The sequence below is a fragment of the Rhizobium sp. CAU 1783 genome (genome assembly GCF_054551725.1).
On record NZ_JBTOLM010000005.1, the window covers coordinates 1 to 57671 of the forward strand.

Sequence of the window (57671 nt, forward strand, 5' to 3'; positions counted from 1 at the left end):
GCCGAGAGCTTCTTCAATCTTCTGAAGCGAGAGCGAATACGCCGCAGGGTCTACCGCTCACGCGATGAAGCTCGCAAGCACGTGTTCGACTACATCGAAATGTTCTAAAACCCGAAACGCAAGAACGCCAGGAACGGGATGCTGTCGCCCTTAGACTTCGAGAAGCAGCAGAAAATCTAACCCGAGGCTGTCTGCGAAACTCGGGGCTATTCAGGTCGGTGTCTCGTGGTGAAAGGAACAGCTTGAAGCGTCCGAAGTGGCCAGACTCTCCGTTGCTGTGGGGATCGCTGCTGTTGTTTTCGAGGAATTCGACAGATCGTGCAGGTTGGCCGCCGGCCTGCATGTCCGGATTGCAAGCCGTGCCTCAAAGCCAGTTGCAAGCCAGACTTGTCGAGCTCGTGCTTCCGGTCGTGCAAAGACATTGCGTTGCGATTTCCAACATACAAATGGTCGGCGCGACGCGATCCAACTTTGATCGGACTTATCGGGTCTAATTCAATCTCAGACCCGTACTGGGATCAAACACATGAATGTCCGACGAGGCCACTTCGACGCCGAGCATCTCACCGATCGCCGGGCTGACCTGGGCGGGAACCGCAATACTGATCTCGTGACGTTCGTTTTTCAGACTGATGAGGCGTGTTTCTCCATGGAACTCATTGCGCTCGACACTTCCACGAAATGCCTTGGCGTCCTCGCTCACGCGGAATGATCCGGGCCGGATACCGACGGTGACCTCGCCAGTGCGGATCCCGGCCGGCGCTGGGAAACGGACGAGGCTGTCGCCAAGCCATTCTTGCGTCATCTGCAATTGCAGGAAGTTCATGTTGGGGGTACCTATGAACCCCGCCGCGAATACGGTAGCCGGTGCCCGGTAGATCTCCTCGGGCGTGCCCATCTGCTCGATGCGGCCGTCTTTCATCAGCACGATCCGGTCGGCGAGCGTCATCGCTTCGAGCTGATCATGGGTGACATAGATACTTGTCGTCTTCAGGTCACGATGGAGCCGCGCGATTTCAACCCGGAGGCTGCCGCGCAGCTTGGCGTCGAGGTTGGAGAGCGGCTCGTCGAAGAGGAACACCTCCGGCGTCTTGATCATGGCCCGGGCGATCGCCACGCGCTGCTGCTGGCCGCCCGACAGTTCCGCAGGCTTGCGGGCGAGATAGACACTGAGGCCAAGCGCCTCGACCACCGGGGCGAGGCGCTCATCGATCGCTGCCTTGGCTATGCCTGCCCGTTCGAGTCCGAAGGTGATGTTCTCGCGCACACTCATATGCGGATAGAGGGCGTAGTTCTGGAACACCATGGCGATGCCGCGATCACCCGGATCGCGCTCGTTCATCCGCTCGCCGCCGATGAAGAGATCGCCGCCCGAAATCTCTTCCAACCCGGCGATCATGCGCAGCATCGTTGATTTTCCGCAGCCCGAAGGCCCGAGAAAGACAACAAATTCATGGTCGTTGATCTTCAGGTCGAAGTCCCGCATGACCTCGAGCGCGCCGTAGATTTTCCGGATCCCCCGGCATTCGACAGTGGCCATCACTTCTCCTCCCCGTCCACGACGATCTGCAGCTTGACGTCTTGCGGTCTTCCCTCTGCGGCACGCTCGAAGGCGGCGATCGACTGTCCGAAGGCATATGTGCCTGACACCAGCGGCTTGAGATCGACCTTGCCGGCGGCGATCAGAGCAAGCGCGCGGTCGAACACATTGGCATAGCGGAAGACGGTCTCGATGCGGCATTCGCGAAAGCAGGCGGCGGCGAGATCGACGGCGACAGGTTCCGGTGGCAGGCCGACGAGAACAACGGCCCCACCTGGGCGCACGACCTTGAAGAGATCACGAATTGCCGCCGGTGCGCCGGAGCATTCGAAGACGATGTCGGCACCCCAGCCCTCGGTTGCCTCATTGACCGTCTCGATGAGATCGGCTTGCCGGAGATTGACACCGGTGATGCCGCCATAACTTTCGGCCAGCTTCAGCTTCGTCTCGGAAATGTCGGAGATCAGGACGCGCGAGCAACCGCCGGCGAGGGCGGCTAGCGCCACCATGATGCCGATCGTGCCGCAACCGGTAACGACAGCCGTATCGCCGGGGGTAATCTTGGCGCGGGTCGCCGCCTGCATGCCGACTGCAAAGGGCTCGACCATGGCGCCTTCGGCAAAGGAAACGTTGTCGGGCAGCTTGTATGTGAAGCTCGCGGGATGAACCGTCTCGGGGCAGAGTACGCCATGCACCGGTGGCGTTGCCCAGAAGGTGACGGCTGGATCGACATTGTAGAGGCCAAGCCGCGATGCCCGCGATTTGGGGTCGGGGATGCCGGGCTCCATGCAGACCCGGTCGCCCGGCTTCAGATGGGTGACGTTCGCTCCGACCTCGGTGACGGTGCCGGCAGCCTCGTGACCCAGAACCATGGGTGCGTTGACGATGAAGTCGCCGATGCGGCCATGGGTGTAGTAATGCACGTCGCTGCCGCAGACGCCGACGGTATGGATGCGGATACGGACATCGTCCGGGCCCATTTCCTGAGGCAGATCGATTTCGCGCAGGGAGAGTTCGCCGACGCGTTCGAGGACAAGTGCTTTCATGGGTCAGTCAACCTTGATCAGTTTTCTTGGAAAATGCGGCGTTGAGCCCGCCCGCCAGGACTCCGAGCAGGATCAGGGGAGGCAGTGACAAGAGGACGACCGCGGCGTTCAGGATGCCCCAGGGCACGTTCATGCCGAGCTGTGACATCTCGGAAGCGATGATCGGCAGGGTCTTCGCCTTGGAGGTGGTGAGCATCATGGCGAGCAGGAACTCGTTCCAGACCAGCACGAAGGAGAAGGCGATGGCGCCGAAGACCTGAAACCGTGCGATGGGCAGGGCGATGCGGAAGAAGGTGGCGTAGGGGCCGAGACCATCGACGCGCGCGGCCTCTTCCACATGCAGGCTGACGCGCTCGAAAGCCGGTACCGACAGCCAGATAGTGATCGAGGCGGTCACGATGAGATAGGTGACGATCAGCGACAGGCGCGTGTCGTAGAGATCGAGCCCCAGCCAGATGACCAGCATGGGAATGGCGATTGCGACCGGCGGCAGGAAGCGCAGCGACAAGACGAAGAACTGCGCCTCCGCCGTGATGCGGTTCTTGAAGCGCGCGATCACATAGGCCGCCGGCACGCCGAGGACGGCGCCGAGAACGACAGCGCTCGAGCAGATGATCAACGAATTGGTGAGCGCGCGCGCCACTGACCGACGGTTGAGCACATAACTCAAATTGTCGAGGACAGGCCGGAAGACGAGCTTGGGCGTGGAGACCAGGAGGTCGGCATTGGTCTTGAAGGCGTTGAGCAGGGTCCAGAGCAGCGGCAGCACGACAAGGGCTGCGGCGAGCACCAGAAGCAGCTTGAGCAGGAGGGTCGAGAGCTTCATCGGTTCAGCCTCTTCCAGGTGAAGGTAAAGGTGACGATGGTCAGCACCATCATGATGACGGCCATGGATGAGGCATAGGAGATCTTGCCGGCTTCGATGAAGCCTTGCGAATAGGCATACATGTCGAGCGTCTCGGTGGAGATACCAGGCCCTCCGCGCGTCATCACGTAGACAAGGTCAAAGGAGCGCAGGCTTTCGATCGCCTTGACGAGCAGCAGGCTGATCAGTGGGGCCTTCAGCATTGGCAGAGTGACGAAGCGGTGGATCTCTAGGCGGGTCGCCCGGTCGATGCGCGCGGCTTCGAGCGGCTGAGGCGGCAGGGATTCGAGAAGCTTCAGGATGATGACCGCGAAGAACAGCCCCCACTGCCAGACGTCGACGAAGGCGACCGCAAGAAGGGCGCCGAGCGGAGTCGAGAGAATGTCCGGCGTGATGCCGGTGAGTTCCCTGACCGGCCAGGTCAGGGCGCCATAGAGCGGGTGAAAGGCGAACTTCCAGACGAAGGCGGCGCAGACGCGTGGCAGGAGAACGGGAATGATGAAGAGCACGCAGAGGACGTTGCGCATTCTAGCGCTCGCTGCCTCGAACATCGCTATGCCGAGCGCAAGGCCGGTCACCATGGTCGCGGTGACGCTGATAATCTCCCACTTGAACGACACCCAGAGTGCGTTCAGGAAGCGGGCATCCGATAACAGCGCCAGGTAATTTGCGAACCAGACATAGTCTGCATCGGGCGCCGAGAGGGTGCGATTCTGCAACGAGATATTGATTGCATAGATCGTGGGCACGAGGGCCAGAATGATCAGGGTGCCCAGTGTAGGCCCCAGAAATACATAGGGCAGCGAGCGGCCTCGGCGCATGGCAGATCCTCGGATGGGAGAAAGGGGGCGCGTACTCCGACGCGCCCCAGGTGGCGGCTTGGGAGGCCTTAGAGCTTGGCAGCAAAGGCTTCGAGTTCGGTCAACGTTGCCTTGATGTCGGTGCGACTGCCGGTGATCAGCTCTTCCAGCATGATGCCCCACTGGTTGCCCAGTTCCTGCCAGCGCGGATCCTGCCAGAAGGTGACGGTGGTTTTTTCACCGGTCGCGGCCATCGCATCGGCAAGGTTCTGGCCGAAGGTCTTTGCATATTCCGGGCTCTGATAGGTGCTGGTGCGAGTCAGTTCTCCCGGCTGACCAGCCGCCAAGCGGCGGGCCTCCTGCTCCTTCGAGGTTGCCCAGGCCACGAAGAGGCCGGCACAGGCCTTTTCCTCGTCAGTCGCATTCGCCTTGGACGCGATTGCGAAGCCATGGGCGTAACCGCCACCCGGCAGCGGCGACGGCGGCACCGAGAACGCAACCTTGTCCGCGACCTGGCTCTGCGCCTTGTCGACGGACATGCCACCGAGAGGAGCAGATTCGATGATGATCGCCACCTTGCCGGAGCGGAAGGCGCCGGTGGATTCGTCCCAGGAACCAGTCTGCGTGCCGGGCGCCGAATACTTGAAGAGTTCGAGATAGGTCTCGGTCGCCTTCACGGCGGCTTCGGAGTTGAAGGCTGGCTTGCCGTCCTTGAACCACTCACCGCCATTGGCCTTGAAGAAGGGCATCCAGCGCCAGACATTGGCGCCTGAGCCGCGTTGGCCGCGCAAAGCGGTGCCATAGACGCCGTTCGCAGGATCATGCAGTTTCCGAACAGCTGCTAGATATTCGTCGAAGGTTTTCGGCGGAGCGATGCCGGCCTTTTCGAGCAGATCCGTGCGGTAGACCATCAGGTCGCCGCCGCCCTGGACCGGCGCAAACCACTGCTTGCCGTCATAGGTCGCAGCGGCGCGCATGCCCGCATCGAAATCGTTGTAGTCGTATTCCGCCGGGTAGAAGCCGTCCAGCGGAACGATCCAGCCCGAGGAGGCAAAAAGCGCAAGGTTTGCTTCATCGACATAATAGACGTCGAAGCTTCCGACCGTCGAGGCGTCGGCCTGCGACTTGGCGCGACGGTCGTTTTCGTTGAGATAACTGATCTCGAAGCCGGCGCCGGAGAGCTCTTCAAATTCGTCAGCATAGTCTTCGAGAAGCGTCAGGCCGTCGCGCGGCTGTGCCAGGACGCGGACGTCGTCCGTGCATTGTGCGGCGGCGAAAGCGTTGGATGCGGCAAGTATGGCGATGACCGCGCAACCGGCGCGGAGAGCGTTGAATGTCATGATTTCCTCCCTTGATGGCAACTCCCTTGCCATCGACGGTGGCACTGTTGCGCAAGCGCTTAGCCCGAACTAGTTTGCCGTCGTCGCCGAATTGGTATTATTTTGACATTTGGTCGCCTCAACATGAGTTTGTGAATGCCAATTGCACCAGATTACCCGCAGTCGATCTCCGAGACCTTCACCGCCACGCGCGAGCAGATCGTCCTGCCCGGAGGCGCCTCCTATCTGATCCGTCGGGACGACTACCCAAATCCGATCTGTATCTGGAACTATCATCCCGAGTGGGAGATCCACTTCATCCCGGATGCGAGCGGCTTCGCCTATGTCGGGGACTACATTGGACCCTTTCGGCCGGGCCATCTGATGCTCACCGGCACCAATTTGCCCCACAACTGGATCACACCGGGCGCACCGGATCTGCCAGGCCGTGATTTGGTCCTCCAATTCGACGCGGATGCCCTGATCGGTATCCGTGCGATCTGTCCTGAGTTTGACGTGCTTCACCGGCTGAAACCACTCGCACAGCGTGGGATCGAGGTTCTAGGCCCGGAGGCCTTCGCGATCGGAGAGAAGATTCTCGAATTGCACGCTGGTGGTCACCGCGGGGGACTGGGGCTCTTTCTGGAGATCCTTCAGGACATCGAGGATGCGTCGCAGAAGCGCCTGCTGGCAAGCGAGCACTTTCTTTCCGTTTACAATCAGGTGTCTGACCGCAGGCACCGACGCATCGACCAGGCGATCCAGATCCTGCAGTCAGATCCGGGCGCGCAGATGCACGAAGTGGCGGAACAGGTCGGCTTCGAGCCTTCCGCCTTCTCGCGCGCCTTTCGACGCCTCACGGGCATGAACTTTTCCGACTACAGCCGCTCGGTCCGCGTCTGGCGGGCCCGCACGCTGCTTGCGGAGACGCAGACACCGATCACCGATATCTGCTTCGAGGCCGGTTTCAACAACCTGTCGAACTTCAATCGCTACTTTCGGATGGAGACGGGGCTTACGCCTCGAGCCTACCGGAAAGCCGCGCGCATCAGAGCTAAGTCCGTCATTCGGGGATCCTCGGCAAAACTCATATAGTGGATGGTGGAAAAGACAGCTGTCAGATTGGAAGAGCGTTGCAGGTCGCGGCTGGTCTCGGCCTGATGGTTTCAGTCGGTCGCCGACAGGGTTCGCGATCATGGCTCGTGCTTTGGACGTCTATTTCGCGACACAAAGGCTGGAGCACCTAGACGACTTGACGATGGCCTGCCGGCCTTCGCCTAAGATGCTGCGTATCTGCTGGACCATCGGTCGCGGGCGATCTCGTTTTCGATGTCTCTCCGGGAGGAATCTTTTGGCGATCAGGCGGTGCCCCCCTTTTTCTTTGGCCTGTTGCCGGAAGCCAGCTCGGACGGAGTTGGAGAGTGGCGGGTCCCCTGTTGTCGCTGTTGGCGACGACGCGCAGCACTGCGGATCGTCCTCCGGGAATGAACCCGCCAGCACGCCCTCGTCGTGCTCCCAACGTCTGATGGTTCCATGGCCTTACCGGTCAAGCTCTCCGGGCCGAACCTGTTTTGGCGTGTCGGTCCGCTGTCCCCATTCGTGCCAGGAACCGTCGTAGAGGCGCCACTCGTCTTTGCCGAGCGTTTCGAGCATGAAACCGAGAATGCAGGCAGTGACGCCGGAGCCGCAGGTGGTGATGATGTCTCCTTCGACATCCACCCCGGCGTCACGAAAGACCGACAGTGCCTTGTCGGCAGACACGAATTCGAAGTTGCGGTCCGCGTCGAAGAAGAGCGCCCATGGCGTGTTGATGGCGCCCGGCATGTGACCGGATGGAACGCCCGGATAGCCGGAGCCCTCAAGGCCATCAAATCGTGCAGCGGTGCGGGCATCCACGATGACCGGGTTTCCATCGCTGATCGCAGTCAGCACATCGTCGAGCGTCGCGACGCGACCGGGCCTGATGTGTGCCACGAAATCCCGTGCCTCAATCTTTGCCGCTTCACCGGTCTCGACCGCCCGGCCCTCCGCTTTCCACTTGCGCCAGCCGCCGTTCAGAATGCGAACCTTGTCATGGCCGAAGGTCCGGAACATCCACCACAGCCGGCACGATACATAGCCGGCGTCGTAGACGACCACTTCGGTATCTCTCCCGATGCCCAGCCGCCCGACGACCTTAGCGAACAGGCCTGGATCCGGCAGCATGTTCACGTAGGGGGAACGCGGATCGGAGATCTCGGCTAGATCGATAAATCGGGCTGCGGGGATATGCCCGCTGATAAAATCATCCTTCGCGTGCTTGCCGGCCTCCGGCAGGTACCAGGAGCAGTCGAGGACGACAACACGCCCATCCGGGCTTTCCAGCAGTCGGGCGAGTTCTTCTGTTTCGATGAGCCAATTCGTCAAGGTTCGTTCTCTTCTTCGGTCTGTGGGCGTGGGGTCTGTGGGAATGTCGAGGAGCTCCGGCTGCCCATCACGGGTAGGCAGGCGAACTTCCCGCCCTTTCCACCCAGGAATCCCCCGAGAGGATGCCGCCATCGACGACCACATTGCGCCCGGTGATGTAACGGGAGGCCGGAGCGACGAGGCTGAGGGACGTCGTGATGAGATCCTGCGGTACGGCGAGGTGACCGGCCGGAATGTAATCGGCAAACCAGCGGCTGCGATACTCGTCGTCCCAGAGCGGTCGGGTGAATTCGGTCTTGATGAAGCCAGGCTCGATGGCATTGACCTGGATGTTGTCGCCCGCCCATTCATGCGCCATGGACCGGGTCAGGGATGTCACGGCCGCCTTCGTCGCGGCATAGACCGAGATGGTGTCGAACGAAATGTTTGCAGACAGCGAGCTGAAATGCAGGATCTTGCCGCCGCCCTGCTTTTTCATGATCGGTTGCACCGCTTTCGACAGGAAATAGACGCTGCGGAAATTCACCGACGCGATCACATCGAAGTCCTCCTCGGAGATCTCAATGATCGGCTTGCGGCGGTTGGTACCTTGCAGGTTGACGAGAATGTCGATGCGCCCGGTGACCGTGAGTGCGTCCGCCACGAGCTCGCTGCAGGCCTGCGCGGAGCTCAGGTCCTTTTGTACACCGTGGTAAGCGAGCCCGTCGGCTTCGAAGCGGGACTTGAGAAGGTCGAGACGCTCCTGCGACAGATCATGCACGATGACCGTGGCGCCGGCCTTGGCGAAAGCCTCCGAGATCACTGAACCGATTGCACCGGCACCGCCAGCGATCAGCGCGGTCTTTCCCTCGAGCGAGAAGAGGGAAGCGAGATATTGCGACATTCCATTCCTTTCCGGAGCATGGCTCCGAGCATTGAGAAGTACGGACTCTAAGCCCGTCGGGCTGACCTGCCTTGCTGTTGGGGCGACCCGGATGCGGCGCATCCGGCCGTCATCTGGGGAACTGCACCAGGCAAAAGCCCAGCCGCAACCCATTGAAATAGCTTCAAATGAGCGCGAGTGCGACGACAGTATATTAAATCGACTAAATCCGTAGATAAAATATTCTAATTTTGCGGAACTTCTCGTTTTTGTTTTTCAACCTCCCCCCTGAATTTGGAGGTTTCGCCTTTGGCCCGCAGCGGTCGTCCCGTTAGCTTCAGCTCACCGAAAACAAGGAACCTGTCTTATGATCCGCAAGTCCATTCTTACCCTCGCCGCCAGCCTCGCAGTGCTCGCTTCAAGCGTCGCCACGCTCCACGCCGAACCGAAGGGCAAGGATGCCGAAGTGAAGGTTTTCGTCTCGCCGCTGACCTTCGCCTTCACGCATTTCGTGTTTCTGACCGATCAGCTCGAGGATGAAGCCAAGAAGATCGGTGGCGTCACAGTTCTGAAGGCCGATGGTCAGCTTTCCGCGCCGAAGCAGATTGCCGACATCGAAGCTGCAATCGTGCAGGGCGTCGACGGCATTATCCTGGCGCCGGTAGAAGCCGATGCCCTGGCGCCGGTTGTCAAGGAAGCGATTGCTGCCGGCATTGCCGTGGTCACCGTCGACCGCCCGGTGAACGGTGTGCCGGAAGTGCTCGCCAACGTTGCTGCCGACAACTTCAAGGGCGCCGAAGCCCAGGGCGAAGCCGTCGCAAAGGCCTTTCCCGGGGGTGCCGAGATCGTCAACCTGCAAGGCATTCCAGGCGACAAGACCGCCAATGACCGCAATGGCGGTGTTCACAAGGTTCTCGACGCAGCCGGTGGCAAGTACAAGTTCGTCTCCGAACAGGCCGCCAACTTCTCGCGTGACAAGGGCTTGGCCGTCACCGAAAACATCCTGACCGGCCTTTCCGAAGTCCCGGACGTGATCGTGGCCGCAAACGACGACATGGCGCTCGGCGCGGCCCAGGCAGTCGAGGCGCGTGGCCTCAAGGGCAAGATCAAGATCTATGGTTATGACGGCTCCGAAGATGCCCTGAAGGGCGTCAGGGACGGCGACCTGGCCGGCACAGTGGACCAGTTCCCGGGTCAGCAGGGCCGTGTGGCGATCCGCACGCTGGTCGACTACATCCGCGAGGGCAAGAAGCCTGCCTCGAGCGACCTTCTGGTTGCGCCGGTCGCCATCACCAAGGAAAGCCTCGACCAGGCCGAACGGGTCGGGCTGGTCAACTGATGACCTCCGCCTTGCGTCCCATCTCCGTGGACGTCGACACCTCGGGGCGCGAACGGCGCCCCGAACCGTTCGTGACCGCGGTCGATCTCGTCAAAAGCTTCTTCGGTGTGACCGTTCTCGATGGGGTTTCCCTGTCGTTGCGTGCGGGTGAAGTGCGCGCGCTGCTCGGGGAGAACGGCGCGGGGAAATCCACGGTGATCAATCTGCTCTCGGGCGCCCATCAGCCGGATTCGGGTCGGATCGCCATTGACGGAGAAGCGGTACGTTTCGACGGCCCGCGCTCCGCCGGTCGTGCCGGCATCAGCGTGATACGCCAGGAGTTGTCGCTGTTTCCGGAGTTATCGATCGCGGAGGCAATGTTCGCGGGGCATCTTCCGCTCACGGGCTTCGGCACGGTCGACTGGGCTCGCATGCGCAAATCCGCGCGGACCGCGCTTGAGCAGTTGGGGATCACCTCGCTCGACGTCCGCCGGCCGGTCGCCGGCTTTTCGGTCGCCCAGCAGCAGATGGTCGAGATCGCCCGTGCGCTGACCCGCCGGTCGCGGCTGGTGATCATGGATGAGCCCACCGCCTCGCTTTCTCCGGAAGAAGTCGGTCATCTCGGGGAGATCGTCGAACGCCTCTCGACCGAAGGCGTCGCCATTCTCTATGTCAGCCATAGACTCGACGAAATCCGCGCCTTCTGCCGGACCTACACGGTCCTGCGCGACGGCCGGATGATCGAAGAAGGCAACGTTTCCGACGTGACCAATGCCCAGTTGATCCGCGCCATGGCGGGCCGCGACGTCGAGATCGGTCGGAGAACACGGGAAACTGCGGCAGGCGAGGTGATCCTCGATGTCCGCAATCTTTCATCTGTACCATCCGGCCGTGCTCCGGCCCGTGTCATCGACGTGAGCTTCAAGGTCCGAGCAGGTGAGATCGTTGGACTCGCCGGCATCGTCGGTGCAGGCCGCACCGAGACAGCCAACATGATTTTCGGAATCGACCCGATCGGCGACGGAGAGATCCGCCTCGCAGGGCAGCGTTTTGAACCGTCGTCCGCCGCAGATGCCATCACAGCCGGTATCGGCCTCGTGCCCGAGGACAGGAAGGGGCAGGCCATCCTGCCGGAACGTGCCGTCGTCGAGAATTTTGCCCTCGCCGGGGCGAGGCCCGCTCGTTACGGACTGCTCAACGACAAGGCGGGGGAGAGAAAACTCTTCAGCACGTTCGTTGAAAAGCTGGGGATCCGGGCCTCGTCCATCGCTGCGCCAATCGCTACCCTTTCGGGTGGCAATCAGCAGAAGGTGATCCTCTCCCGCTGGATCGCCCGGCAACCGCGCCTGCTGATCGTCGATGAGCCGACCCGCGGCATCGACATCGGTGCCAAGGAAGACGTGCACGCGCTCCTGCGGGACGTCGCTTCACGGGGTGTCGCCGTACTGGTGATTTCGTCGGACTTGCCGGAACTCCTGGCTCTTGCTGACAGGATCGTCGTTCTTCGCGAGGGGCGAGCCGTCTTCGAGACAATTGGTGCGGACGCTACCTCAGAACAGCTCATGTCGATGATGACGCGGCACCAAAGCTGATCAAGCAATCCAAGGAATTCCCATGTCCAGCAGTTCACAACAAGCGACACATCGCGCACGAACCTATGCGGTTCTCGGCAGGATCGCGCCGCTCATCTTTCTCGTCGCGCTCATAGTCCTGTTTGCGGCCCTCCAACCCCGCTTCCTGATGCCGCTCAATCTCTTCAATATCCTGCGGCAGGTCTCGATCTACGGCATCATCGCCGTCGGCATGACCTTCGTCATCCTCGCGCGTGGTATCGATCTGTCGGTGGGTTCGGTCGTCGCGATGGCCGGTCTCGTCGCCGCGGTCGTTGCCAAGGGCGGCATAGAGGGACGGTTTCTGCTGAGCGCCGATGGTACCGGCTATGCCTGGCCGCTTGCCGCGCTGGCAGCCATTGCTGCGGGAACCCTTGCCGGTTACCTGCAGGGGCTTGCGGTGGCCAGGCTCGCGGTTCCCGCTTTCGTCGTCACGCTTGGCGGGATGACCGTCTTCCGTGGAATTGCCCTGACAGTCGGCAATGGCGGTCCGATTTCCGGCTTTGACGAGGCATTCGGATGGTGGGGGCGGGGCATGATCGGCCCCGTTCCCGTTCCGGTGATCATCTTCGCAGTGGTTGCGCTGCTTGCCCATTTCATCCTGACCCAGACGCGCTTCGGCCGCTCCATCTATGCCGTCGGTTCGAACCCCGAAGCAGCAAGGCTTTCCGGGATCAATACCACCCGCGTCACCACGCTCGTCTATGCCGTCATCGGCTTCTGCTCGGGCCTCGGCGGTTTCGTGCTTGCCGCGCGCCTCAACTCCGCGGAGGCCGTCGCCGGCACCGGCTACGAACTGACCGCGATCGCCGCCGTGGTGATCGGCGGCACCAGCCTGCACGGTGGTACCGGCTCCATCGTCGGGACGATCATCGGCGCTTTGCTGACCGGTGTGCTGCTGAACGGCTTGGTCATTCTCAACGTCTCCCCCTACGTGCAGCAGATCCTGGTCGGCCTGATCATCGTGGCCGCGGTCGCGTTCGACAGCTTTGTGAAGAGGCAGGCCCGATGAAACTCTCCCTCATCCACACCGGCACGGAAATCGAAGAGCCGCAAAAGCGCCTGCTGAAGGCTGGCGCGCTCGAGTCCACTTTCGACCAGGGCGGCCTGCGTTGGATCAAGTGGAACGGGCTGGAGATACTGCGCGCAGTCACATTCCTGGTCCGCACTCCGGGCTGGGGAACCCCTGCACCACGGATCACCGCGCTCGAGATCACCGAGCAGACCGACCGCTTCGCCGTCCGCTACGACGCTCACTACGGAGAGCCGGAGCAGGGAGTCCTGGCAAGGATCAGCCTAGAGGGGACGGCCGACGGCCGTCTTCACGCGCTGGCCGACATTACCGCGGAGGCACCTTTCAGCACGAACCGCACGGGCTTCGTCATTCTACACCCGCTTCTAGGCTTTGCTGGAACAGAAGTGGAGGTCGAGCACGCATCGTCCGGCAGTCGAAACCCTGTGATCCCGCTTCGGATCAGCCCGGGCCAACCCCTGATGGACATCCGGGCGATCACCCACAGCCCGCGGGGCGGGCTCCACGTCTCCACGCGCATGGAAGGCGACATCTTCGAGATGGAGGATCATCGCAACTGGTCCGACGCTTCCTTCAAGACCTACAGCCGGCCGATCGGCCTGCCCTATCCCTACCTGCTGCAACCCGGTGAGCCGGTGCGCCAGGCGGTGGTCGTCACCGTGACGGATGACGGCAGCGCGGGTTCGGCCAGCGATCCGATCCCGCTGCCGCGTCTGGAGGAACAGGTGATGCCAGCCTACTCGCTGCCGCTGGACCGCCCAGAGGACGCGGTGGAAACCCTGCGGTTTGCCTCGAAACTAGCGGAACTCGCGCCGGCGTCGGTCCTGTTGCGGTTTGATCCGTCGCGCGGCGACAACCTGGATTCGATCGGAGACGTGGCGAAGCTCCTGCAACAGACAGGGGCTTCCCTCGAGCTCACCGTGCTGCTTTCCGGCGACGATCAAAAGGCTGCTGCCGCAGTACTCAAGGAACTGGCTGAGGCTTTCGATCGCAACGGCGTGACCGTCGCCCGGATCGCAGCTTTCGCAAAAATCGATGAACAGTCGTTCCAGCCGGACGAGCCACGCCCGTTCCATCTCCGCGAGGATGAGCTTGCCTCAATGCTCTCGGAAATCTTCCCGGCAAGCCTGAGGGGCGGCGGCACACCGGCCTTCTTCACGGAGTTCAACCGCAAGCGTCCGAACCCGGCACTGGCGGACTACCTGACTTTTGCCACGACACCTGTCGTGCACGCTGCCGACGACGCCTCCGTGACGGAGACGCTCGAATCCCTCCCGCACATTCTCAATTCCGCCCGGGAACTTGCACAGGGCCGGCCGCTGGCCGTCGGTCCGGTCGGGATCGGCGCACGCTTGAACCCCTATGGACCAGGCCCCGTCGACAACGCGCCGGACGAGCGTGCCGGCATGGCCGCAAGAGATCCCCGGCAGCGCGGACTGTTCGCCGCCGCCTGGCATGTCGGCTACCTGGCCCGGATCGCCCACTGGAACGTCGAGCGCTTCGCCTTCGGCGCATCGACAGGACCGTTCGGCCTCGTCTCGTCTCCGCAGCCTTATGGCCGCGATGGTTGGGACGAATGGCCGGCTGGAACGGTCTACCCGCTCTTCCATGTCGCACGCTGGGTCTCGAAGGCTTCGGGAGGGCGTATTGCCGCCGCATGGACGCGCGGAAACGTCGCGCATGTGGCCTGGGAGAAGAATGGCCGCCGTTTCGCTCTCTTCGCCAACCTGGCGTCAGACCGCGTGACCGTGGAGCTGACGAACGACCCGGGAGCGGTCGGCTCACTGCTCGATGCGGAAAGCTTCGAGACAGCCGCGCGTGACCCTGCCGCATTCGTGGCACCCGTTCCCCTCGGAGAGGCCGTGCGCCTCGGGGCCAATGCAGTCCTCCATGTCGAATACGGAGTTGCAACGTGAGCAAGTCACTCAAGGGGTTGTTAATCGGCTGCGGCTTTTTTGCCCGCAACCAGCTGCACGCTTGGGCAGAAACGGAAGGTGCCGAGATCGTCGCGGTCTGCGATCTGGACGAAGCCCGCGCCCGTGCCTATGCCTCGGACTTTTCCATTCCCGCCTGGTACGACACCGCCGACATACTGGCGTCGGGCGGTTTCGACTTCGTCGACATCTGCACCACGATGGAGACCCACGAGGAACTGGTCGCGCTGGCGGTCAGGCATCGCGTGCCCGTCATCGTGCAGAAACCCTTCGCATCGGACATCGACACGTGCCGCCGCATCGTCGCCAACGCCTTGGCGGCCGCAGTCCCGGTGATGGTCCACGAGAACTTCCGGTTCCAGAAGATCTTCCGGCGCATCCGCCAGATCATCGACAGCGGCGAAATTGGCGAACTGACCTTCGGTCGCCTGTCCTGGCGCAATGCGATCGACGTTTACTCGAACCAGCCTTATCTGCTGAAAACCGAGCGTTTCATGATCATGGATGTCGGGATCCACATGCTGGATCTCGCCCGCTTCCTGTTCGGCGATGCCACGGACGTCTCCTGCTTCACCCAATCGGTGAAGGAAGGGCTGGCCGGTGAGGATGCGGCAACGATCCTGCTCCGCCACGACAGCGGTGCAAACTCCATCGTCGACGTGAGCTATGCCTCCCACCGCTTTCCCAACCCGTTTCCGCAGACGCTCGGGGAGATCGAAGGACGACGCGGCACTATCCAGATCGTCGAGGGAGAAACTCTCGTCGTTCACTCGAACGGAGGACAGCGGCATGAAGAGATCGAGGCGGACCGGCGCGGCTGGACCTCGGCCCCCTGGGTCCAGATCCAGGACAGCGTGCCGCGCACCCAGCAGCACTTCATCGACACGCTTCGCAACGGCGGGGTGTTCGAGACCTCGGCCGAAGACAGCCTGAAAACCTATGCGCTGGCCGAAGCCGCCTATCGCTCCGCGGCTACACGGCACGTCATCAAATCCACCGAACTCTAGGGACCATTCCATGCAGATCGACACCGTTCGGCGCGTCGGCCAGACCGACCTTCAAATCCCCGTCCTCGGTCTCGGGACCTGCCCACTCGGCGGCGTTTATGCGGCGATCGACGAGGCGAGCGCCCGCGCCTCGTTCGAAACGGCCTGGGATCTCGGCCTACGCCTCTACGACACCGCGCCCTGGTATGGCCTCGGACAGGCGGAACACAGGACGGGACGGGCACTCTACGAGCACGATCGGAGAGAATTTGTGTTGACCACCAAGGTCGGTCGCGTGCTTCGTGCGCCGCGGGACCGGGCGGGCTTCCGGCCGCCGAACTGGGCGGGAGCCCTGTCCTTCGAACACCAACACGTCTTCACCTATGACGCAATCATGCGGTCCTACGAGGACAGTCTCCAGCGCCTCGGGATCAACCGGGTCGACGTCCTCTACATCCACGATCTCGACCGCGGCTACTTCCCCGAAGAGGATGTCCTGAACGCGCGCCTCTCTGAGCTTGAGCAGGGCGGTTTTCGGGCCCTCGAGGAACTGAAGCGCAGCGGCGAGATCACGGCAGTCGGCGCTGGCATCAACGAACGCGGCATGATCGACCGCTTCCTCGACCGTTTCGATCTCGACGTCTTTCTCGTTGCCTCCCGGTACACGCTGCTGGAACACGATATCTATTTTGACGAGATCGCACGGGTTCGACAGCGCGGCGCGACTCTTGTCGTGGGTGGCGCATTCAACTCCGGTATCCTGGCGACCGGTGCCGTCGAGGGAGCGAAGTATGAATACGGAAAGGCGTCCGCTTCGGTGATTGACCGGGTCCGCAAGCTCTCCGCGGTTGCGGATGCCCACGGGGTGGCGCTTCCCGCCGCGGCGCTGCAATTCCCGCTCGCCGCTCCCGAGGTGTCTTCCGTGGTGTTCGGTGCGGTGACCCCAGACGAAATCAGGGCGAATATCGGCCATTTCACCGCAAGCATCCCGAACGGTTTTTGGTCGGATCTGCGTTCCGGCGGACTGGTGCACCCTGATGTACCTCTTCCCGCTTCCCGGTAAAGCACGACGACATGCGAAAAATTGCATGCCGGCTGGCAGGATTGGCCATCGTCGCAGCCGCCTGGTGGGTCGGGGAATTTCTCGTCCGCAGCTTCGGAGTGCCGTTTTCCGGCCCGGTCCTTGGCCTCGGATGCCTGTTTTTGGCGTTCTCGGCCTTTCCGGCCCTGGTCGACGCGGCCGCTCCCGCCTGCAGGATCCTGCTCGACAATTTCCCCCTATTCCTCTTCCCGCTGGGGGCGGGCTTCCTGACGCTTGGCAACCTTGGAGCGCTAGACCTCGCAAAGATCTCGGTGGCGGTGGCAATATCCCTTGTGCTCTCGCTCGTCGTCGGTGCCGTCGTGTTCAGGCTCGTGAAGCACCGTCATGGATGAGATTGCCCATCAACTGCTCTGGCTGGGCGTCACGCTGGTCGTCTGGCGGGCAAGCCTTCATCTCTCGAACAGCATGCGTGCGAGCTCACTGCGCAATCCTCTGATCTTCGGCATCATCCTCTTGTGCCTCCTTCTGCCTTCGATCGATGTGCGACCCGAGGCCTATCTTGCAGCAGTAAGTCCCCTGACGTTCCTGGTCTCGTTCGCCACCGTCGCGCTTGCCCTCCCGCTGTGGCAGCAGAGGCAGCTCATCCGGGCCAATGCCGGCGCGATGATCCTGTCCGCCCTTGCCTCGACGCTGGTCGGGATCGCCAGTGCGGTGGCCGTCGGCTGGTCCCTGGGGCTCGACCTTCCTCTTCTGGCATCCCTGGCGCCCAAGATGACCACGCTCGCGGTCGCTCTTCCGCTCTCTCGCTCGACCGGAGGCTGGGACAATCTGGCCATGCTCTGCGTCATGAGCAACGGCGTTGGAGGCTCGCTCATCTCAAGTGCCGTCTGGAAGGCAGCTTTGCCTCGCAGTGGATCAGAGGAACGCGCCTTTGCCCTCGGCGTGACGTCGCACGCCATGGGCATCGCGCGCACCCTCTCATTGACACCGGACCACGTCTCCCTGGCCAGTTGCGGAATGTTGCTCAGCGCACTCGTCACCGTCGCCGTCTATGGTGCCGCACAGATTGCGGCTTCTCTGGCTTAGGATTGCCCCGGCGCATCCCGGGGACATCCCAGCTCCCTGACAATAAGATGGCCAATGGAAACTTCTGCCAGGCGAAGAAGGATGGGTCGGGAAGAGCGTTGCCCACCGGCCGGGATCATCGATCCGGTTCTCCAAGTGAAACGCCCGAATGGAGTCGACGGCCTGTGGCGAACACCCGGTCCAATTCTTCGGCAACTTCCACTTAACCAGCCGGAAGCCGGGAGAGCTGGCGCCCGGTGTGCGGCAAAGATCTGAGCGGCCAATTCCGCGACCGTGACCCCTGCAGCATCGAGATCAGTGGCCAAGGATATCTTCGTTTCTCCTCGGAGCAGGTGGGAGTTTTGATTGCCGCCAAGCGATCGGCCGTTTCCCTGCGCGCATACTTGCGATTGCAACCGCACTATCGGTCATGTCACACAGGTCTTCTTTGTCATGACAAAAGGAATTGCGCGACGGGTGCGGATCGCGCTGCGTCGCAGGACTGATCATCAGAAGCGGCTCCAGAAGGACACGGGTGATCCGAGATCCTGCTTATCCTACCGGATCGTCGGGGTGGGCCGAATTCTGGGCCCAGATCGACACGTGGGAGAAGAAATCGCGGACCAGGGGCAGGTGCTGGCGTTCGGCGAGGCATACCGCGTATTCCCGCACGGCATGGGTGGCATCGGCGATCGGGATGAAGGCCAGCCGACTGTCGTGGCCGATTTCGCGATCTGCAACGACACTTATTCCAAAACCTGCCGAAACGGCTTCGCGGATGCCCTCGCGCGTCGAGACTTCCATGACGGAGCCGAGCGAGATTTGATGGTCCGCGATGTTCCGCTCGAAGACCTCGCGCGTCAGCGACCCCCTTTCCCGCATGACGAAGCTCAGCCCCGTCAGCTCTTCCATGTGGATCGAGCCTCGAGCGGCCAGTTCATGGCCGACCGGGACGCAGAGGCCGAGTTTCATGGTGAGAAAATGATGGGCGTGGATTCTGGGATCTTCCGGATAGCGCGCGGTAATGCCGACATCCGCACGATAGCTCAGCAGCGCGTCGATGACCTTGTCGGAATTGTCGATGGCGAGGCCCACCCGCAAGCCCGGCCTTGCATTCTTCAGGCTTGACAGGATGGGCAGCGGCAAGAAGGGGCCGTCGGCCGCGACACGCAGATGGCCTCCCGCCCGGCCCGCCTCGTTTCCCAGGAACTCACGAACCTCGGCCTCGGCTGCGAAAAGACGGGTGGTCAGCTCGAACAGGGCCTGCCCATGGGGCGTGACGGTGGCGCCCCGCGGTTTGCGTTCGAGGAGACTGAAGCCGGAACTCGCTTCGAGTTGCCCGACCTGGACCGACAGGGTCGACTGGCTGGTGGCCAGTTCCCTGGCGGCCTGGGAAAAGCCGCCGGCCAGGGCGACATAGTGGAAGGCGCGAAGCTGCTTGATCGACATTTTTATTGTCCTGCGGTGCCGCGACATCGCCGTCGCCACCGGTCCGCTCATGCCTTCAATGGATATGAGCAACCCGGCGCGATCGACGTCCGTCGTCACCCTCTACTGTCATAGGGTCATGACAGTTTGACGGTCGCGGGCGACCGGCACGGCACGATCGGCCATTTTCCGGGCCGATGGTAAATATCGGTTTTTTGAATAGATCTGGCGCGGTGGCGTTAAGACCTTTTTAAGAAACTGACACAAACGCGCCCTATTGGTTCCCCGGCGGGCAGATGGTTTCATCTGCAACGCAACACTTAAACGAGAGTCTTGACCGCGTGACACTGTCACCTGCGGATGCCTGTATGGCATTCGCGGGGAGCTATTCTGCGCGTCAACGGCAACGCGACAACCATGGGAAACGTCGGGCTTTGGCGCCAGCGTGCTCCCTTATGATTTTCATCATCGGATTGTGGGGAAGACCACCGTGACAAATTTCATCAAGGCATCTGAACTGGGAGCGCCCTTGGCTGCGCCCATCACCGACTGGCTCCTCAGCTTCCCGAAGACCACGCAAAGCCAGGGGCTTCTGGTGAAGGCCGCCGGCGACGGCGTCACGTCCTTCAGCCTCGTCTTCGACGTTTTGTTCCCGTCGCAGGGTGTCGGCAGCTGGATCTCTTTCCTGCAGGCCGACACGACGAATGCCAGCGATGCCGACCTCTTCGGTGACGTCAACGGCGGCAGCTACGGGATCGGGATCAGCCAAACCTACCACGGCGCGGCCACTCTTGATGCCTGGCACCGCGTCGCCTTCGTGGTCGAGGCCGGTCAGACCGACTCGACCCTGACGAAGTATATCGATGGGGTTAAGGTCGGAAGCCAGGTCGTGCCGACTGCCCGCTTCACGCTTCATCCCGAGACCGGCTTCCTGATCATGAGCGACAATGACGGAGATGTCTCCGCCGGTCATCTCACCAGCTTTCTCTATACGGACCAGGTCCTGGGCGCCGACGAGATCGCGACGCTCGGTGGCACCAAGGCCGGTGGCATCCTGACCGCGCCGCCGCAGGCCGGCAATGCCGTGCAGTTCGACTTCACTGACGGTCAACTGTCGCCGACCTTCGGCGAGGGCACGTTGGCTCTGCAGAATGTTGCGGCACCGGTTGCGACCACTGCGGATGCCGCCGTCCCGGCACCGACCGATCCGAACGATTCCGGCCTGCTGGCAGTTCCCGCGTCGGTCAATGGCAAGGGCGGCTTCCTGGTCGACACGGGTGTCGACGCCGCGGTGAAGAACTATACCCTGGTGTTCGACCTTTTCGTCAGCCACAACGACATGGGCGGCTACAACGCGCTGTTCCAGACGGACGCCCAGAACGCGAGCGACGCAGACCTCTTCATGCGGTCCGACGACGGCGCTTCGTTCAGCCTCGGCATCAGCAGCACCTATAGCGGCAGCGCAGCGCTCGACGCCTGGCACCGTATCGCGGTCACCATCGACGAAAACGGCGACGGCACCTCCACGATGAAGAAATACATCGATGGCGCGCTGGTCGGCGAACAGTCGGTCAACAGCGACCGCTACACCATCTCCAAGGACGGCTTCCTGATCTTCGCGGACGAGGACGGCGAAAGTGCTGCCGGCCACCTCAACAGCTTCCTGTTCACCGACGAGGTGATGAGCGACCAGGACATCGCGGCGCTTGGTGCTACCGACCCGAATGGCATCCTGAGCCAGGCCCCGGCCACCGGCAACGCCTCGCAGTTCGATTTCGACGAAGGTACGCTCGCTCCGACCTTCGGGAACGCGACGATGACCGATACGCTGACCACCGTTACGCCGCCGGACGAAGAGCCGACCCAGGGCGTGACCCGCATCGGCCAGATCCAAGACATGATGGTCACAGTCGACGCGGAAAACCAGGTGATCGACCTGTCGACGATCTTCTCCGGTGACAACCTGACCTACAAAGTCGAAGTGGGCGAGAGCACCGTCATCAATCCGACGATCACGGCCGACGGCAAGCTGGTGCTCGATTTCGGCGAGCTCGGCTTCTCCGATGTCCGTATCACGGCAACCGATGAATCCGGTGCCTCCGTCAGCGATGTGTTCCGTGCCCGCGTCGCCGGTGAGAACGCCTACACGATCGCCGTCTTCCCCGACACCCAGAACTATACGGCCACCGGCCAGCTGAACCACATCTTCGGCGACATGACGCAGTGGCTGGTCGACAACAAGGATGCCCTGAACATCCAGTTCATGATCCATGTCGGCGACATCACCAACAACAACACCGCCGCCCAGTGGGCCGTCGCGGAAGAGGCGCTGCGCAAGCTCGACGGCAAGATCCCCTATTCGCTGCTGCCGGGCAACCACGACCAGTCGAGCGGCGGCTCGGCGGCCGACCATTCCTCGGTCTACCTCGACAACCTGTTCTCCCCTGACAAGCAGGAAGCCGTCAACGGCGACACGTTCGGCGACGTCTACGACCGCGAGCCCGAAAGCGCCCGCAACAGCTATTCGACCTTCACCGCTCCGGACGGCACAAAGTGGCTGGTCCTGTCGATGGAATTCGGACCGCGCGACGACGTGCTGCGCTGGGCGAGCGATGTGATCGAGGATCATCTCGACCACCGCGTCATCATCAACAGCCACTCGCTGACGAGCTTTGCCGGCCGCCAGGATCCGACCGAAGCGCCGCTCTACGACGAAGGCGCCGGCTATGACTACGGCATCGGCCGCGACCCGGAAGGCGCCAACGACGGCGAAACGATCTATCGCGAGCTGATCGCCAAATACCCGAACATCTCGATGACCTTCTCCGGCCACATCTTCGGCGACGGCGCGGAAACCGACGTGAGCTACACGCAGTACGGCACGCCGGTCTACGAATTCCTGGTGAACTACCAGAACGGCGTGGCCCGCGAAATCACCGGCAATGGCGACCCCTCGCTCGGCGGACGCGGCGGCAACGGTGCGATCCGACTGGTGGTGATCGATCCGGAAAACAACACGATCTCGACGGAAACCTATTTCACCGAGTTCGACGACTATCTCGACGGCTATCGCGTCAAGCCCGAACTCGACCGTGACGGCCTGACCGGGGAATATCGCGGCCACCAGGAAACCTTCACGGACGTGGACGTCAGCGCCCCCGAACTCTTTGCCATGGCAAAGGCCGGCAACGACATCGTCGCCGAAGCCAATGACGGGTCGACGACCGCGAATGTCCAGCTGGACGCCTCGCATTCGCTCAACCCGAAGAGCGAAGCCCTGACCTACAGCTGGACCGACGAACACGGCGATGTCGTGGCAACCGGTGCCGCGCCTTCGGTGCAGCTCAGCGAAGGCAAACACATGCTGACGCTGACCGTGACGGACGGCGCCGGCATCAGCACCACCGACAAGGTGCTCGTGGTGGTGAAGGGTGACGACACCCTGCTCCATGACAACTTCAACGATGGCAACATCGACGGCTGGAGCACCGGTCCGCAGGAAGACATCGCCATCACCTTCGGAACGCCTGCCGACTTCCATATTCCGGCTCTCGGCAGTGACCAGGGCGTCGCCTCGGTTCCGGCGCTGAAGAATGCCGAACGGCTGTTCCTTGCCCCGCTTCCGGGCGCCCCCTCGGGCACCACGGTCACCAACTACACCCTGATGATGGACATCTACGTCCCGAGCGCAGGGGCCAACCAGTTCATCGGCCTATTCCAGACCGACGTCACCAACAAGAGCGATGGCGAACTCTTCATCAAGAAGACCGGCGCGACGACCGGCGGCATCGGCATCTCGGGTACCTACGAGGGCGAGTTCCACTTCGACGCCTGGCAGAGGCTGGCCTTCGTCGTCACCGATCTCGGCGGCGGCAACATGCAGCTGGCCAAGTTCATCAACGGCGTCAAGGTCGGAACCCAGACGGTCGACGCAGGTCGCTTCACCATCGACGTGCACAGCGGCGCGCTGCTGTTCGGCGACGAGGATGGCGAGAACGCGCAGATCTTCACCTCCAGCGTGATGATCAGCGACAAGGTCTTTTCGGACGCGGAAATCGCAGCCCTCGGGCAGGCGAAGGAAGGTGGCATCCTCAGCCAGCAGCCGACGCCTTACTCGTCGCAGTTCGACTTCTCCGGCAACCTGAACCCCACTTTCGGCGCCGGCAGCATCAGCCTCTCGGACGCTGCCGCCACCGGGGCCTTCATGGTCAAGGGAACGGTCTTCGCCCAGGGCGAGACCAGCGGAACCGTCGATGAGGCACCGGAAGGCGCCGTCTACGACATGAGCGATGCCAGCGGCAACGTGCTGGTCTGGGCCGGCAACAATTCCGGCACCTGGTCGAACTATGTCTATGAAGTCGCGCTTCAGTCCACGGACAACGACGCCATCGGCGTGGTGTTCTATCACCAGGACGCGGAGAACTACTACCGGTTCAGCATGAACGGCGAGACGAACCGCCGCGAGCTGGTGCGGGTCAAGGACGGCGTGGAAACGGTTCTTGCCTCGACGAAGGCCGGCTACCGGTTCAACGACGAGCTCGCCGTCAAGGTGGTTGTCGTCGGCAACGAAATCACGGTGTTCCTGGACGGCGAGAGCGTCTTCCACGGCCCCGTCGTCGATGCCGATCCGCTGACGCACGGCACCATCGGTCTCTATTCCAGCGAACAGCGCAGCTCGATCTTCGATGACGTCCTCGTAACGAAGGCGACCCTCGAGGCACATGCCGGCAGCGACAGCCGCATCGCAGACTTCGATGCGGACGGGCACGCGACCGTCGAACTCGACGCCGGCAGCAGCTTCGGCCTTCACGATATCGTCCGCTATGTCTGGACCGATCTTAACGGCACCGTCGTTGCCGAGGGCAAGACCGCCGATGTCGAGCTTTCGACCGGCGTGCACAAGCTGCTGCTGACGGTGACCGACAGCGATGGCCGTACGGCGACCGACCGCGTCGACGTCGAGGTCATCGCCAAGGATCGGGTGCTGACGACCGACGACTTCTCCGGCGACCTGTCGAAATGGACGATCGTCGACGAAGGCGAACTCGGTGGCATCGGTGCCGACGGAAAGTCTTCCGAATGGCACATCACCGAAGACGGCCGCCTGATCCAGACGACCGACCTCAAGAGCCGTGAACTGACCTGGACGAGCGCCGACGATGCGGACGTCTGGAAGGAAGGCTGGAGCCCGCTGGGTGACGGCGTCAATGTCCTGCGTCTCGGCACGTACGCGCTCTACAACGACCCGGCCGCGAAGGCATGGGACAGCTACGCGATCGAGGCCAAGTTCAACACGCCTGACAACGATGGTCTCGGCTTCCTGTTCCACTACCAAGACGCCAAGAACTACTACAAGCTCGAGCTGGATGCCGATGGCACCTATGACCGCAACCCGTCGAACGGCGCCGGCAGCATCTTCAACCTGATCCGCATGCGCAACGGCGTCGAGGAAATTCTCGCACAGGTTCCAGGCCGCTACGAGCCCGGCATGGACAGCAGCCTGCGCGTCGAGATCATCGACAACAAGATCCAGGCCTATCTCAACGGAGACGCGATCTTCGCCTATCCGATCGAGGACCATGCGCATGAGACCGGCACGTTTGCCCTTTATTCCTGGGGCAACCAGGGCCTGACCTTCGACGACGTGACCGTCTACGATCTCAGCAGCCAGAACAACGGCGGCAATGCCGGGACCGAAGGCGACGACATCCTGATGGGCACGGATCAGGCCGACATCATCAATGCTGGCGCTGGCAAGGACGTCGTCATCGGATGGACCGGCAACGACATCGTATCCGGCGGCACCGGTGACGACACGCTGATCGGCAATGAAGGCAACGACACGCTGAAGGGCGATGAAGGTGCCGACCTGCTCGACGGCGGCGAGGGCAACGACGCGCTGACCGGGGGCGACGGTTCGGACACTTATGTCTACATCCTGGGCTCCGGCTCGGACGTCATCTTCGAAGGGGCCGGAAAGGCGGGCGATCAGGATCGTCTGTTCCTCGACGACATCAATCGCGGCGACGTCGTCATCCACCGGCAGGGCAACGACATCGTGCTGGTCATCGGCAACGAGACCATCACCCTGAAGAACCAGCTCTCCGGCGGCGGTATCGAGGTGATTTCCTTCGCCGACGGCACGGCACTGGTGGGCAACCAGATCGCCCAGGCCGCCGTCAACCGCGGTCCAGTGGTCATCGCCACGCCGGTTACGGAAACCGCCGAGGACACGGCCGTAACCGGCCACATCGGGGCCAGCGATGCTGATGGAGACAGCCTCTCCTTCGTCGTCAAGCAGGGCGCCGGTCCGGCCCATGGATCAGTGACTGTAGACGCGGTCACGGGTGCGTGGAGCTATAACCCGGCGCTCAACTACAACGGGGCCGATCGGTTCACTGTTGTCGTCTCCGACGGACATGGCGGCACGATCGAACACCTGATCGAGATCGCCGTCTCGGCCGCCAACGACGCCCCGATCGCCGTCGACGACCTCGGCACGGTCTCGGGCAGCGAAACCAAGACCTTCGATCTCTTGGCCAACGATCGTGACGTCGATGGCGACACGCTCTCGCTCGCCCAGATCTCGGTCGACGGGGTCAATGGCATCAGCCTGTCGGCCGAAGACGCCCGGGACGCGTTCTCCATCGTCAACGGCAAGCTCGTCTTCAACCCCGGCCATCTGTTCGACGGCCTGGTTCGCGGCGAGACGGCGACCATCTCGCTCACCTACACCACGAGCGACGGGCACCTCACCGACACCGGCTCCTTCACGCTGACCGTCAACGGTGACGCCGAGCCGCGCAATGTCATGATCGGCCAGCAGGGGTCCGACCTGATGGTCGGCACCGACGGCAATGACGCGATCAGCGCTTATGGCGGTGCGGACTATGTGTTCGGACGCGACGGGGCAGACGTGATCGATGCCGGCGACGGCAACGACTACGCCTATGGCGGCAAGGGCAGCGATGTCATCAACGGCGGCGAGGGCAACGATACCCTCTTCGGCGATGACGGCAACGACATCCTGATCGGCGACAAGGGCAATGACCGACTGGTCGGCGGTGCCGGCGCAGACAGCTTCGCCTTCCGGGCGGGCTTCGGCCACGACACCGTGATGGACTTTGGTGCAGGCGACACGATCGATGTCTCGGCCGCCGAGTTCCAAGACTTCGCCGAGCTCTCCGAGCATCTCGTCGACAGTGACCTGGGTGCAGTGCTGGCGCTGCAGGACGGCTCGACGCTGACGCTCACCGGCGTCGACAAGGACAGCCTGACGGCCGATCAATTCCACTTCTCGTCCTGAGCCTAATCCCGCGGCATCCCATCTTTTCGGTGGGGTGCCGCATTCACGTTATCCAACTGTCAAGATCGGCAGTTAGGAAGACGCCCGAGCGCCGTGCGGCTCGCCCGGACGGGCGGGATACGTCTCCGGCGTGGCTGTTATCTGCGTATCCGTATTTCACAGAGTTATTGGTTTCATTCATGCGTACAGCCAATCCCGCCTCCGAAATCGCCGCCGCCCTTGGTGCCTGCCGCGCCGCCTTCATCTGGATCGGGGTATTCAGTGGCTTCATCAACGTTCTGGCGCTGTCGGGCTCGCTGTTCATGATGGAGGTCTACGACCGGGTCATTCCAAGCGGCAGCATCCCGACCCTTGTCGGTCTCTTCACGCTCGTTGCGATCCTCTATTTCTTCCAGGGCGGTCTCGACCTGATGCGCACCCGGCTTCTGACCCGGATCGGCGCCAATCTCGACCAGTCCCTCTCGCCGCGCATCTTCGATGCCGTGATCGGCCTCCAGTTGAAGGCGCCGCGTGTCGGCGAAACCAGCCAGCCGCTGCGCGATCTCGACGTCATTCGCAGCTTTCTCTCCAGTTCCGGCCCCGGTGCCTTCTTCGACCTGCCCTGGCTGCCCTTCTATCTGGGGATCTGCTTCCTGTTTCACTCGATGCTCGGCCTTGTCGTGCTGTGCGGGGCGATCTTCCTGATCTTCCTGACGCTCCTCACCGAAATCTGGTCGAAGCTACCCACCCAGGAGACCGCCCGTCACAGCGTGTCGCGCAATCGCGTCATCGAGATGAGCCGCCGCAACGCGGAAGCACTGGTGGCCATGGGCATGGCCGGCCGGGTGCGCGACCGCTGGCAGGAAATCAGCCGCAACCATATCGAGGCGCAGCAGTCGACCAGCGATACCTCGGGCGGCTTCGGCGGCATCAGCAAGGTGTTCCGCATGCTGCTGCAATCCGGCGTTCTCGCCGTCGGCGCCTATCTGGTGATCGGCCATGAAGCGACGTCGGGCGTGATCATCGCAGGCTCCATCCTCTCGGCGCGGGCGCTGGCGCCGATAGACCTGGCGATATCCAACTGGAAGGGGTTCACTGCCGCCCGCCAGGCCAAGCAGCGCCTCGACAAGCTTCTGCTGCTGTTGCCGAAGACGAGCGATCCGATGCCGCTGCCGCGGCCGCAGTTTTCCTTTTCCGTCGAAAACGTCGCAGGCGCACCGCCCGAGGTTCAGCGCATCGTCATCCAGGATGTAAACTTCGCGCTCACGCCTGGCAGTGGCCTCGGGATCATCGGCCCGAGCGCATCCGGAAAGTCCTCCCTGGCGCGTCTGCTAGTGGGCGTGTGGACGCCGCAGCGTGGCGTGGTGAAGCTCGACGCCGCACCGCTCGGCCAATGGTCAAACGAGGCGCTTGGCGCCCATATCGGCTATCTGCCGCAGAGCGTGGAGCTTCTGGAGGGGACGATTGCCGAGAATATCAGCCGTTTCGATCCCGAGGCGACGCCCGAACGGATCATCGCGGCCGCCAGGGCAGCCTTCGTCCACGACCTGATCGTCGGCCTGCCAAAAGGCTATGATACGCTGGTGGGCGAACAGGGCGAAAGCCTGTCGTCGGGACAGCGGCAGCGCGTGGCGCTCGCCCGGGCGCTTTATGGTGACCCCTTCCTGGTGGTGCTCGACGAACCGAACTCCAACCTTGATGCCGAAGGCGAAGAAGCGCTGACGCGCGCGATGTTCGGCATTCGCGAGCGGCAGGGGATCGTCGTCGTCATCGCCCACCGGCCAAGCGCGCTTGCCGCCGTCGACCTCGTGTTGGCGATTTCCGGCGGACGCCAGCAGGCCTTCGGACCCAAGGATGAGGTGCTTGCCCGCGTGCTTCAGCCGACGACCAATCTGAAGGTGGTTTCAGGCGCGGGGCCAAAGGGATGAAAACGCCTTCGCCCAGGAAGTCGGAACCCCGCACCTTCCGTCGCGAGATGATGATGGCCACCGGCGTGCTTGTGCTTGCCGAGAGCGGCATCGGCTCGATGGCGCATGCCATGGATACGATCGCGGCTGCAGATGCGCTCAAGTCCTCCGACGAAGAAGAACAGCCGGAGGCGAAGAAAAGCCGTCCCGGCGGCGCGAAACTGGACGGCGCCGCAAGCGCGGATCCTGACCAGCCCTCCCAGGAACCGCGACACACACCGACCGGAAGCGACCGAGGCACGCCCGTGTTTTCGGGCACGAGCGACGACGAGGCCGTGGATATTTCCACCATCGGTGCAGGCGATGACGCCGGTTTCTTTTATGGTGGCGGGGCCGCCTCGACCTTTGATCCATACACGGGGCGTGCGTATTTCGGCGTGGCGCGTTTCGGCCGGCCGAATGCTCCCGACGCCCCGTCACCAGGCCAGGCGGACGGCACACCATCACGCCCCGATCGGGGTGAGAGCGCGCACAACCCGCAATCCGGCGGCGACAGCTTTCCGGTCCTGCTCGGTGGTGACAATGCAGACGTGCTGACCGGAACCGCCGAGGCGGACTACATGTTCGGCGGTGCCGGCGACGATCTGATGATCGGCGGACCGGGCAGGGATCGGCTGCTGGGCGGCAAGGGCAATGACAGTCTCGTGGGCGGTGCCGGCAATGATCTCTTGTCGGGCGACAAGGGCAATGACCAGCTAAGCGGCGGCGGCGGCAACGACACGTTCATCTTCCGCAGCGGATTCGGCCATGATGTGATCGCCGATTTCGGCGCCAACGGCAATCAGGACGTGATCGACCTGGCCAAGGCCGAGTTCGCCAACTTCGCCGCCTTGCTGACAAGCATCGCAGACAGCGAATACGGCGCGATGATCACCCTTCACGACGGCTCGACGCTGACGCTCTACCACCAGACGAAAGACAGCCTGTCCGCGGCCGATTTCCGCTTCATGGTGTGATAGCGTCCCAAACGATGACCGCCGTTCCCTCGGCAATGACGATAGTAAACCCAGTGTGAGTGAGACATGCAGCCCATCAACCAGAATTCGCGACGGATCCGTCAATCGATCAATGCACATATCGTTTCGGGTATTGCGCTGGTGGTACTGCTTGCCGGCGGCCTTCTGGGCTGGGCCGCGACGACCGACATTGCCGGTGCCGTCATCTCTCCGGGCTCGGTGATAGCCTCCAGTCATGTCAAGCAGGTCCAGCACCCGACCGGCGGCGTGATCAAGGAAATCTTCGTGCGAAACGACAGCCTGGTCAAAACCGGCGACCTTCTGGTGCGGCTCGACGACACGGTCACCCGGGCCAATCTCGCGATCACCACCAAGGGGCTGGACCAGTTGCGCGGACGCAGGGCACGACTTCAGGCCGAGCGCGACCACAGCCGCGAGATCATCTTCCCCGCAGAGCTGCTGGCCCATGCCGACGAGCCTCGCGTGCGCGACCAGATCGAGGCGGAACGCCGCCTGTTCGAGTTTCGTAACACAGCACGCGAGGGGCAGCGTCGCCAGCTGCGCGAGCGCATCAGCCAGCTCGAGGAAGAGATCAAGGGGCTCGAGGCGCAGCGCGTCGCCAAGCACGACGAACGCGGGCTGCTCGGCCGGGAGGTGGAGCGCGAGCGCCAGCTTCTGGCGCGGCAACTGGTCGAGGCAACCCGCCTGAATTCGCTGGAGCGCGATGCCACGCAGCTGGAAGGCCAGCTTGCCCAGCTGACCGCCTCGATTGCCGCCTCGCGGGGCAAGATCGCCGAGACCGAGCTGCAGATCCTGCAGATCGATGATGATCTGGCGAGCGAGGTGGCCGACGAGATGCGCGACATCGACGCCAAGATCGGCGAACTCGAAGAGCGGAAGATCGCCGGTGAAGACCAGTTGATGCATATCGACATCCGCTCGTCGCAGGACGGATATGTTCATGAACTGGCCGTCTACACGATTGGCGGGGTCATCGCGCCGGGCGATGTCCTGATGCAGATCGTGCCGAGCGACGATCTGTTTTCGGTCGAGGCGCGCCTCAACCCCCAGGACATCGACCAGCTTCATCTGGGGCAGGAGGCCCGCTTGCGTTTCTCCGCCTTCAGCCAGCGGACGACCCCCGAAATCGGCGGTTACGTCGATCAGATCTCCCCGGACGTCTCGACCGATCGCCGCACCGGAGCGCCCTACTACAGCGCCCGCATTTCCATCCGCAACGAGGACCTGCCACGCCTGGGAGACCAGCCGCTGGTACCAGGCATGCCGGTGGAAATCTTCGTCCAGACCGGGGAACGCAGCGTCGCTTCATACTTCGTGAAGCCGTTCCACGACCTGATGATGCGTGCCTTCCGCGAGAGTTGAGTGGGGTGATCGCCCCGGCTCTCTAGAGAAGGGACGTGCGTTCAGCCAAGTTGGACTTGCGGATGGTTCTTCAAGCTCGTAGCGCCCGTCACGGGCTGGGGCCAAGGTTGTCGAGCCAGTCCTGCATCCAGTTGTCACTGCTGGCGCCCCGCGTGGCCTTGAGGCGCGTGCCTGCCCGGGTGTTGCGGATCGCCTCGCTGGGGGACATTCCAAAGCGCCGCTGGAATGCGCGGGAAAAGGTGACTTCGCTCGAAAAACCTGTTCCAAAGGCGAGTTTCGCCACGGCGCCTTTGCCGGGGCTGGCCGAGGCAAGCTTGAGGAAGGCGAGCTTCAGACGGCGCTCGCGAATGTACTCGGCGATCCCGCCGATCGGCTCGAACAGCCGGTAGAGTGCCGATCGAGACAGGGCGAATTCGCGCATGATGCTTTCGGTGGAAAGTGAGGCGTCGGCCAGATTGCGCTCGATGAAGATCTGGATGGCCTGGAGACCGGTGTCGGTGAGGTGTGGACGCTCCGCCGCAAGCGGCTTCGAAAATCCGCTCGAAACAACGGCGAAGGTCGCCTCGGCGGCCATCCGAATCTCCGGGCCGGCAATTCGCGGCGCAATGCGAACGAGGGTCTTCAGATGCTCTCCAACCAGTATTCCGAGGCTGGACGCGCCCTCGAGGCGTGCGCCGTGGAGGCTGTCTATCGCAGGGGGCGCAAGTCGGACCGCGGAACGCGGCAGGATCAGGCTCACGGTTTCGAGGTCGGTCGAGCGGGCGCTCATCGGGCGGCTGAGATCGAAACAGACGATGTCGCCGGCGGCCCCGACAGCATGGCCCCCGTCCGCATCATATCGGCACTCGCCTGCAAGATAGAGCTGGATCAGCAGATGATCGACGCCGGCGGCGGCGACGTGTTCTTCTGAGCGGTGGAAATGCTGGGCGCTCGCCGAAGATTCGGCGATGAGGAAACAGCCGAGATTGTAGCTGGCAAGATCGGCACGAAAGTCCCTGGCATCGTCGTGCGGGCAGGTGACGGTGAAGAGGCTCGACACAGCGATTTTCCACTGTTCGAAGTTTTCCCGGGGACCGAGTTGGGCGGAGCGGATCAATTGCCGTTCGATCACTTGCGTCGTCACACCGTCTTCTCCGCATTCCGTGCCGGCAACTGCTGGACGGAAGCCGGCACGCTCCCTCTCGGGGCGTCCCTCTTGCCGCGGACGGTTCCGGATCCCCTCACCCCGCCTTCACGCGGGATGCCGTTCGCCTGCACGTCAGGTCGCGGGCGTTGCGCGTCCCGAGACCGGCCCGCCGGAACGGCAGGGCGGATTGATGACACAGTTCCGCGGGCCGACAAACGGCCAAATCTGGCGTGATTCTTCCGCGTCGAGGAGCGCGCAAGCCGAAGATCCGGATCGCAACCGCCGGCGGCTTATGCGCAGGCTCGGTTCCCGGCCGTCGATCCTGATTGTGCTCTCAGGGTGTGTTGCCGGAGACCGTGGTGTCTCCTTCCGTGGTCCAGACACCGCCGTCGCCGCGGCCGACCAGTCGGTTGCCGCGGATGGTCACGCCGGATGCTGTGTTGACCACGACATTGGCGGAACTGCCGAGAGTGGTGACCGTGTTGCCCTCCGCCGTGCCGTTGTGGCTGTATACGCCGAAGGATATGCCCGGCGCGGTGCTCATGTGTGTGGTGGTCAGAATGTTGTTGCGGATCATCGCCGATGCCGAGCGCACGGTTGAGATGGCAATCGCTTCCTGGCCATGGGTGGTCACCGTATTGCCTTCGATCAGATTGTCGCTGCCGTAACGCAGATTGATGCCGGTGCCGCCGCGCATCTGGGTGGAGATCACGTTGTCGCGAATGGTCATGTTGCTGCTTCGGTCGGTTATCAGGCCGAAGGCGATCGTCAGGTAGGACCAGTTCGAGTCGTTGGTCGTGAGGGTAGCGATCGTGTTGCCGGAGACCACGGCACTGTTGCTGTCGAGCAGGTGGATGCCGCGCGACATGTAGTTGTTGGTGGTGATCGCGTTGTCGGAAATCGTGATCCCGGCGCTGTTCGTCACATGGATGCCGTTGGCCTGGGTCCCGTTGGTGGTGATGGTATTGCCGCTGATCGTCAGCCCGCCGCTGTTGTTGGCGACCACGGCGTGGGACGGGCGGGCCGAAACATCGTAATCGTCAAGGCCGTTGCCATTGCCATTGGTGGTAATGCGGTTGCCACGGATCGTGCCGGCGGCATTGTCGGCCCGGATGCCGAGACCGCTTGCGCCATTCTGGACGATCTCGGCGCCGTCCACATCGATCCCGGTGCTGTTCGTCAGATCGAGGGCGATGCCCTGATTTGCCGTGACCGAGCCGCCCTGCAGTGTAAAGCCGGTGGTGCCGGCGGCTTTCACGCCATTGGCCGAGGAGAGGACGTCGACCTGGTCGAGGATCGCGCCGCTTGCTCCGACGACGGCGATATCGTTGGCACCCGTGGCGGTGTTCTCCACGGAAATGCCGCTCAAGGTGCTGCCCGTCGCCATCTCGACCAACGCGTCGTCGGCGCCGGTGATGCGGCCCGAACCGCCCGCGGCGGTGAAATCCACCTCGACGCCGCTCGACGCGCCCCTGAGCTTCAGGGTGGAGCCGCCGCCAATGAGGGTCTGGTTGGCATTGAGCAGGATGCCGCCGGGGGCCGTGAGGTTGCCGGTCAGGAGCACGACGCCACCCGTGCCTGCCGCATCGAGTGCGGCCTGAAGGGCGGCGGCATCCTGCGTCGCGCCGTCCACCTGGGCGAAGGTGCTCACGACGTCGCCGTTCCAGGTGTTGATCGCGTCCTCCGTGGAAGAGAGCGTCGTGTCCGTCGAACGCGTCGCATTCCCGGTATTGGAGACGACGTCCACATCGCGCACGACGGCATCCATCATCCGTCGCTCCATGTAGGAAAGCGCCTGGTCCGGAGCAGGGGCGGGAGGCTGCAGCGGTACGCGCAGCCGCGCCTCGGCGATCCACTGATCGCCGCGAACATTGTCAGACTGATAGGTGACGCCGCCGGTCAGCTTGACGCCGGGAAAGCCGGCAAGGTCTTGCGCGGTGAGTTCCAGCCTTGCGCGGGGGCCACCGACCGCTTCGACGCCAGAACCGTCGAAGTAGTAGCCGCCGAAGAATGCCCGGAGATCGAAGCCGGAATCCGGCTCGAACACCGGCAGGCGGACACCGACCTCGGCATCGACACCCGCCATGGCCTTTTCGACCCCGTAGCTGGTGGTCGTCGTCTTCACCGCCTGGTGCTGGATGGCCAGCGATGTACCGCTGATAACGGCCTGGCTGGTCCAGGGACCGGTGCTCGAGGCGGAGGTGCTACCCATCCGCACCTCGCTTTCGCCGACCGGCAGATAGGCATTGGCGCGGAGATCGAAGGTCTCGCTGAGCGCTTCGGCGCCCAGCGTCACCTGATGAAACGTATTGCCGTAGGACGAGCGGCGGATGTCAAGATAGCCATAGGCGCCGACATTCCAGCCGGACGAGAGCATCTGGCGCAGGCCGAGGCCGAAGTTGCCCTCGCGGGCATTCTGGTCGTCGAACATGCCGCGCAGGTCGGTGAAGAGGAGCGTGTCGCTATCCTGGTAGAGCGGAACGAACAGGTTCGCCTCGCCGAGCGAACGGTTAGTGCTGACCTGGCCACCGCTCTCGAACCAGGGTCCCCACCTTGTATCGAAGGTGGCTTCCGCATGGGCATAACGGGCCGTGCAGGTCGCCAGAATCGAGACCGATGCCGCCAGAGCGACCGTCAACTTGCTGCGCATTCCCACTATTCTCTTCGGCTGGCGGCGTTGACGGCAGACGATTGTCGTCGACGCCTGCCCGGTCTTCGGGGTTGAAAGCCTTGAAGAAATAGTCGGGAAGAAGAGCCGTGACCAGCGTGCGACGGTGCCACATCGTCCCCCGATAACGGCTTTTCGTCCCACTGCAATTTTCGTTTGTGCTTGTGGACGCTGTTCGCCCGTCATTGTGCTCGTGAGAAACAGTTTCGGTTGGCAATGAGCGCCGGTGCCCCACTCAAGCCAGGTGAAAGGTCCAGGCCGCCGAGCTTGACGGCGGCCCGAAATGGCGAGGATCGGCGCGTTACTCCGCGGCGACAGCCCGGGCGCGGCTGTTGAGCGCGATGAGATTGCGGGCGCGCTTCAGGCTTTCCGGCTGTTCGGCGCGGTAGCGGGCGCCGATTTCCATCATCAGCACGGTGCCGGGCAGGAATTCCAGTTCGCTGAAGATGCCCTCCCAGTCGATGTCGCCCCAGCCGAGCGGCATGTGCAGGTCGCCGATGCCCATCGCCGTATTTTCCTGCAGATAATGACCCTTGTAGAAACCCTGCGGGCGACCGAAAGAATCGTGGACATGCAGGTGTCCCGCGACCGGCGCCATGGCCCGGAGCTGGTCGCGGAAGTCGAGCCCACGATAGGTCGATTCGATATAGGCGTGGCTGAAGTCGATCAGCGCGACGATGTTCGGATGGTTCAGGGCCTTCACGGTGGTCGCGACCTCGGCCGGCGTCTGGCGATACTGGCCCGGCTCGGTGGTGAAGATGTTTTCCAAGGCGATCCTCACGCCATAGGGTTTGCAGAACTCGGCGAGTTCGAGCAGCGCTTCCCGCTCGCGAAGGTCGGCATCCTTCCGTTCGGCGATCTGGTTGGGACGCAGTGCGCCGCCGTGCTGGACGAGGATACGCGCGCCGACGCGGTCGCAGATCTCGGCGAGCGCCTTGGCTGCGTCGACCTGGTAGCGGCAGGTTACCGGGTCCATGAAGTTCGAGGATACGAGGCCGTGCACCGTATAGCGGAAGTCGAACTGGCTCGTGAGTGCGACGAGCAGGTTGGCCCGTTCCTTGATGATGCGTCCGCCGGCGATCAGGTCGACACTCGTAATGCCGAGTTCGACCGTGTTGACGCCGATTTCGGCAAGGGCGCGAAGGTCCCCTTCAAGGCTTGCAAATTCGCCGTCGGTCGAGCCGACGCAGAAGCCGGTTCCGATGAGGTTGCTCATGGTGTTCTCCAGAAAGGCGTGAGGGAAACTAGGCGTGTTCGGTGATCTCAGCGCGAAGGCGGAGCGCAAGATCGGGGCTGTCGGAGGTCAGGTGACCGATGCCGCGTTCCAGCCAGGGCCGGATCAGCGCTTCCTCGTTGAGTGTCCAGACGCAGAGGCGCTCGAGCGGCAGCCGGGCGGTGATGAGGTCCCACTCGGCCTGCATCAGCTCGTGATGGATGGCGACGATGTCGGCGAGGCCATCGACCTTGTCGAGGAATGCGGCAAGTCCGCCCTGCCGGTCGGCCCAGTCCTTGTTCACCGACACGAGTCGGGCGACCTGCGGCGCGGCTTTACGGCAGCCTTCGAGGATCGAGGTGTCGAAGGAGGTGAGGTGCGAGCGTTCGGTAACGCCGAAGCGGATGGTTTCGGCAACGACCTTCTCGACGATACCCGGATAGGGTTTGCCGTTCTCGTCGATCTTGATCTCGATATGCAGATCCTTCCCCGAGGGGGCAAGAACGGCAAGCACGTCGGCAAGGGTCGGGATGGTGTCGTCGGAGCCTTTGAGCCTGGTTGCGGCACGGGCTTCCGGAGACAGCGCGCGAACCGGGCCGGTGCCCTCGGTGGTGCGGTCGAGCGTCGCGTCGTGGATGACGACCAGTTCTCCCGCATCCGTCAGGTGAACGTCGAATTCGACGGCGTCGACACCAAGCGCAAGCACGTTACGGAAGCCGGTGAGGCCGTTCTCGGGCCAGAGATTGCGAGCGCCGCGATGGCCGGTGATTTTTGTCATGGGTCTGTCCTGTTGCGGGGAGTTTGGAAGCGTTCAGCGGACCGTCGGGTCGAGCTTGTCCCGCAGCCAGTCGCCGACGAGCGAGATGGAGAGCGTCGTCAGCATGATGACGATGGCGGGCGCGAGCATGATCCAGGGTGCGCGGGTGAGATATTCGCGGCCGAAGCCGACCATGTTGCCGAGGCTGGTTTCCGGCGGCTGGACGCCGAGGCCGAGGAAGGAAAGGCCGCTTTCCATCAGGATGATCTCGGGAAAGGTGAGCGTCATCGAGACGATGAGGGTCGAGGCGACGTTCGGCAGGATGTGGCGCATATAGACCCGGAGCGGTGTGGCCCCGAGCTGCACGACGGCGGCGGCATAGCCTTGGGCGCTCGCCGAGATCGCGAGGCCGCGGGCGATGCGGGCATAGCGCTCCCAGCCGTAGAAGCCCATCAGGCAGACGAGCAGCGTCATGGACGAGCCGAAAAAGGCGAGCACGGCGAGCGACATGATGAGGAAGGGGAGTGCCGCCTGGAAGTCGGCGAGAACCAGCACCAGATGCTCGACGGCGCCGCGGAACTTCGCCGCGAGGAAACCGAGCGTTGTGCCAAAGACTGCGGAGATGATCGTCGCGCCGAAGGCGATGACGAGCGAGACGCGGATCGACTGGATGAGGCGCGAGAGCACGTCGCGACCGAGTTCGTCGGTGCCGAGCAGGTGGCCGGGGTGGCCGGGCAAAGCGAGGCGGCTTCTGAGGTCCATGGCAGTGATGCCGTAAGGGCGAATGGTGTCGGCGAAGGTGGCGACGAACACCATGGCCGCAAGCCAGAAGATGCCCAGTCCGACGGAGAGGGGCACATGGCGGCGGAGCACGCGGATGAGGCTCATTGCTCCCCCCTGGGCCGTTTGAGTGTGGGAGATCTCGATGGAGGTCATGGCGTCATCCTCTTCAATGGGCGGCCTGGCTGCGAAGCCGGGGGTCGAGCCAGCCGTAGAGCAGGTCTACGACGAGGTTGGAGATCACCATGGCGGCGGCGATGATCAGCAGGATGCACTGGACCACCGCGAGGTCGCGATTGGTGACCGAGACCACCAGCAGGCGGCCGATGCCGGGCCAGGAGAAGATCGATTCGACCACGACCGCGCCGGCAATCAGCGAACCGACCATGAAGCCGACGATGGTGACGATCGGGACGGCGGCGTTGGGCAGGGCATGGCGCCAGACGACGTCCGGCCATTTCAGTCCCTTGGCGGAGGCGGTGCGGATATAGGGTTGGCCCATCACCTCGATCATGGCGCTGCGGGAGAAGCGCGCGAGGATGCCGATGCCGCCGATGCTCATGGTCACCGTCGGCAGGATGCCGTGCATCCAGGTGTCCTGGCCACCCGACGGCAGCACGCCGAGAATGACAGAGAAGATCAGCACCAGCAGCAGGCCCATGACGAAGGACGGGATGGTGAAGCCGAAGATTGCCGCAAGAATGACGCCGCGGTCGACGGCGCTCTGCCGATGCAGCGCGGCGTAGACACCGGCGGGAATGCCGATGGCGAGCTTCAGGAGAAGAGCCGGGACGGTCAGTTGAAGCGTCGCCGGGACGCGTTCCAGGACCAGTTGCAGGGCGGATGCCCTGTCGCGCATCGAGACGCCGAAATCGCCCGTGAAGATAGACTTGATATAGGCGAGGTACTGGATCCACAGCGGCTGGTCGAGGCCCCAGGTGGCGCGGAAGGCCTTCAGCGATTCCTCCGGCACGTCCGGACCGAGCATGACCTGGGCGGGGTCGCCGGACATGCGCAGGACGACGAAGGCGAAGGTGACCACCGCAAGGATGGTGATGGCCGCCCGGAGCAATCGCGTGAGAACGAAACGGATCATGCCTTGTCCTCCTTCAGGCGGCAATCGACGCGTCGGCGCCGTCGATCAGGTGACAGGCGGCGGAGCGTCCGGCGCCGAGGTCGCGCAGAGCCGGGACCGCGCTGCGGCAGATGTCGTCGGCGAGTGGACAGCGCGGGTGGAAGGCGCAGCCCGACGGGCGGCGGGCTGGGTTGGGCGGTTCGCCCTGCAGGATCATCCGGCCGGTCAGTGGCTTGCCGGGGACGGGCACGCTCGACACCAGAGCCCTGGTGTAGGGATGGCGCGGCGAATGGAAGATCACGTCGGAGGATGCCTCCTCGACGATCCGGCCGAGATACATGACGGCGACGCGGTCGGCGATGTTGCGCACGACCTTGAGGTCGTGGCTGATGAAGACCATGGCGATGCCGTTCTTCTCCTGCAGGTCGCGCAGCATGTTGACGACCTGTGCCTGGATGGAGACGTCGAGCGCCGAGACCGGTTCGTCGCAGACAAGGAGTTTCGGGCGGGTGGCGAGCGCCCGCGCGATGACGGCGCGCTGACGCTGGCCGCCGGAGAGTTCGTGCGGATAGCGGTCGGCCTGATCGCGGCGCAGGCCGACGGCGACCATCAGTTCCTCGACGCGGGCGGGGCGATCGCTCCTTTCGAGCAGGCCGTGGATTTCGAGTGGTTCGCCGATCTGGGCGGCGATGGTGAGACGGCGGTCGAGGGCGGCCAGCGGATCCTGATAGACCAGCTGCATGCGGGCGCGGAGCGCGCGCCACTGCGCGGTGCCGATCTCGGGCATCGGCTGGCCTTCGAAGGTCACTTCGCCGCTTTGGGCGGGATCGATGCCAAGCAGCATGCGGCCGAGCGTCGACTTGCCGGAACCGGATTCTCCCACGATGCCGAGCGTTTCGCCGGGCTGGACGGTGAGGGACACGCCATCGACGGCCCGGACGGGCGTGGGCTTGCCGAAGAGCCCGTGGCGGATCTTGTAGATGCGGACGAGTTCGTCGGCCTTGAGGAGGGGGGCTGACACTTAGACGCTTTCCAGGATCTTCGTCTCGGCGCGCGGGACGGCGTTGACGGGGACGGGGTTGAAGCAGGCGAGACGGCGGCCGTCGTTCAGGGTTTCCAGTGCGGGCCGCAGGGCATGGCAATCGTCTTCGGCGTGAGCGCAGCGCGGAGCAAAGGCGCAACCGGTCGGAAGGTCCCTGGGGTTCGGCACGGTGCCGGGAATGGGGATCAGCCTTTCGCGCGGGCCGTCGAGGCGCGGGATCGCGTCGAACAGGCCCCGCGTATAGGGATGCCGGGGTTCGGCAAAGAGGCGGCCGATGTCGCCCTGCTCGACGACGCGGCCGGCATACATGACGCAGACGCGCTCGCAGACCTGGCTGACGGCGCCGAGGTCATGGCTGATGAAGACAGTCGCCATGCCGGTCTCGGTGCGAAGGTTTATCAGCAGGTCGAGGATCTGTGCCTGGATCGTCGCGTCGAGCGCGGTCGTGGGTTCGTCGGCGATCAGGAGGTCGGGTTCGCCGGCGAGCGCCATGGCGATCATCAGCCGCTGGCACTGGCCGCCGGAGAATTCATGCGGGTAGAGATCGAAGCGGCGGCGGGCGTCGGGAATGCCGACCATGTCCATCAATCGCAGGGCTTCGGTCATTGCCGCTTGTCCGTGTAATCCGCGGTGAAGCGAAAGTGCTTCCGTGATCTGGCGGCCGATCCGCAGGACGGGATTGAGCGAGCTCGACGGGTCCTGAAAGATCATCGCGATCCGTCCGCCGCGCACCGCTTCCAAGGCCGATCTCGGACCGCCGCAAAGTTCGTGGCCGTCTACGCGGACCGATCCGCTGACGGCCGCCTTGCCGGGCAGCAGCCCCAGCGCCGCGAGCCAGGTCACGGACTTGCCGCAGCCGGATTCGCCGACGAGGCCGAGTGCTTCGCCGGGCCGGACGTCCAGATCGATACCGTGCAGGACCGGCACGCCGTCGAAGGCGACTTTCAGGTCACGGATTTCCACCAGATGGGTGCTCATGGCGATCATCTTCTTCAGGGCCAGCGCGGGCCGGGGGCCGGATGCGGGCTGCCCGTGCGGCTGGCGCTCTTGTTGCAGAACGGAAGATCCGGCGGCGCGGGGCCGCCGGATCGCATCGGACCGATCACATGGTCCAGTTGTTCGAGCGGAAATCCATGGCGAACGCGGGTGCCGCCTTCCACCTCAGGGAGGACTTCATGCCGGTGAACACCGCGTTCTGGTGCAGGACCTGGTAGGCCGGGTCTTCGCGTTCGGCGATTTCCAGCATGCGGGCAAAGGCCTTCTTGCGCTCGGCGTGGTCGGTGGAGGTTTCCATGATCACGGACAGCTTGTTCAGCTCCTCGTTCGACCAGTCCTTCTTCTGCTGCATTTCGCCGTTCGGGCCGAACTGCGTGACCATCGGCGTGATCGGGTCATTGATCGAGTTGCCAGCCGACCAGTCGCGCACGCCCTTGATGCCCTGCGGGTCGTGGATCTGTGCCCAGTTTTCCTTCATCTCGATCTCGACGTTCAGGCCGACCTGCTTCCACATCTCGACCATGATCTGCGCATTGGCGGTCTGGTTGGTGTAGTAGTTGTTGAGCAGGCGGTAGGGGATCGCATCGCCCTTGTAGTTTGCTTCCTTGAGAAGCTGGCGGGCGAGTTCCGGGTTGAACTCAGGTGCTGCCCACCCGTCGATGAACATGTCGTTGTTCTTGTAGGAGTCGAACTGCAGGCCGGCGGGGATGACGGTCAGGCCGCCCCAGAGGGCATCGACGATCGCCTGGCGGTCGATCGAATGGGTCATGGCGCGGCGAACGAGCGGGTTGGCAAGGATCTCGTTCTGGGTGTTGAACACCGAGATACGGTGGTTCCAGATGGTCGAGCTCTGTACTTCGAAGCCGGATGCGGCTTGGATGGTCGCCACCTGGTCCGGCGGCAGGTCGCAGGCGAAATCGTACTGGCCCGACAGCAGGCCGTTGACGCGCGAGGCGACCTCCGGAACCTCGACGAAGCGGATTTCCTCAAGCGGCGGGCGGCCACCCCAGTATTCGTCGAAGGCGACGAGGGTGAGCGAGACGTCCGGCTTGTATTCGCCGACCATGTAGGGGCCGGTGGTGATCGGCTTGCGGGCCCAATCGGTGTAGCTTGCGGCCTCATCCCAGGCACGGCGGTTGGCGATCTGGCTGCCGCCGGAATAGAGGCGGCCTTCCAGCGTCACGTCCGGCGTGGCGTTGTGGAAGCGGACGGTATATTTGTCGACGGCTTCGACACCGGCGAGTGCCGGCCAGAGGCGGCGGCCGATGCCGGGAACGGAGGCCGGCAGTTCCTTGACGGTGGTCGGCTTGTGGTCGGCTTCGAAAACCGTCTTGCCGCCCTTCGGCTCGGTATCGCCGAATACGCGTTCCTTGGAGAAGGAAAAGACGACGTCGTCGGCGGTCAGCTCGTCGCCGTTGTGGAACTTCACGCCCTGGCGGAGCTTGAGCTCGATCGTCTTGTCGTCGATGCGGCGCCATTCGGTGGCAAGCCCCGGAACCGGACCCTGATTGCCCATCCAGTCACGCAGGATCAGGCCTTCCCAGAAGTTCGGATAGAAGATGCGCTCGCCGACATTGGACTGCTCGTTCCAGACGTCCAGGGTGTTGTTGTTGGTGATCTTCTGCACGGCGATCGTCACCGAGGGACGCTTGCCCTGGCTGAAGACCGAGCGTGGCAGGATCAGGCTGCCGGCGGTTGCGCCCATAAGACCGAGCGCGCTACGTCGTGTGATGGGAAGCATCGGGATACTCCTTTTCGCAAGGGGGACGGCATGGAAAGCGGAAGCGGTTTCTTGCGCTTTCCGGGTGTCCGTTTGTTAATGGCGGCATGAATTTTTGGTGATATCGCCCGTCGCGGAGACCGCGGCGGGCAGCGATCAGGCGTCCACGGGCAGATCCGTGGCGTCACGCACCCGGGCGTGGCGCGATGTCCCGGAGAGGGCCGTGTCGAGAGCTCTTGAAAGTCCATCCGCACCGATGGCGACGTTTACGGCGCCGGCCTCGGTCAGCACCGCATGACGACCCACGCGCGGATCTTCGGGGTCGACGAAGCCGATCGCCCGCATGCCGGCCGCGACCGCTCCCTCGATGCCGTGGGGGCTGTCGTCGATGACCAGGCAGCGCGCCGGCTCGATGCCGAAGCGTTCTGCACACAGGAGAAAGAGGTCCGGCGCCGGCTTCGGCCTTGCGACCATCTCGGCGCTGAAGACGTTCGGCGCAAACTCGTTCCAGAGATCGAACAGGCCGAGGCTCTTCTTCAGCCTCTCCACAGTGCTGTTGGAGGCGACGCATTTCTGTTGTGGCAGGGCGCGCACCAGCGCGGGGATGCCCGGCATCGGAGTGAGCGAACGGGCAAATTCCGGATAGAGATGGGCGGATGCGTCGATGAAGACGCTGTCGACATCGGTTACCCCGAGTTCATCGATGCAGATGCGTCTCGCGTCCGTTTCCGAGTAGCCGGTGAAGCGCCGGTGGACCTCGGCATGCGAGATGTCGACGCCGGCTTTGCGCAAGGCCTGCCAGAAGACCCGGCTTGCCAGCGGTTCGCTGTCGATCAGCACGCCGTCGCAATCGAAGATGAGGAGGTCTGCCGCCACTGTTTCAATGCCCGTGTTGCCCGGCGATGCCGGGGCGGAGACATGGCAGTCGGAAAAACCGCCCCGTCGCCCGCTATGAGGTTGCTGATCGGCGGGCTTTCCGTGACATTGCCTGCGGACCCGCGATCGTCTATGCGGTGTCTCTAGGTTACATATGTTACGTCAGTGTGACATTTGTTCGGAGGGTGGTTTGGAAAATCAGGAACTGATGGTGCGGGCGTCGTGGCTCTACCATGTCGAGGGGCTGACGCAGGCGCAGATCGGCGAACGCATGAACCTCACCCGCAGGCGCGTGAACGAGCTCCTGGCCGCAGCGCTGGAGGAGGGCGTCGTGCGCATCAGCTTCGCCTCGCCGCTTTCGGAAAATGTCGAGCTGGAAGCACGATTGTGCGAGCGTTTCGGCCTTCAGGATGCAGTCGTCGCGCCGACGCCGATGGATCCGGTGCATATGCATGCCGTGATCGGACGGGCCTCGGCATCCTATCTCGACCGTCTCCTCCAGGTGCGCAAGCCGCGCTCGCTGGGTGTCGGCTGGGGGGCGACCCTGCATGAGACGGTCAAGCAGATGACGGGCGCGAACGAGCCGGAGATGCGGGTGCGCTCTCTGATGGGCGGCTTGACGCGCGGTTCCGAAATCAACACGTTCGAGATCGTCCGGAGCTTCGCCCAGGCACTCAATGCCAAGTGCCACTATTTCGCGGCGCCGATCTATGCGGGCAGCGAGGAGGCGCATACGGTCATCATGGCTCAGCCCGTCTTCCAGGAGTTCCTGCGCGACGGCTCGAATGTCGAGGTATCGTTTCTCAGTGCCGGCGATGTCACGGGCCGTTCGCTCCAGGTCCGCTATGGCCTGCCGCCGCAGGCAGATATCGGTGAACTCGTCGCGGCCGGGGCCGTGGGCGACCTTCTTGGACGCTATCTCGATGCCGAGGGCAGACCCGTCGACCATCCGCTCAATCGACAGGTCATCTCGCCGACGCTCGATGCCTATCGCGGCATTCCGAACCGCATCCTGGCGTCAGGCGGAGCGCACAAGCATGCGATCCTTCTGGCGATCCTGCGGGCCGGGCTGGCCACCACGGTCGTCACCGATGCCGAAAGCGCGCGGTTCCTGCTGGACGCTTGAACCGGTGGTCCCGGCACCACTTCATCTGCCGCGAATGTCTTTCGCCGACAGCGATTATTCGAAGACGATGCGGGGGAAGTAGAAGCTCACCACCCAGTTCGGCAGATCGACGATCTCGCTGATCCTGAGATCGGCGCAGACCGAGCAGAGCATGTAGGCGTCGACCGGGTTCAGGCCGTGCTCGGCGCAAAGCAAATCGACCATGCGCGAGACGGCGTCGCGGGCAGCGGTCATCAGGTCAGGGCCGATGCCGGTCGTCACCTCGTAGCCGGCGCCGTCGAGATGGCGGGTGACTGGTCCCGGGGTGGTGAAGCGGGGCGCGGCAAGGCGCGCATCCTTGACGAGCTCGACCTTCACTTCCACGTCCATGCGGCTCTCGATGGCGGTGCCGCAGACTTCGCCGTCGCCCTGGGCGGCATGGGTGTCGCCGATCGACAGCAGCCCGCCCTCGACCTCGACGGGGAGGTAGAGCGTGACGCCGGCGGTCAGGTCGCGGATGTCCATGTTGCCGCCGACACGGCGCGGCGGCACGACGGAATGCAATCCTGCTTCAGCCGGTGCAAGGCCGATGGTGCCGGTGAAGGGTTTCAGCGGTACGCGGCCCTTCGGTCCGAAGGCGGCCGGGGCCATCTGGTCCTTGTCATAGGTCCAGACATGCAAAGCCGGTTCCTTGAACTGGTCGGCGAGCAGACCGAAACCGGGAATGTTGGCGGTCCAGCCGAGGCCGGACGGATGAAAAGCATTGAGCGTGATCTTCAGCGCGTCGCCCGGCTCGGCGCCTTCCACGTAGACGGGGCCTGTCACCGGATTGATGCGGGAAAAATCGAGACCGGCGAGCGTGTCGAGCGTCGCGTCGGCACCGATCTGGCCGCCGGAGGAATCCAGGCATTCGAACAGGATCGTCTCGCCGGACCTGGCGACGATGGCAGGATCAAAGGCCCGGTTCCAGCCGAAATGGCTCTGGGCGCGATGGATGGTGTGGGTGCAGGCGACGCACATGGCGATGTCCTTTGTCGGTCCGTGTTCGCTTGGGAACAGCCGGTTTCAATCGAGCGGAAAATGACAGGCAACCCGCCGTTCGGCGGAAATGGAGACAAGCTCCGGCCTCTTTTCGCGGCAGAGATCCTGCGCATAGGGGCAGCGGGTGGAGAACTTGCAGCCTGAAGGCGGCGAGAGCGGGCTCGGGATTTCACCCGACAGCAGGATCCGCTCGCGCTTGCCCCTGTTGTGGGGCTGCGGAATGGCCGAGAGCAATGCACGGGTATAGGGGTGGTGCGGCCGGGCATAGAGCCCTTCCGTCTCGCCGGTTTCGACGATGGAGCCGAGATACATGACGGCAACGCGCGTCGAGACATGGCGCACCACGGCGAGGTCGTGGGCGATGAAGACATAGGTGAGGTTCAGCCGGTCGCGCAATTCGCCGAAGAGATTGACCACCTGCGCCTGGACCGAGACGTCGAGGGCAGAAACCGGTTCGTCGGCGACGATCAGCTTCGGCTCTACCGCAAGCGCGCGCGCGATGCCGATGCGCTGGCGCTGGCCGCCGGAGAATTCGTGGGGATAGCGGTCGAGATATTCGCGGCGCAGGCCGACGAGTTCCATGAGCTCGTGCAGCCGCTCCCCGACGGCGGCGCCCTCGCGTATGCGGTGAACCTCGAGGACTTCGGAAAGCATGTCTCGGACGCGCCGGCGCGGATTGAGCGAGGCGGACGGGTCCTGGAAGATCATCTGCATCTTGCGGCGCACCGGCTTCAACGCGACGCTTCCGGCCTTGCCGATCTCCTGCCCGTCGAAGGTGAGTTCGCCGGAGGTGATGTCGTAAAGGCGGGTCAGGCAGCGGCCGAGAGTGGACTTGCCACTGCCGGATTCGCCGACGAGCCCCAGCGTCTCTCCCGGAAAGACGTCGAGGTCGATGGTGTCGACCGCATGGAGGACGCGGCCGGAGCCGGGCAGGATGGTCTTGCCGACGACGAAGTTCTTGGTGAGCCCCCGGGCCTTGAGCAACGGCGTCGCCGCAGTGGTTTCGGCGCTCATGCTATTTCCTCCAGGGGAAGGGCGGTCCGGCGGAGTGCCGGCCGTTCGTCGTCGCCGATGACGCAGAGCGCCGTCTGGTCGCCGGCCCTTTGCAAGGGCGGTCGCTCGGCGCAGGCCGATCGGGCAAAAGCGCAGCGCGGCGCAAAACCACAGCCCGAGGGAATGGTCTCGGGCGTCGGCGGCATTCCCGGGATCGAGCGAAGCTTGTCGAGCCGCGCGCCGGTGAGCGGCGGGATGGAGGCCATCAGCCCCCAGGTGTAGGGATGGAGCGGTGCCGAGAACACGTCCTCGGTGCGCCCTCGCTCGACGATGCGGCCGGCATACATGACGGCCACCTGTTCGGCGACTTCGGCCACGACGCCCATGTCGTGAGTGATGAGGATGATGGCGGAGCCGAAATCCTTGCGCAGCCTGAGCAGAAGGTCGAGCACCTGGGCCTGCACGGTCACGTCGAGCGCCGTCGTCGGCTCGTCGGCGACGAGAAGGGCCGGGTTGCAGGAGAGCGCCATGGCGATGACGGCGCGCTGGCGCATGCCGCCGGAGAGCTGGTGCGGATAGCGGTCGACCGCTTCGCCCGGATTGGAGAGGCCGACTTCACCCAGCAGTTCGATGGCGCGGCGGCGCGCCGCGCGCGCTGAGATCGCCTCGTGGGCGCGGATCTGCTCGGCGATCTGCCAGCCGATGGTGTAGACCGGCGTCAAGGCCGTCATCGGATCCTGGGAGATGAGACCAATCTCCCGCCCGCGGATCGCCCGCATCCGGCTCGCCGGCAGATCGAGGATGGGCCTGCCCTTGAAGGAGACGGCACCGTCGACGCGAGTGGTCTTGGCGTCGTGCAGGCCGAGCAGAGACAGCAGCGTTACGGACTTTCCGGAGCCGGATTCGCCGACGATCGAGAGGATCTCGCCCTCGTGGACGCGGAAGGAGACGTCGCGCACGGCGGGGACCATGCCGCGGTCGGTGGCAAAGGATACCGACAGGCCGTCGACGTCGAGAAGGATGGGTTTGTCCGTGGAGCTCATGGCTCAGTTCCCCCTCACGCGCGGATCGATCAGGACATAGACGACGTCGACCAGGGCGTTGGCTACGACGACGAAGAAGGAGGCATACATGACGGTGCCGAGGATCATCGGCAGGTCGAGGTTGAGGAGCGCCTGATAGGTCAGGCGGCCGACGCCGTTCAGACCGAAGACCACTTCCGTGAGAAGGGCCGCGCCGCCCACCAGCACGCCGAAATCGAGCCCGAACATGGTGACGAAGGGAATGAGCGAGGTGCGAAGCGCATGCCGCAGCATGACACGCGCCGGCGACAGGCCCTTGGCCCGGGCGGTGCGGATGAAATCCTCCTGATAGGCTTCCACCAGGTTTGCCCTCAGCACTCGGCCGTAAATGCCGATATAGAGGGCGGCCAGCGTGAACCACGGGATGACCAGCGTCTTGAACCAGCCGACCGGATCCTGCATCAGCGGCTTGTAGCCCAGCGCCGGCACCCAAGAGAACAGCCAGGTGTCGTGGAAGCGGCTCTGGCTGATGAGGTTCATCACCTCGCCCAGCCAGTAGACCGGCATGGAGACGCCGATCAAAGCGAGCGCCATCAGGCCGCGATCCACCAGCGTGTCGCGTGTGAGCGCGGCCAGGACGCCCACGAGAATGCCGCCGGCGATCCAGAGCACCGCGGCGCCGGCGACCAGCGACAGCGTCACAGGCGCGGCCGCGGCGACGGCCGGCACGATGCGGTAGCCGCGATTGACGAAGGAGGTGAGATCCTGCGTCACGAAGAGCCGGTTCATCATGATGGCGTATTGCACCGGTAGCGGCCGGTCGAAACCGAATTCCTTGCGGATCGCCTCGACGGTTTCCTGGGAGGCGTTGCGGCCGGCCAGTCGTGCGGCGGGGTCCGAACCCGGCGTCGCGAAGAAGATGAGGAAGACCAGGGCGGAGATGCCGAACATGACGAAGAGCATCTGGCCGAGGCGCTGCAGGACGGAGAAAAACATCTGGAAGGCTCCTCAGACCAGCTTGGTGCGCGGATCGAGCGCGTCGCGCAGGCTGTCGCCCAGCACATTGAGCGAGAGCACGGTGAGCACGATGGCGATGCCGGGCGCCAGCGCCACCAGCGGCCGCGTGTAGAGCAGCGTCTGTCCGTCCTGGATGATCGTGCCCCAGCTTGCATCGGGGGCCTGCACGCCGATCGACAGGAAGGAGAGCGAGGATTCGGTGATGATGTTGAGGCCCATCATCAGCGGCACGAAGACGATCAGCATGGTCGCGACATTGGGCAGGATGTCGTGCAGCAGGATGCGCCATGAGGGGATGCCCAGCCCGCGCGCGGCGAGCACGAATTCGCTTTCCCGGAGCGCCAGGACCCGGCCGCGCAGCGGGCGTGCGACATAGGGTACGTAGATGATGCCGATGATGAAGATCGGCAGCGCGAGACTGTCAGCGCCGATCTCGATCGGCCCGATGACGATGCCGTTGGAAATCAGCACGATCGAGAGCGAGATGGCGAGGAGATAGACGGGGAAGGCCCAGAGAATATCGAGGATGCGCGACAGGACGTTGTCCACCCAGCCGCCGAAGAAACCGGCGGAAATGCCGACGAGTGCCGCGAGACAGAGACAGATGGCGGTGGCGGCGGCTGCGATGAACAGCGAGTTGCGGCCGCCGTAGAGAAGGCGGGCGGCGACGTCGCGTCCTTGCGTATCGGCGCCGAGTAGGTATTGCGGACCCCAGGTCGGACCGATCGGGGTGACCCCGAGGCCGAGGCCTTCGGTGGAGGCCTGCATAACCTTCACGCGCTTGCCGTCGAGCATGATGCGGGCGCTCAAGTTGGAGCGGAAAGGGTCGGTGCCGGCGACGTATCCGGCATAGAGCGGGGCGGCGAGGCTCGCCAGCACGATCAGCAGGAGGACGGCCGCAGCCACGAGCGTCGCGCGGTCGCGCTTCAGGATGTGCCAGGCGCGGCGCCAGGGCCCGGAAGACGGGCGCGCGGCGACGGGCGCCTCGACGCGGATGGTCTCAGTAACGTCGGTCATCTGTTCCCCGGGAAGCCGAGTTGGGTTTGTGGGCGGCAGGAAAACCCGCCGCCCACCGATTGCTCAGCCAGGTGTCACTGCACCCAGGACTGGGAGACGATCCAGCGATTCTGCTTGTTGAACACGTAGTTGCCGAGGCGGGCCGAGGTGAAGTTCACGCTCTTCGGGGTGAAGAGCGGTGCGAGCGGCGCCTGTTCCATGAAGCCCTTGTCGATCTCGGCCCACTTGGCGTTGGCGCCCTCGGGGTCGGTCAGCGCAAGGGTCATCGCTTCCTTCATCTTGGCGTCGAGATCCTTGTTGCAGTAGCCCGCCATGTTGATCGAGGCGTCGCTGCCGGGCGTGAACGAGGCGCAGGACAGCAGCACGTTGAGGAAGTTCGACGCTGCCGGATAGTCCATGTACCACTGCGAAACGCTGATCTGGACGTTGTTGTTGGTGTTCTGGATGTAGGTGAACTGGATGTTCGGCGAGACAGCCTTCATCGAGGCGTCGTAGCCGAGGTCGGTCAGCACGCTCTGGATATAGGTGCCGATGCCGCGCGAGGTGGCATTGTCCTCGGCGATCACGGTGACCTTCTGGCCCTTGGTGCCGGATTCCTCGATCAGTGCCTTGGCCTTGTCCATGTCGGGGCCGGCCCATTCCGGTCCGGGTTCAGCCGAGTAGATGCAGTCATCGACATGTCCGGGGAAGTCAGGCGGCAGGATCTGGCAGGTCGGCTGGGCGAGCGCTTCGCCGCCGAACAGGCCGACGAGCGCGTCACGGTCAAGCGCGTAGTTCACCGCCTGGCGCACCTTGACGTTGTCGAAGGGGGCGAGGTTGGTGTTCATCGGCGCGTACCAGAAGGCCGCCAGCGGATCGAGATGAACCTGGCTTGCGTATTTCGCACCGATTTCCGGCAGGCGGTCCGCCGGCGGCGTGTCGTACATCCAGTCGATCTGACCGTTGATGATCGCGTTGATCGTCGCTTCTTCCGTCAGGCCGAACTTGTAGACGATCTCGTCGGCAAAGCCGTCCGGCTGGGCGTCCGCACTCCATTCCTTGAAGTGGGGATTGCGCTTCATGACCAGCTGTTCTGTCGGGTTGTAGCTGTCGAAATAGTAGGCGCCGGTGCCGGGGATCGGCGTGGTGCCGGCGTCGGCGGCCGGCGCGTCGGCGGGCAGGATCGAGGCATGCGGCACGGCGAGTTTCGAGAAGATCTCCGAATCCGGCGCGACGAGGTTGATGGTCACGGTGCCGGCCGCATCGTCTCCGACGACGCCGCCTTCGAGCGTGCAGGTCTCAGCCTCGGCCATGCATTTGTCTGCACCGACGATGCCACTGTAGAAGCTGCCCATGGTCGGGCCCTTGACCTTGAAGATGCGCTGGAACGAGGCGACCACGTCGGACGGCATCAGCTCCTTGCCGTTGGAGAACTTGATACCCTTGCGGATCTTGAAGACATAGGTCTTGCCGTCATTGGTCGGCTCCGGGATCGCCTCGGCGATCGACGGCACGATCTCGAAACCTTCGGTGCCGCCAGCCTGCTTGAACTTGACGAGGCCGTCATAGGTCATCTGGTAGAGCTGCCAGAACTGGGCGGTGTAGTTGATCATCGGGTCGATCGTGCCGGCGGCCGAAACGGCGGCGAGCGTCATCGTGCCGCCCCGGTGCTTGGCCATGAGCTCGGCGCGGTCCTCGGCGAACACGGCGCCTGACAGCGCCGTCTGTGCGAGCAGTACGCCGGCGGCAAGGAGACCGGCGCGGCGGACGAAGGGTTTCAGGTATATCGTCATGATGCAGTTTCCCTCTGGTTTTTTAGGTGGTTGTCGATCGCGCCCTTTGCCGGACGGCTTGTTGTTCTCAAATGCTCATGGTGCCTTGTCGTCGAGGAAGGCGGCGACTTCGGCCATGCAGGCTTCACGCTCCTCGACATGCGGCATGTGGCTCGACTGTTCGAAGATGCGCCAGCGCACGTCGGGGATCTCGTCCGCATAGGGCTGGACGCAGGCTTCAGTTGCTTCGTCATAGCGGCCGGAGATCAGAAGCGTCGGTGCGGAGATGGTCGAAAGGCGACCGACGATCGACCAGTCCTTCATCGTGCCGATGACATGGAATTCGTTCGGGCCGTTCATCGTGTGGTAGACCGTCGGGTCGGTGGCGATCGCGTCGAAGGTCCGCTTGACCTCCGGTGGCATGGGCACGACCCGGCAGACATGGCGCTGGTTGAAGACGTCGGTCGCCTCCATGTATTCGACGCTGTGGGTGGTCTCGGCCTGTTCGTGCTTCAGCAATGTCGCCTGGACCTCGGGGGGCAGGGCCTCGCGCAGCCGGTTGGCCTCGGAAATCCAGGTCTTCATGGCTGCCGGGGAGTTGGCGATGATGAGTGCCTTGAGACCCGCCGGGCGTTCGACAGCGAATTCGGCGGCAAGCATGCCGCCCCAGGACTGGCCGAGCAGGCAATAGGCGTCGCGGATACCGAGATGGTCGATCAGGTTGTGCAGTTCGGTCCGGAAGAACGGGACGGTCCAGAAGTCGCCGCCCTTTTCCGGCAGATGGGTCGACTTGCCGTTGCCGACCTGGTCGTAGTGGATCACGGCGCGGCCGGTCGAAGCGATGTCCTTGAAGCTGTCGACATAGTCATGCGTGCAGCCCGGTCCGCCATGGGCGACGATGAGCGGCGGCTTGTCGGAGCCGAGATCGCCTGTGATCCGGTACCAGGTCTTGTATTCGCCGTAGGGCGCATAGCCTTCAGTGATCGACACGTGTCGTGCTCCTTATCAACTTCGTTCTGTCTCAGGCGCCGCTCTTGGTGCGGCGATCGTCGCGGCAGATGGCCTCGGCGGTTTCCTCGATTGTCATGCCCCAGTCCATGGCGATCTTACGCAGCCGTTTCCAGGCACCCGCCTCGTCGAGCCGCTCCTGCTGCAGAAGCTTCAAGATGGCGCGCACGACGATGGGCCGTTGGCGCAACCTGTCTTCGAGTGCCCTGATGTCGTCGGCCTGACTGCGGGTGATCTGATAGGCATGGGCGGCGATCAGCAGCGCGCTGTAGGCGCCGGTCGAGCCGATGGGTTTCAGCAGATGGGCGTTGGAGCCCTGGGCCAGCGCCCATTCGACGCGGCCGGGTGCCTCCGAGCCTATGAGGGCGATCATCGGCATCGGCGCAAAGCCGCGGGGCCAGGGAAATTGGCCGTCATGTCCCATGTCCGCGTCGAAGAAGACGACGTCGCAGTCTGCATCCGCGCCGTCGACTTGCGGCCAGACCACGCTGACGCGGATATGCAGGAGCTCGAGCTGTCGCTTCAGCGCATCCACGGAGGGATGGTCGCGGTGGAGGATGACGGCATGCCAGCTGGCAAGGGCAAGGCGGTCGGCGCGGCTCATTTGATCACCTTCAGCGTGTTGCCGGACGTCGGTCCGGCCGCATCCGTGCCGCCGGTGGCCAAGGGGCGGGCGAGCGAGCGCACCAGATAGGGATCGGCCTCGACGGGGCCGGGAGCGCTGTGGAAGATGTCGAATTCACCCTCCGCATTGGAGAGGCCGATATGCGGCCGCAATGCCGCGTGATGGGTGCGCGGATCGATCGACACCGGACCGACGGGCGTGTCGAAGAGACGTGAGGTGACGACGCGGCGGACCGCTTCCGGTGCGTCGGTCGCCGCATCGGCGATTGCCCGGGCGAGGATCGACACGCTCATATAGGCCGCGACGAAAGAGGTTGTCAGTCGCCGCTCGCTGCCGTGGCGGAGTGCCATGCGTGTCTTGAAATCGTGGTTCTCCGGGGTGTCCAGGCCGTTGAAGTAGGGCGCGGACGAAATGTGGCCTGCGCGGGCGGAGGGAGGCAGACCGTCAAGTTCGATCTCCGACAGGTTGCAGGCGACGACCGGCGGCGCGGACGGGATCCTGCCGCGAAGCGTATCATAGGCGCCGAGAAAGGCGGTCGACGATTCACCGACCAGATTGCTCAGGATGAAATCAGGCTTCTTCTGCTCGATCTCGGCGATCAGGTGGTCAACCTCGACCGAGCCGAGCGGCACGAAGCGATCGGACACCACCTGTCCGCCTGCGGCTTCGGCGATCTCCCGGGCGATACGGCTGATCTCCCAGCCCCAGATATAGTTGGAACCGACGATGAAGGGACGGCGACCGTAGCGGGGCAGGACATGCTCGAACAGCGGCAGGAGGTGCTGGTTCGGGCAGGCACCGAGATAGATGGCGCTGTCGCTCGCCTCGTAGCCCTCGTAGGGAAAGGCATACCAGAGCAGCGCGCCGTGACGCTCGATTGCTGGCAGGACGTCCTTGCGGCTCCAGGAGGTGATGGTTCCGATCACATGGCGGCATCCGTGCTGGCGGATGGCCGCCTCGGCGAGCAGCGCATAGTGCTCGGCGCGACCGGCCGGATCGTCGATCTTCGGCTCGATGCGAAAGGGGATGCGGGCATCGGCATTGACCTCGGAGATCGCCGCCATGGCACCGGCGACGGCTTCCCGACCGAGCGCCGCATAGGCTCCGGTAGTCGAATAGAGGAGGGAAACCGGGACCGTTTCGCGCTTCATCGCGAGTACACTCCCGACTGCGGTAACCCGCGACCCTCTGCGTTCATCGGCACTTCCCATGGCATCATTGCCCGGTTCCCGTCCACGCTTGCGCCCCACTTGACCGGTTGCGGCCACACGGAACAAAAAAAGCCCCGCACCGCGTGTCTCGCGGTATCGGGGCTCGTTTGCCGTCGGCAGCTCCTGCCGTTTTCTGAATGAAAGCTAGGATATGGCTGCATTGTAGTCAAACGGTTTGTTTGCCTAAAACTTGGCCAATGGTGCCGCTTTCCGGTTCTCGCTGCCTCTTCCGTAGCGCCGGTGCGGACTTCTTACAGGGACTCGAACGAAATTGCGTCGCGCGGACTGCGCCGGCGTTCGGGCCGTCGATCAGCGCCGGTCCCTCCGTCGTCCCTCCATCGCCGCCATGGCGGCGCCGGCGAGCACCAGCGGGAGGGCGATCAGGAAGGCGGTGGAGAGCGGTGCGCGGAAGATCACCAGATCGGCGAGCACCGGCCAGACGATCGCAAGATATTCGAAGGGGGCGAGCCGGGAGGCTTCGGCATGGCGGAAGGCGAGCGTCATCGCAATATGGGCGAGGCCGCCGAACAGGCCGGCCAAAACAAGCAGAAGCAGGCCGTGGGCATCCGGCATCACCCATCCAAAGGGAAGCGTGGCGATCCCACCCAGCATCGAGGCCACCACGAAGTAGAAGGCGATCGCGCCGGGGCTTTCGCTTCGGCTGAGGCTGCGCACCATGATCAGTGCGCAGGCCGTCAGCAGCCCCATCAAAAGGCCGAAGACGTAACCCCAGATCCTGTCGGCATCCGCCGTCCCGTTGCCGATCTCCGGCCAGACCAGCGCCAGAACGCCGCAGAGGCCGAGCAGGACCCCGCCGACGCGCCAGACGGTCAGGCGCTCGGACAGCAGGACGACGCCGGCAAGACCGGTGAAAGCCGGCGAGAGATAACTTATGAGGGTCGCCTCTGCGAGCGGCAGGCGCGCGATCGAGGCAAAGGAGGCGAACATGGCGGCGGCTCCGAAGCCGGAGCGCACCAGGTGGCCGAAGGGTCGCTTGGTGGCGAGGCCGCCCGGAAATTCGCCGCGCAGCGACAAGAAGGCGACGAGCGGGATGAGGGCGAAGGCGGAGCGAAAGAAGACGATCTGGCCGAGCGGCACGTGTCCGGACAGCGCCTTGACGAAAACCGCCATCGCGGCAAACAGGAGCCCGGAAAGGATCCTGAGGCCGATCCCGAGGGCTGGTCGCTCGAGACCCCAGGGCGAATTGTCCGTCGTCGTCATATGCTCAGCTCCCGGCCCTCTCGCTCCGGCGGCCGAGAGAATCAGTCGCCGGTCTTCGGGTCGCGCGGCTCGATAGCACAGTTTGGCGTGGCTGACGCAAGATCCTCCCGTTTCCGGGACGTGCCGTTTTGTCGGCGTCGTCCCCGGCACGCCTCGCCCGAGGTCTCTCGGCAGGCCTCTACCGTTCGATCACCAGATCGCTCAGCGGTCGGGAGCAGCAGGGGAGGAAGAGCCCGGAGTCGATCTCGCGCTGCCGGATGCCGCCATTGTGCTGCATGTCGACGGAACCGGACAGGAGCTTCGATTTGCAGGTGCCGCAGATCCCGTTGGCGCAGGACGACGGGATGCGGATGCCGGCCTTTCTTGCGCAGGACAGGACCGTCTGCTCTTCGGGGACGTCGATCGTGCGCCCCTGCTTCGAAAAGGCCACCGCGAAGGTTCTTGCGCCGGCCGGTTCGGCTGGCGCCTCGACGGTGTCGTCGATCACCGCGGTGTCAAAACTCTCCTCGACATAGTTCGATGCGGGCGCACCGAGTTCGCCGACGATCGAACGGGCGGTGGCCATGAACGGGGCGGGGCCGCAGCACATCACGATGCGTCCGGCGATGTCGGGCACCGCGAGCCGCAGATAGTCGGCCGATATGCGACCCGACAAACCCGGCCAGGACGGCTCGCCGGTCCGGTCCTCGGGCAGGAAATGCAGCCGCAATCCCTTGATCTTCTCCGCCAGACCGACGAGTTCGCCGCGGAAGATCAGGTCGCGGGGCGTGCGCGCCGCATGCAGGAAGACGACGTCGGCGTCCTCGCAGGTGTCGGCCATGTCGCGCAGCATCGACATCATCGGCGTGATGCCGGAGCCGCCCGAGAGCAGCAGGAACCTGTTGCCGGGGCGGTCGGTACGGACGAAGCGGCCGAGCGGACCGTTGGCCTTCACCCTTGCACCGGCCGCCAGATTGTCGTGCAGCCAGTTGGACACCTTGCCGCCGGCAACGCGCTTCACCGTCACGGAAAAGGCGTTGGCGCGGCGCGGCGAGGACGAGATCGAGTAACAGCGGCTCTCGACCGCGTCGTCGATCTCGAAGTCGAAGAGGAAATACTGCCCCGCGTCGAAGACAAAGCTCCGATTGTCGGCTGACGCGAAGGTGAAGGTCTTCACGTCGTGGGTCTCCTGGTGCACGCCGATGCAGACGAGCGTGTCGTCGAGCTCCGGGTTCCAGAGTTCCGCCCGCCGGCCGGTTTTCAGGGGCGTTCCCGTGCTCTTAATATCCATTGGCGCGCATCCGGTCGATGTACCACGAGGCGAACTTGTCGAGGTTGGTTTCGGAGAAGCGCGAATAGGGGCCGGGCACATAGGCCGGATCCTTGACGCCGGCATGGGAGCGGGCCACCAGCTCGGCATCCTGGTCGGTGGTGGCCAGCCAGACGCTGGTGAGCTTGTCGAAATCATAGTCGACGCCTTCGACCGCGTCCTTGTGCACGAGCCACTTGGTCCGCACCAGGGTCTTGTCGGCCGACAGCGGGATGACGATGGCGATGACCGCGTGATCGCCCATGAAGTGGTTCCAGCTGTTGTGGCCCCAAAGGTGGGTATCGCCGGTGTCCTTGCGGGTCATGTGGCCGAGCAGCTTCGAGGAGGCTGCCGTCGCGTCGGGGGTCTGGCTCTCGCCGGCGCCGGAGATGATCAGGCGCTGGGTGCGGAAGTTGGTCACGCAATCGGAGAGGCGCTCGACGGCCTTCGACGGATAACCCTCCGCTTCCCAGTTCTCGGTCCGGCGGGCATAGAGCGCTTCATGTTCCCGTGCCACTTCCCTGTCCTCGGGGCTCAGGCTGTCGGGATCGAAGCCGAAGTCGAGGTCGATGAAGGATACGCACAGTTCCGGATGGTTGGCGGAACAGTGATAGCATTCGCGGTTGTTCTCGATCGTCAGCTTCCAGTTGCCCTCCTCGATCACATCCGCCTGGTGGGCGATCCGCGCATTGGCGATGTCATAAGGTGCCAGCCGCTCCGCCATGACTTCGGCGAGGTATTCGATGTCCTCCGGCGGGTCGTCCGAGAGGCAGGCATAGATCAGGCCGCCGATCAGCCGGAAGGCGACCGGCTTCAGGCTCTTGCAGCTCTTGTCGAAGTCGGCGCCCATGTGGGGGGCGTAGGCAAGCTCGCCCGACAGTTCATAGGTCCACTGGTGATACGGACAGACGAGCTTCGAGACGACCGTCGGGCCCGGATCGAGAATGCGGGCGCCGCGGTGGCGGCAGACATTGCGCACGACCCGGATCGCCGCGTCGTCGTCGCGCAGGATGATGAGGCTCGAAGTGCCGATGTCCACGACGGTCGCGTCGCCGGGTTCCGGCACGTCGCATTCGAGACCGATGCAGATCCAGTGCTTGCGGAAGAAGACGTCCATGTCGGCTTCGAAGACGTCCTGGCGGGTGTAGAGGCCGGCCGGCAGCGAATGGCCGTCGGCTCTCGCGTCGAGCAGGGCGGAAATGGAGGAAGCGAAGGTTTGCAGCATAATCAGGCCTCATGATTTGATGGCCGATCATTTCTTGACGAATACCAGA

45 protein-coding genes and 1 pseudogene are annotated in these 57671 nt (G+C 63.7%); 16 read left to right on the forward strand and 30 right to left on the reverse strand.

The genetic code is table 11. The features are described from left to right. Positions 1 to 180: pseudogene (locus tag ACX93L_RS18910) on the forward strand (IS3 family transposase); the annotation flags it as partial. A 310-nt stretch (positions 181 to 490) separates the two neighbouring features. Here ACX93L_RS18910 and ACX93L_RS18915 read toward each other — a convergent pair. From ACX93L_RS18915 to ACX93L_RS18935, 5 genes are all read right to left on the reverse strand, one after another. Continuing rightward, complete coding sequence (locus ACX93L_RS18915; protein WP_459406263.1) at positions 491 to 1540, reverse strand: ABC transporter ATP-binding protein; 1050 nt, start codon at positions 1538 to 1540, stop codon at positions 491 to 493. Beyond that, positions 1540 to 2586 (reverse strand): NAD(P)-dependent alcohol dehydrogenase, encoded by a 1047-nt coding sequence (locus ACX93L_RS18920; protein ID WP_459406264.1) that lies wholly within the window; start codon positions 2584 to 2586, stop codon positions 1540 to 1542. Before ACX93L_RS18920 ends, ACX93L_RS18915 begins: the two co-directional genes overlap by 1 nt. A 7-nt stretch (positions 2587 to 2593) precedes the next feature. Continuing rightward, positions 2594 to 3412, reverse strand: coding sequence for a carbohydrate ABC transporter permease (locus ACX93L_RS18925; RefSeq protein ID WP_459406265.1), 819 nt, complete (start codon positions 3410 to 3412; stop codon positions 2594 to 2596). Beyond that, positions 3409 to 4272, reverse strand: a complete 864-nt coding sequence (locus ACX93L_RS18930) for a carbohydrate ABC transporter permease (protein WP_459406266.1) — start codon at positions 4270 to 4272, stop codon at positions 3409 to 3411. The genes ACX93L_RS18925 and ACX93L_RS18930 overlap by 4 nt, the downstream gene beginning before the upstream one ends. Positions 4273 to 4340: 68 nt before the next feature. Beyond that, on the reverse strand, positions 4341 to 5591 hold the full coding sequence (locus ACX93L_RS18935; RefSeq protein WP_459406267.1) for an ABC transporter substrate-binding protein: 1251 nt from the start codon (positions 5589 to 5591) through the stop codon (positions 4341 to 4343). 135 nt (positions 5592 to 5726) lie between these two features. Here ACX93L_RS18935 and ACX93L_RS18940 point away from each other — a divergent pair, with 135 nt between their 5' ends. Together ACX93L_RS18940 and ACX93L_RS18945 are read left to right on the forward strand one after the other, a co-directional pair. Next, positions 5727 to 6665, forward strand: a complete 939-nt coding sequence (locus ACX93L_RS18940; protein WP_459406268.1) for an AraC family transcriptional regulator — start codon at positions 5727 to 5729, stop codon at positions 6663 to 6665. A gap of 234 nt (positions 6666 to 6899) precedes the next feature. After that, complete coding sequence (locus ACX93L_RS18945) at positions 6900 to 7058, forward strand: hypothetical protein (RefSeq protein WP_459406269.1); 159 nt, start codon at positions 6900 to 6902, stop codon at positions 7056 to 7058. Positions 7059 to 7109: 51 nt separating this feature from the next. On the opposite strand, the gene ACX93L_RS18950 is transcribed toward ACX93L_RS18945, so the two are convergent. Together ACX93L_RS18950 and ACX93L_RS18955 are read right to left on the reverse strand one after the other, a co-directional pair. Continuing rightward, on the reverse strand, positions 7110 to 7976 hold the full coding sequence (locus ACX93L_RS18950; protein WP_459406270.1) for a sulfurtransferase: 867 nt from the start codon (positions 7974 to 7976) through the stop codon (positions 7110 to 7112). 67 nt (positions 7977 to 8043) lie between these two features. Continuing rightward, on the reverse strand, positions 8044 to 8859 hold the full coding sequence (locus tag ACX93L_RS18955) for an SDR family NAD(P)-dependent oxidoreductase (RefSeq protein WP_459406271.1): 816 nt from the start codon (positions 8857 to 8859) through the stop codon (positions 8044 to 8046). 346 nt (positions 8860 to 9205) lie between these two features. Between ACX93L_RS18955 and ACX93L_RS18960 the strand changes: the two genes are divergently transcribed. From ACX93L_RS18960 to ACX93L_RS18995, 8 genes are read left to right on the forward strand one after another with little or no spacing between them, the layout of a single operon-like run. Further along, positions 9206 to 10177 carry a substrate-binding domain-containing protein gene (locus ACX93L_RS18960; protein WP_459406272.1) on the forward strand — a complete coding sequence of 324 codons (972 nt, stop codon included), beginning with the start codon at positions 9206 to 9208 and terminating at the stop codon, positions 10175 to 10177. Beyond that, positions 10177 to 11748: a sugar ABC transporter ATP-binding protein gene (locus ACX93L_RS18965; RefSeq protein ID WP_459406273.1), complete on the forward strand. Its 1572-nt coding sequence runs from the start codon at positions 10177 to 10179 to the stop codon at positions 11746 to 11748. Before ACX93L_RS18960 ends, ACX93L_RS18965 begins: the two co-directional genes overlap by 1 nt. A 22-nt stretch (positions 11749 to 11770) precedes the next feature. Next, positions 11771 to 12778: an ABC transporter permease gene (locus tag ACX93L_RS18970; RefSeq protein ID WP_459406274.1), complete on the forward strand. Its 1008-nt coding sequence runs from the start codon at positions 11771 to 11773 to the stop codon at positions 12776 to 12778. After that, on the forward strand, positions 12775 to 14715 hold the full coding sequence (locus ACX93L_RS18975) for a D-apionate lactonase (protein ID WP_459406275.1): 1941 nt from the start codon (positions 12775 to 12777) through the stop codon (positions 14713 to 14715). The genes ACX93L_RS18970 and ACX93L_RS18975 overlap by 4 nt, the downstream gene beginning before the upstream one ends. Then, the gene (locus tag ACX93L_RS18980) at positions 14712 to 15740 is read left to right on the forward strand and encodes a Gfo/Idh/MocA family protein (RefSeq protein WP_459406276.1); all 1029 of its coding nucleotides are present in this window, start codon (positions 14712 to 14714) and stop codon (positions 15738 to 15740) included. Before ACX93L_RS18975 ends, ACX93L_RS18980 begins: the two co-directional genes overlap by 4 nt. Before the next feature lie 10 nt (positions 15741 to 15750). Continuing rightward, positions 15751 to 16782, forward strand: a complete 1032-nt coding sequence (locus ACX93L_RS18985; RefSeq protein ID WP_459406277.1) for an aldo/keto reductase — start codon at positions 15751 to 15753, stop codon at positions 16780 to 16782. Between the two features lie 11 nt (positions 16783 to 16793). After that, positions 16794 to 17153 (forward strand): CidA/LrgA family protein, encoded by a 360-nt coding sequence (locus tag ACX93L_RS18990; protein ID WP_459406278.1) that lies wholly within the window; start codon positions 16794 to 16796, stop codon positions 17151 to 17153. Beyond that, on the forward strand, positions 17146 to 17847 hold the full coding sequence (locus ACX93L_RS18995; protein WP_459406279.1) for an LrgB family protein: 702 nt from the start codon (positions 17146 to 17148) through the stop codon (positions 17845 to 17847). The genes ACX93L_RS18990 and ACX93L_RS18995 overlap by 8 nt, the downstream gene beginning before the upstream one ends. A 531-nt stretch (positions 17848 to 18378) precedes the next feature. On the opposite strand, the gene ACX93L_RS19000 is transcribed toward ACX93L_RS18995, so the two are convergent. Continuing rightward, a complete protein-coding gene (locus ACX93L_RS19000; RefSeq protein WP_459406280.1) occupies positions 18379 to 19275 on the reverse strand; it encodes a LysR family transcriptional regulator in 897 nt (298 codons plus the stop codon). A 508-nt stretch (positions 19276 to 19783) separates the two neighbouring features. Between ACX93L_RS19000 and ACX93L_RS19005 the strand changes: the two genes are divergently transcribed. The 4 genes from ACX93L_RS19005 to ACX93L_RS19020 all read left to right on the forward strand — a co-directional run bounded on the left by ACX93L_RS19005 (position 19784) and on the right by ACX93L_RS19020 (position 30845). Next, positions 19784 to 26560 carry an Ig-like domain-containing protein gene (locus tag ACX93L_RS19005; RefSeq protein ID WP_459406281.1) on the forward strand — a complete coding sequence of 2259 codons (6777 nt, stop codon included), beginning with the start codon at positions 19784 to 19786 and terminating at the stop codon, positions 26558 to 26560. 179 nt (positions 26561 to 26739) lie between these two features. Continuing rightward, positions 26740 to 28467: a type I secretion system permease/ATPase gene (locus ACX93L_RS19010; RefSeq protein WP_459406282.1), complete on the forward strand. Its 1728-nt coding sequence runs from the start codon at positions 26740 to 26742 to the stop codon at positions 28465 to 28467. Then, positions 28464 to 29462 (forward strand): calcium-binding protein, encoded by a 999-nt coding sequence (locus tag ACX93L_RS19015; RefSeq protein ID WP_459406283.1) that lies wholly within the window; start codon positions 28464 to 28466, stop codon positions 29460 to 29462. The genes ACX93L_RS19010 and ACX93L_RS19015 overlap by 4 nt, the downstream gene beginning before the upstream one ends. 66 nt (positions 29463 to 29528) lie before the next feature. Then, positions 29529 to 30845, forward strand: coding sequence for an HlyD family type I secretion periplasmic adaptor subunit (locus tag ACX93L_RS19020; protein ID WP_459406284.1), 1317 nt, complete (start codon positions 29529 to 29531; stop codon positions 30843 to 30845). A gap of 88 nt (positions 30846 to 30933) precedes the next feature. Here the strand turns inward: ACX93L_RS19020 and ACX93L_RS19025 are convergent, their stop codons facing one another. The 10 genes from ACX93L_RS19025 to ACX93L_RS19070 all read right to left on the reverse strand — a co-directional run bounded on the left by ACX93L_RS19025 (position 30934) and on the right by ACX93L_RS19070 (position 43098). After that, positions 30934 to 31968, reverse strand: coding sequence for an AraC-like ligand-binding domain-containing protein (locus ACX93L_RS19025; RefSeq protein ID WP_459406285.1), 1035 nt, complete (start codon positions 31966 to 31968; stop codon positions 30934 to 30936). 337 nt (positions 31969 to 32305) lie between these two features. After that, complete coding sequence (locus tag ACX93L_RS19030; protein WP_459406286.1) at positions 32306 to 34621, reverse strand: right-handed parallel beta-helix repeat-containing protein; 2316 nt, start codon at positions 34619 to 34621, stop codon at positions 32306 to 32308. A 319-nt stretch (positions 34622 to 34940) separates the two neighbouring features. Next, the gene (locus tag ACX93L_RS19035) at positions 34941 to 35855 is read right to left on the reverse strand and encodes a TIM barrel protein (protein ID WP_459406287.1); all 915 of its coding nucleotides are present in this window, start codon (positions 35853 to 35855) and stop codon (positions 34941 to 34943) included. 28 nt (positions 35856 to 35883) lie between these two features. Beyond that, positions 35884 to 36630 carry a glycerophosphodiester phosphodiesterase family protein gene (locus ACX93L_RS19040; protein WP_459406288.1) on the reverse strand — a complete coding sequence of 249 codons (747 nt, stop codon included), beginning with the start codon at positions 36628 to 36630 and terminating at the stop codon, positions 35884 to 35886. 33 nt (positions 36631 to 36663) lie between these two features. Further along, on the reverse strand, positions 36664 to 37497 hold the full coding sequence (locus tag ACX93L_RS19045; RefSeq protein ID WP_459406430.1) for an ABC transporter permease: 834 nt from the start codon (positions 37495 to 37497) through the stop codon (positions 36664 to 36666). A 61-nt stretch (positions 37498 to 37558) separates the two neighbouring features. Continuing rightward, entirely contained in the window at positions 37559 to 38485 is a 927-nt protein-coding gene (locus tag ACX93L_RS19050) for an ABC transporter permease (protein WP_459406289.1), read from the reverse strand. A 13-nt stretch (positions 38486 to 38498) separates the two neighbouring features. Further along, positions 38499 to 39485, reverse strand: a complete 987-nt coding sequence (locus ACX93L_RS19055; protein WP_459406290.1) for an ABC transporter ATP-binding protein — start codon at positions 39483 to 39485, stop codon at positions 38499 to 38501. Beyond that, positions 39486 to 40493: an ABC transporter ATP-binding protein gene (locus tag ACX93L_RS19060; protein ID WP_459406291.1), complete on the reverse strand. Its 1008-nt coding sequence runs from the start codon at positions 40491 to 40493 to the stop codon at positions 39486 to 39488. A 115-nt stretch (positions 40494 to 40608) separates the two neighbouring features. Beyond that, positions 40609 to 42243 (reverse strand): ABC transporter substrate-binding protein, encoded by a 1635-nt coding sequence (locus ACX93L_RS19065; protein ID WP_459406292.1) that lies wholly within the window; start codon positions 42241 to 42243, stop codon positions 40609 to 40611. A gap of 135 nt (positions 42244 to 42378) precedes the next feature. After that, complete coding sequence (locus ACX93L_RS19070; RefSeq protein WP_459406293.1) at positions 42379 to 43098, reverse strand: HAD family hydrolase; 720 nt, start codon at positions 43096 to 43098, stop codon at positions 42379 to 42381. A 190-nt stretch (positions 43099 to 43288) separates the two neighbouring features. Between ACX93L_RS19070 and ACX93L_RS19075 the strand changes: the two genes are divergently transcribed. Continuing rightward, positions 43289 to 44224: a sugar-binding transcriptional regulator gene (locus ACX93L_RS19075; RefSeq protein ID WP_459406294.1), complete on the forward strand. Its 936-nt coding sequence runs from the start codon at positions 43289 to 43291 to the stop codon at positions 44222 to 44224. A gap of 54 nt (positions 44225 to 44278) precedes the next feature. On the opposite strand, the gene ACX93L_RS19080 is transcribed toward ACX93L_RS19075, so the two are convergent. From ACX93L_RS19080 to ACX93L_RS19135, 12 genes are all read right to left on the reverse strand, one after another. After that, positions 44279 to 45223, reverse strand: coding sequence for an acetamidase/formamidase family protein (locus tag ACX93L_RS19080; RefSeq protein WP_459406295.1), 945 nt, complete (start codon positions 45221 to 45223; stop codon positions 44279 to 44281). Positions 45224 to 45268: 45 nt separating this feature from the next. Continuing rightward, positions 45269 to 46258, reverse strand: coding sequence for an ABC transporter ATP-binding protein (locus ACX93L_RS19085; RefSeq protein ID WP_459406296.1), 990 nt, complete (start codon positions 46256 to 46258; stop codon positions 45269 to 45271). After that, positions 46255 to 47280, reverse strand: a complete 1026-nt coding sequence (locus tag ACX93L_RS19090; RefSeq protein WP_459406297.1) for an ABC transporter ATP-binding protein — start codon at positions 47278 to 47280, stop codon at positions 46255 to 46257. Before ACX93L_RS19090 ends, ACX93L_RS19085 begins: the two co-directional genes overlap by 4 nt. A 3-nt stretch (positions 47281 to 47283) precedes the next feature. After that, entirely contained in the window at positions 47284 to 48255 is a 972-nt protein-coding gene (locus ACX93L_RS19095; protein WP_459406298.1) for an ABC transporter permease, read from the reverse strand. Between the two features lie 12 nt (positions 48256 to 48267). Further along, the gene (locus tag ACX93L_RS19100; RefSeq protein WP_459406299.1) at positions 48268 to 49293 is read right to left on the reverse strand and encodes an ABC transporter permease; all 1026 of its coding nucleotides are present in this window, start codon (positions 49291 to 49293) and stop codon (positions 48268 to 48270) included. 74 nt (positions 49294 to 49367) lie between these two features. Continuing rightward, positions 49368 to 51065: an ABC transporter substrate-binding protein gene (locus tag ACX93L_RS19105; RefSeq protein WP_459406300.1), complete on the reverse strand. Its 1698-nt coding sequence runs from the start codon at positions 51063 to 51065 to the stop codon at positions 49368 to 49370. 75 nt (positions 51066 to 51140) lie between these two features. Beyond that, a complete protein-coding gene (locus ACX93L_RS19110; RefSeq protein WP_459406301.1) occupies positions 51141 to 52034 on the reverse strand; it encodes a proline iminopeptidase-family hydrolase in 894 nt (297 codons plus the stop codon). A gap of 31 nt (positions 52035 to 52065) precedes the next feature. Continuing rightward, complete coding sequence (locus tag ACX93L_RS19115; protein ID WP_459406302.1) at positions 52066 to 52656, reverse strand: ANTAR domain-containing response regulator; 591 nt, start codon at positions 52654 to 52656, stop codon at positions 52066 to 52068. Then, entirely contained in the window at positions 52653 to 53828 is a 1176-nt protein-coding gene (locus tag ACX93L_RS19120) for a transporter substrate-binding domain-containing protein (protein WP_459406303.1), read from the reverse strand. Before ACX93L_RS19120 ends, ACX93L_RS19115 begins: the two co-directional genes overlap by 4 nt. Before the next feature lie 369 nt (positions 53829 to 54197). Then, positions 54198 to 55109: a DMT family transporter gene (locus tag ACX93L_RS19125; RefSeq protein ID WP_459406304.1), complete on the reverse strand. Its 912-nt coding sequence runs from the start codon at positions 55107 to 55109 to the stop codon at positions 54198 to 54200. Between the two features lie 178 nt (positions 55110 to 55287). Further along, positions 55288 to 56379 (reverse strand): FAD-binding oxidoreductase, encoded by a 1092-nt coding sequence (locus tag ACX93L_RS19130; RefSeq protein WP_459406305.1) that lies wholly within the window; start codon positions 56377 to 56379, stop codon positions 55288 to 55290. Then, positions 56369 to 57622, reverse strand: a complete 1254-nt coding sequence (locus tag ACX93L_RS19135) for an aromatic ring-hydroxylating oxygenase subunit alpha (RefSeq protein ID WP_459406306.1) — start codon at positions 57620 to 57622, stop codon at positions 56369 to 56371. The genes ACX93L_RS19130 and ACX93L_RS19135 overlap by 11 nt, the downstream gene beginning before the upstream one ends. Positions 57623 to 57671 lie beyond the last annotated feature (49 nt).

Excerpts from the sequence above, each read along its gene's own strand:
- ACX93L_RS19105 (WP_459406300.1), bottom strand. The coding sequence starts at position 51,065 with ATGACGATATACCTGAAACCCTTCGTCCGCCGCGCCGGTCTCCTTGCC.
- ACX93L_RS19100 (WP_459406299.1), bottom strand. The coding sequence starts at position 49,293 with ATGACCGACGTTACTGAGACCATCCGCGTCGAGGCGCCCGTCGCCGCG.
- ACX93L_RS19135 (WP_459406306.1), bottom strand. The coding sequence starts at position 57,622 with ATGCTGCAAACCTTCGCTTCCTCCATTTCCGCCCTGCTCGACGCGAGA.
- ACX93L_RS19010 (WP_459406282.1), top strand. The coding sequence starts at position 26,740 with ATGCGTACAGCCAATCCCGCCTCCGAAATCGCCGCCGCCCTTGGTGCC.
- ACX93L_RS19050 (WP_459406289.1), bottom strand. The coding sequence starts at position 38,485 with ATGATCCGTTTCGTTCTCACGCGATTGCTCCGGGCGGCCATCACCATC.
- ACX93L_RS19125 (WP_459406304.1), bottom strand. The coding sequence starts at position 55,109 with ATGACGACGACGGACAATTCGCCCTGGGGTCTCGAGCGACCAGCCCTC.
- ACX93L_RS19130 (WP_459406305.1), bottom strand. The coding sequence starts at position 56,379 with ATGGATATTAAGAGCACGGGAACGCCCCTGAAAACCGGCCGGCGGGCG.
- ACX93L_RS19035 (WP_459406287.1), bottom strand. The coding sequence starts at position 35,855 with ATGAGCAACCTCATCGGAACCGGCTTCTGCGTCGGCTCGACCGACGGC.
- ACX93L_RS19120 (WP_459406303.1), bottom strand. The coding sequence starts at position 53,828 with ATGAAGCGCGAAACGGTCCCGGTTTCCCTCCTCTATTCGACTACCGGA.
- ACX93L_RS19090 (WP_459406297.1), bottom strand. The coding sequence starts at position 47,280 with ATGAGCTCCACGGACAAACCCATCCTTCTCGACGTCGACGGCCTGTCG.
- ACX93L_RS18945 (WP_459406269.1), top strand. The coding sequence starts at position 6,900 with ATGTCTCTCCGGGAGGAATCTTTTGGCGATCAGGCGGTGCCCCCCTTT.
- ACX93L_RS18995 (WP_459406279.1), top strand. The coding sequence starts at position 17,146 with ATGGATGAGATTGCCCATCAACTGCTCTGGCTGGGCGTCACGCTGGTC.
- ACX93L_RS19080 (WP_459406295.1), bottom strand. The coding sequence starts at position 45,223 with ATGTGCGTCGCCTGCACCCACACCATCCATCGCGCCCAGAGCCATTTC.
- ACX93L_RS19065 (WP_459406292.1), bottom strand. The coding sequence starts at position 42,243 with ATGCTTCCCATCACACGACGTAGCGCGCTCGGTCTTATGGGCGCAACC.
- ACX93L_RS18930 (WP_459406266.1), bottom strand. The coding sequence starts at position 4,272 with ATGCGCCGAGGCCGCTCGCTGCCCTATGTATTTCTGGGGCCTACACTG.
- ACX93L_RS19000 (WP_459406280.1), bottom strand. The coding sequence starts at position 19,275 with ATGTCGATCAAGCAGCTTCGCGCCTTCCACTATGTCGCCCTGGCCGGC.
- ACX93L_RS19020 (WP_459406284.1), top strand. The coding sequence starts at position 29,529 with ATGCAGCCCATCAACCAGAATTCGCGACGGATCCGTCAATCGATCAAT.
- ACX93L_RS18935 (WP_459406267.1), bottom strand. The coding sequence starts at position 5,591 with ATGACATTCAACGCTCTCCGCGCCGGTTGCGCGGTCATCGCCATACTT.
- ACX93L_RS18920 (WP_459406264.1), bottom strand. The coding sequence starts at position 2,586 with ATGAAAGCACTTGTCCTCGAACGCGTCGGCGAACTCTCCCTGCGCGAA.
- ACX93L_RS18915 (WP_459406263.1), bottom strand. The coding sequence starts at position 1,540 with ATGGCCACTGTCGAATGCCGGGGGATCCGGAAAATCTACGGCGCGCTC.
- ACX93L_RS18990 (WP_459406278.1), top strand. The coding sequence starts at position 16,794 with ATGCGAAAAATTGCATGCCGGCTGGCAGGATTGGCCATCGTCGCAGCC.
- ACX93L_RS18960 (WP_459406272.1), top strand. The coding sequence starts at position 9,206 with ATGATCCGCAAGTCCATTCTTACCCTCGCCGCCAGCCTCGCAGTGCTC.
- ACX93L_RS19115 (WP_459406302.1), bottom strand. The coding sequence starts at position 52,656 with ATGAGCCGCGCCGACCGCCTTGCCCTTGCCAGCTGGCATGCCGTCATC.
- ACX93L_RS19045 (WP_459406430.1), bottom strand. The coding sequence starts at position 37,497 with ATGAGCCTCATCCGCGTGCTCCGCCGCCATGTGCCCCTCTCCGTCGGA.
- ACX93L_RS19060 (WP_459406291.1), bottom strand. The coding sequence starts at position 40,493 with ATGATCGCCATGAGCACCCATCTGGTGGAAATCCGTGACCTGAAAGTC.
- ACX93L_RS19030 (WP_459406286.1), bottom strand. The coding sequence starts at position 34,621 with ATGCGCAGCAAGTTGACGGTCGCTCTGGCGGCATCGGTCTCGATTCTG.
- ACX93L_RS18965 (WP_459406273.1), top strand. The coding sequence starts at position 10,177 with ATGACCTCCGCCTTGCGTCCCATCTCCGTGGACGTCGACACCTCGGGG.
- ACX93L_RS18975 (WP_459406275.1), top strand. The coding sequence starts at position 12,775 with ATGAAACTCTCCCTCATCCACACCGGCACGGAAATCGAAGAGCCGCAA.
- ACX93L_RS18925 (WP_459406265.1), bottom strand. The coding sequence starts at position 3,412 with ATGAAGCTCTCGACCCTCCTGCTCAAGCTGCTTCTGGTGCTCGCCGCA.
- ACX93L_RS18955 (WP_459406271.1), bottom strand. The coding sequence starts at position 8,859 with ATGTCGCAATATCTCGCTTCCCTCTTCTCGCTCGAGGGAAAGACCGCG.
- ACX93L_RS19040 (WP_459406288.1), bottom strand. The coding sequence starts at position 36,630 with ATGACAAAAATCACCGGCCATCGCGGCGCTCGCAATCTCTGGCCCGAG.
- ACX93L_RS19015 (WP_459406283.1), top strand. The coding sequence starts at position 28,464 with ATGAAAACGCCTTCGCCCAGGAAGTCGGAACCCCGCACCTTCCGTCGC.
- ACX93L_RS18985 (WP_459406277.1), top strand. The coding sequence starts at position 15,751 with ATGCAGATCGACACCGTTCGGCGCGTCGGCCAGACCGACCTTCAAATC.
- ACX93L_RS19085 (WP_459406296.1), bottom strand. The coding sequence starts at position 46,258 with ATGAGCGCCGAAACCACTGCGGCGACGCCGTTGCTCAAGGCCCGGGGG.
- ACX93L_RS19095 (WP_459406298.1), bottom strand. The coding sequence starts at position 48,255 with ATGTTTTTCTCCGTCCTGCAGCGCCTCGGCCAGATGCTCTTCGTCATG.
- ACX93L_RS18970 (WP_459406274.1), top strand. The coding sequence starts at position 11,771 with ATGTCCAGCAGTTCACAACAAGCGACACATCGCGCACGAACCTATGCG.
- ACX93L_RS18940 (WP_459406268.1), top strand. The coding sequence starts at position 5,727 with ATGCCAATTGCACCAGATTACCCGCAGTCGATCTCCGAGACCTTCACC.